Raw genomic sequence first — 48,791 nt, forward strand, 5'->3', positions numbered from 1 at the left:
GTTTCTCCTATGATTGGAGCTGGAAGAGTTATAAAAAAACTAAATCCAGATGCTAAAGTTGTTTTTATAGGCCCTTGTATAGCTAAAAAAGCAGAAGCAAAAGAACCTGACTTAGCTGGAGATATCGATTTTGTTCTAACATTCCAAGAATTAGACAATATATTTAAAGCTTTTGAGATTAATCCTAACGAACTTCAAGGTATCCCATCTAAAGATTATGCTTCAAGAGGTGGTAGACTATACGCTCGTACAGGTGGTGTTTCTATTGCAGTTGGCGAAGCTGTTGCTGAACTATATCCTGAAAAAGCTAAGCTATTTAGTTCTGTCAGAGCCGAAGGAGTAAGAGAGTGTAAGGAAATATTAAACAAAGCTTTAAATGGTGAAATTAAAGCAAACTTCGTTGAAGGCATGGGTTGCATTGGTGGATGTGTTGGAGGTCCTAAAGCTATTATTCCTAAAGAGCAAGGGAAAATAGCCGTAGATACTTTTGCTTACCATTCCCCAATAAAAGTAGCAACTCATAGTACTACTATGGATAATGTTTTAGAAAAACTTAATATAACATCTTTAAGAGACTTTGAAGATGATACTAAGACTGCAATATTCCATAGAGATTTCAAATAAAAATTAGTAGCTCTACAACTTTAAATATGGTATTATATATGCATAATAATAATTATTATATAATAATTATTATATAATAATTTAATTACTTTAGCGTATGATAAGGAGAAAAAATGAAATATTCAATAGTTTTTAGCAGTGTAACTGGTAATACAAAAAAATTAGCAGAAACAATTAAAAGTAAAGTTGGTGAGTGTTATATAGGGAAACCTTCTGATGAAGCACTTGAAGCAGATGTTATATTTGTAGGATTTTGGACAGCAGGAAACTCTTGTGGAGCAGATATTAAAGCATTTATAGAGAAACTTTCTGGCAAGAAGGTATTTATATTTGGAACTGCTGGGTATGATAATACAAAAGAATACTTTAGCGGAATTTTAGATAGCGTAAAAAAATTAATACCTCAATCTAATACTATTATTGGAACATATATGTGCCAAGGTAAGGTATCAGATGCTATTCAAAATAAGATAAAGGAATCTATGCCTGAAAAGTTTGAAGCAATTAAAGATAATCTTGTAGAATCATTAAACCACCCAAATGATAATGATATAAAATCATTAATATCTGAAATTGATAAAATAAACTTCTAATTGTATTAAATTTTAATTCAAGAGGCTGTAATTTTGCATTTTACATTTTGCATTAAATATCTTTCTGATACAGCCTCTTTTATATACTGTAAATTAAAATATAGCCTTTAATTAAACGACTGATATTATTTCACTTTTCAATATTCTGCCTCTCAAAATATAACAAAGCTATCTAATATAGAATAAATTTGTTAATTGCTTACTATTCTATCCACTTTTTTAAATTTGGATTTTTATCTAATATTGAGTAATACTGTGCAAGAATTCCAAACTTACCTTCTGGGTCTAGCTTCATATATCTTTCAAACTTTTCTTTTCTATCTTCTGATCTAGACCATCCATAATGCTTTAATCGTAAACTACTCAGCTCATAGGCTAAATTATTACAATTATATGGCATCCTTCCGCAATGTTGTGGCGTTTCTCTAAATAAATAGTTATAGTTTTCTTGATATCTTATCATAAATAATCTATAGGTATTATGAGCATTCCATAAATCATCTTCTCTATAGTGCTCTTCATCCCAAAAATCATACAGTCTAAACATGTAACCATCTACTTCAGTATTTTTCATTAAATCACGTACATTATATTTAAATCTATTTTCAAAAATCTCATCCGCATCTAAAAATATTATCCAATCTGGATTAATCTTTATAGTTTCTTCCCACTGTTGTTTTCTTAATGTAACTTCGTTACTAAATTTTGAATCAATATTTTCTATTAATTTATATGGTATATTTCCTAATACTTCTTTTATTATCCCAACAGTATTATCAGTGCTTCCATCATCAATTATAACTGCATTATCAATATATTGTTTAGCATCTTCTAGCACTTTCTTTAAAAATCTATTTTCTTCATTTTTAACTATCATTGATAAAGTTAATTTATTACCTTCTTCTTTAGCTTTCCTTACTAAAGGTTTAATTACAGGATCTCTTTTACCTTCAGATATCCACTTAATAATTTTATAATTTCCGTCTTTATCCATCTTCAAAGTAAATTCACTTTGTTTTTCTTCATAATAACTATAGCTATTCCTATATCCTAATTCATTATAAACCACCTTAATAACTATCTCATTAACATTATTAGTAAATGGTGTTTGATGACTAATTATCCTTATTTTATTTGTTATTTTTTCTTCTAATACTATCTTTCTATTAATTATTAGCTCCCTTCTTAATCTAGCTTGCTCTTCTTCTTCAAAAAACTCCAAATAATTAAAAGGTATATCTTTTTTATAGCTATAATCCCCAATTCCTTCTAAGGCTATTTCCAAAGTTTCATATGCTTTAGCACTGTAAACTTGAAACTCTCTAATAATATTAGATGATTTATATTCACTTATCTTTCCTAAATCTTCATCTCTATATATATGGTGAGCAGGATAATAGGTATCTACATATAACTGAATGCCAAGTACAGCTGCCCTTATGCAAAAGTGTCTATCTTCCCCCCAAAAAGAAATATTATAAACTGGATTAAAGTTTACTCCTTTTGAAAGTGCTTCTTTTGATATCAAAGTGCATGCTCCAAGCCCTCCAACCTTATAAGTTCCAGGTTTCCTTAACATATTTATAAAATCTGATGTTCTTTTCATAACTTCATTTCCACTTAAGTTTTCTCCGTATTCAAATTCATATAAAGTATACATATCTTTTAACCAAACTTGTGGTTGCTCATAGTTATTTGGTTGCCATCTTGTCCAAAATATATTTGAAACTATTTCTTTCTTTAATGATACTAGCCTTTTTAAGGTTTTAGGGTGCATTACTAAATCAGAATCTACAAGAAAAAGATAATCATACTCTTCTTTTAAAGCTTTTTCTATTATAGTGTTTTTAAAATTAGACACCTTTCTTATTAAATCGTTTGACCATCTATGAGTATAATCATCACATATATATAACGATGTATTTTCTTCACTTTTTAAAATAGTAACTTTCTCTATATCTTCTTTAAACTTATTTAAGATTAATGAAGATTCTTCTATATTATTATCATCAATGAAGCAATATTCAATAAATAAATCATCTGAATTTAATTCTTTTAATGATAGAAGGAACTCTTTTAAAATAGCAGGTTTTTGATGAATAGGACTCCCAATTAAAATTCTAATCATTGACTTCCTCCAATTACTTATTTTATATATAATAATCTATTCCTACTTATCATATTATGCTTATTTTTAATAAAATACCCTTTAATAAGTAGTTTTAAGTAGAATTTAATAATAATATCTATTTTTCTATTATTAGCATATTTTATTTATTATCATATTCTATAATAAAACCATTTTTATTTGGAGGTAACTTTCTTTGGATACTTTAAGCGTTTGTATTATAGCTAGAAATGAAGAAGAAAACCTATCTAGATGTCTTAAAAGTGTAAAAAGTATTGCTGATGAAATAATCCTAATTGATACTGGATCCACTGATAATACGATTAATATAGCCCAAGAATTCAATGCACAAGTAATAAAGTTTCCATGGAATGATAACTTTAGTTCTGCAAGGAATAAAGCATTAGAAATCGCATCTAAAGACTGGATCTTGTGCATTGATTGTGATGAGGCATTAGATAATACTCAAGTATCTAAATTAAAAAATGTATTAAATGATTCTTTATATTTAGGATTTAGATTAAAGCTTATAAATATAATCGATAATAAACCTTATAAAGGCGAGTATTTACTTAGGATTATTAAAAATAACTCTGGATTTTATTTTTCTGGAAGAATAAATGAAAAACTTAACAACTCTTTATATAATGATTCATATTTAAATCAAATTTTAAATTTAGAATTTATATTATATAATTTTGGATATGACTATAATGAAAAACAATTAACAGATAGGTGTAATAGAAATCTTTCTATATATTTATCTTATGCTGACAAAGAAAAAAATTATTTATATTACTATAACATTGCTAATGAATATTTCCTTTTAAATAAATATACCATAGCAATAAACAACTATATTAAAGCAATTGAACTAAATGATAACTATTATATAAGCAGCTATCTCTCTTTTTTAATTGTAAAAACTTATTATATAGCTCAAAAATATAACAAAGCAATTCTTATGGGTGAAAGATATTTACTTAAAAATGACGCTTTTAGAGAAATATATTTATTACTTAGTATATGTTATGAAAAAATAAATAATCTAGAAGAATCACGAGAAAATCTAAAATTATATCTAAAACTTTATGAGAAAGTCCCTCAATATTATTTTAGATTAGATTATATAAATTTAAAAAACTTCATACCCGAAATGCTTGGATTTAATTTAGAAAGCTTAGAAAGACTTAATTAAAAAAAGAAGGATAAGTATTTCTACTTGTCCTTCTTGCTAATTTACAAATATAAGTAATCCAAATTATTAGTGGAACCATTTAAAGTTTAAAAAATACAATTTATTAAATAATGGCAACTTTCTTATGTTCTTACCCCATTTTTTTCTTTAAAATTTGTTCTAATACATTTAATCTTGTTTTTCCTAAAATTTGTTTTGGTTTCTTAGCTATTTCATCATCTTTATAGAATTTAGCCTTATTAGCTTCTATTACCATAAATATTTTTTCTTCTAAAGCTTCATCCTCTATGTTACCTTCAAAATAATCGTCTATGTAGTCTCTTAGTGCATAACTAAGTTCTTCCTGATTTTTATAATATAATCTAATTCCACCCTTATTCAAGAATATTATCCTCCCTAAAAATCTACTTTTTAAAATCTACTTTTTATATATATTTTATACTAAATAAACATGTAAAACAATATGTATTAAAATTCTTAATTTTTATTTAATTATTATGTGTAAGTATTATACATATTTGGGCAATAATATTATATATTTCTGTATAACTGCTACAAAGAATCAATTGATAAAAATTATCAATTATTTTTCAAAAACCTATTGACATTTTATTAAATAATAATTATTATTAATTCATAGTAATTATTGAAGTTTGAGGAGGAAAAAATTTATGTCATTAATAGGAAAAAAAATCGAAGATTTTAAAGTTCAAGCTTACCACAATGGTAACTTCAAGGAAGTATCAAAGGAAGATGTTTTAGGTAAATGGTCAATCTTCTTCTTCTATCCAGCAGACTTTACATTTGTTTGTCCAACTGAATTAGGAGATTTAGCAGATCATTATGAAAAATTCAGAGAAATTGGAGCTGAAATATACTCAGTATCTGAAGACACTCATTTTGTTCACAAAGCATGGGCTGATGCAACAGAAACAATAGCAAAAGTTCAATATCCAATGTTAGGTGACCCTACTGGAAAATTAGCAAGAATGTTTGAAGTTCTTATTGAAGAAGAAGGATTAGCTTTAAGAGGAACATTTATAGTTAACCCAGAAGGCGAAATTCAAGCATATGAAGTTCACCAAAATGGAATTGGAAGAAATGCTGAAGAATTATTAAGAAAAGTTCAAGCTGCTCAATTCGTAGCTGAACATGGCGATCAAGTTTGCCCTGCAAACTGGACTCCAGGTGAAGAGACTTTAGTACCAAGCTTAGATTTAGTTGGTAAACTTTAATATAAAACATAAGGAGAGCTAATCTCTCCTAAATATATATCAATAATATTAAAAAATTAGCGAGGCAACTCGCTATTTTTTTAATAAACTAATCAATAATAATTATTACTTAATAATATCATTGAAATCTTAAGGAGGAATTTATGAATAAAATATATGATTTAATTATAATCGGTGGCGGTCCTGCTGGTTTATCTGCTGGTCTATATGCTGGTAGAGCAAGACTTAATACTTTAATAATCGAAAAAGAACATACTGGTGGTCAAATTAATAGTACTGCTGAAATTGTAAACTATCCTGGTATTGTAAAAACAACTGGTCCTAATTTAACATCAGATATGAGAATCCAAGCCGAAAACTTTGGTGTTAAATTTCAATCAGCTGATGTAATTGATGTTGATTTTACTGGAGATGTAAAAATTATCAAAACAAATAATGGTGAAATTCAAGGTAGATCTATAATTATAGCTACAGGTGCTACACCAAGAAAATTAGGCTTCCCTGGAGAAATTGAATATGGTGGTAGAGGTGTTGCTTATTGTGCTACTTGCGATGGAGAATTCTTTAAAGGTTTAGAAGTACTTGTAATCGGTGCAGGTTATGCAGCTGCTGAAGAAGCTATTTATTTAACTAGATTTGCTAAAAAAGTAATTATAATTGCAAGAGAACCTGAGTTTACTTGCGCTAAATCTATCGGTGATAAAGTAAAAGCTAATAAAAATATAGAAATAAGATTCAATACTGAAGTTGTAGAAGCTGTTGGTGATGATGTTCTAAGATCTGTAAAGCTTATTAATAATGTTACTAATGAAAGATCAGAATACTTCCCTCCTAAAGAAGATGGAACATTTGGTATCTTTGTATTTGTTGGTTATGAGCCACAAACTAAAGTATTTAAAGATAAGATAGAAATGGATAAATACGGATATATCTTAACAAATGAAAATATGCAAACTAATATAAAAGGTGTTTATGCTGCAGGCGACTTAAGGCCTAAACTATTAAGACAGGTTGTAACAGCTGTAGCTGATGGTGCTATTGCAGCAACAGATGCTGAAAGATATGTTGCTTCTGAAAAAGAAAGACTTGGTATAGTTGATGAAAATATTATTGAAGAAAAAGTTGAAATAAAAAAAGAAGTACCTACTACCAATAATAAAACTTTATCTGGAAGAAGTAATTTATTAAACGATAATCTAAGAAACCAATTAAAGGGTATATTATCTAAGATAGAAAATAACATTTCACTAGTATCAATAGTTGATGAAAGTAATAAAAAATCAATTGAATTAAGAGATTTAATTTTAGATATATCTGATTTAAATGATAAAATTTCTGCTATCATCTATAAAAAAGGTGAAAACCTTGAAATGGAATCTAAAATTCATGCAGATAAATATCCTGTAGTTGCTTTATTAGATAAAGATAGTAACTACAGTGGAGTTAAATTCCATGGTGTACCTGGAGGACACGAATTAAATTCATTTATACTAGCTATTTACAATCTAGCTGGTCCAGGTCAAGCACTAACTGACGATTTATTAAATGAAATTAAATCACTGTCACCAGATAAGAAAACTAATATTAAAGTTGCAGTATCTCTTTCCTGCCACGTTTGCCCTGAAGTTGTAACTGCAGCTCAAAGAATAGCTATAGAAAATCCTAATATAGAAACAGAAATGTTAGATTTATCAAACTTCAAAGATATTAAAGATAAACATAAAATAATGAGCGTTCCAGCACTAATAATAAATGACTCTAAAGTTTATTTTGGTGGTAAAAAGCTTGAAGATATAGTTGAATTGCTTAAATAATAAATATTATTTTAAAGGTATTACAGAAGATAATAATTATCTATGTAGTACCTATTTTTTATTATCATTTCTATATATATTAATTATTTAGAATCATTTCTGTATCCATTAATCATTTATAACCATTTCTATATCCCTTAACTATTATAATCTATATCTACACTTTCACTGTTTATTTTTTACTAAGTAATTAAAATAAAAAAAACCCTATTAAACATATTATTTTCAGTTTAATAGGGCTAAAACTTATATCATATTTTACTTTTATTTAATTATTTAGCATCAAGTGCTACATTATTACGTTCTTTTCTTTTTTCAGTTTCATCAACTACTAGAGCTGCAACAGCAGAACCTGTAACATTAGTTGCTGTTCTCATCATATCTATTATAGCATCTACAGCCATTACCATTGCCATACCTTCTATAGGTAATCCTAAAGTTGATAAAACAACTGTTGTTGACATAGTTGCTGCTCCAGGAACTCCTGCTATACCTATTGAAGATATAACTGTTGTTAATACTATTAAGAAATAATGATACATTGTCATATCAACATTAAATACATTAGCTACAAAAATTGCAACTATTGCTGGATATAATCCACCACATGCATTCATTCCTATAGTTGATCCAAGTGGAGCTACAAAGCTTGCTATATTTTCAGAAACCTTAGCATTTTCTACTAAGCTCTTAATTGTTACAGGTAATGTTCCATAACTACTTTGACTTGTGAAAGCAACAACTTGAGCTGGGAAAATATCCTTAAAGAACTTTAATGGATTTTTTCTTGCAACAAAAGTTATTAAAGGAGTATGAACTAATAACATTTGTAATATACAAGCAATATAAACTGCTAAAACGACACCAATTAATGATTTTATAGTATCCATCCCATTGCTTGCTGCAGCTGTTGCTATTAATGCAAAAACTCCATATGGTATGAATTTTAATACTATTCTTGTTATACTTAATACTAATTCATAAGTTGATAAAATGAAATCTTTAAATGGTTTAACCTTCTCAGGATTCTTATTATCTTCAATAACTAAAGCTATTGCTATGAAAAGTGAAAAAATAACTATTGGAATTATTTGATTATTAACTACTGATGCTACTGGGTTTGATGGTAAAAAGTCTAATAATACCTTTGAAAATGATGGTATTTCTCTTGCTTTAAATCCTTCAGCTCCTACAAAGCTTAACCCTTGTCCTAATTTAAAGATCTTTCCCATAACTATTCCTATTATTGATGCTATACCTGTTGTTCCAAGTAATATACCTAATGTTTTAAGGCCAATTGATTTTAGAGTATCTAAATTTTTAAGCCTAATTATACTTGTTATTATTGATACCATAACTAAAGGAACTACTATCATTTTAATTAATGATATATATCCCTTACCTACTACTTCAAGGAACATAATATCTCCCTTGAAAATTGCACCTAGGATTAACCCTATTGCTAATGCAGTTAATGTTGAATAAGAAAACTTTCCTGTTTTTGATTTTACCAAATAAATTATATAAATTGCTGCTATTGATAATATAATAGCTAATATTAAATTAAAGTTCATTTTTTATCCTCCTAATATTTATTTTAGATAATTTAATTCTTAGTTAAACATTTATTTGCTGGCCTGCAAATTCCTTAAGATAATTCTTTAAATATTGTATTTTAAGATTTCTATCTAATAAGTTAACTTTAAATTAATTATATAAGTATTTATATATTATAATTAATTTATACTGTAGTTAATAAGCATATTATTTGAATATATTATATAAATAAAAAAAACCTACTACCACTGTTTATACAGAGGCAGAAGGTAAACTTCCACGGTTCCACTCTGATTAGATATAATTAAATATCCATCTTTTCTAGGTACTATATATAATACCTTATCTCTGTAATGGGAGAACCCATAAGTCCCTACTTATAACGTTCGGATCTTAAACTCCAAGGTGCACTTCATTAATAAAACTATAGGTTATCTCAGCTACTAACCCTCTCTGTTATAATTGTTATTAATTACTTTTCCTCTTCATAGCCTTTAATTCATATCGGATTACTATGATTTAATTATAGCATTATTTACTCTATTGTCAATATACAAATTACATATTTAATTCGTATATTTATAAGGTATTTTTAGCTAAAATAAAAGAGTAAGGATTTTCCTCACTCTTAGTAATTTAATTTTCATTTTCTATATACAAATCCACATTGTCTTTAGTTACCTTTGTATGAGGCACTTTTATATATTTATTATTTTCAAGCTCATCAATTCCTTCTACATTATTACCTTTAGCTAATGCTATTGCAAGATCAAATATTGCTTTTGCTTGAGCTTTAGAATCACTTATAACAGTACCAAGCATTTCACCTTCCTTAACTGATTCCATTGCTTCTTTTATACCATCTATCCCAACAACTAGAGGCTTTTTAGTAAATATATCGTTAGAATTAATTGCATGTATAGCCCCAAGCGCCATTACATCATTATTACTAAATACAACTTCAATTTTATCTCCGAACTCTTTGATCCATTGACTCATTTTACTTATAGCCTGATCACTTTGCCAATTTGCACTATCATCTGCTAATTTTTCTAGTTGAACACCTTTTTCAGTAATAGATTTTATACAGTATTCTGTCCTTATTGAAGAATCTTGATGCCCTGGTTCACCTTCAAGCATTACATACTGAATCTTATTGTCTTTATTCTTATCTACTATATCTTTTTTTGAAAGCCATTCATCAAGTAGTATCTCCGCTTGTAACCTTGCAGATTGTTCTGCTTGTGCTCCAACATAATATAGTTTATCCCATCTATTCATATCTTCTTCTACTGGCTCTCTATTAAAAAATATTAATGGAATATTTGCTGATTTTGCTTTATCAATTATAGTTGATGCTGCTGTTCTATCCACTAAATTCACACATATAACATCATACTCTTGATTTATAAACTTATCCACTTGATTCCCCTGATTTATTGTGCTTCCTTTTGCATCAACAAAATCAATCATTACTTTAGATTTATCAACACTTTCATTTTCTTTGACTATCTCCTCTAAATTTTTACTGATTGTAGATATGAAAGTATCATCTTGCTTATAAAGTGTTACCCCTATTTTAATTTCTTTTTTAAATTTAATATTGCTTTCTTTATTACAGCCTACAATAAGAGTAGATATTAGCATTAAGCTAAAAATATTAATTATTCTTTTACCCTTCTTCACCCTAACCTCCTATAAAGCATTAAATTTATCATCTTACAAAGGGAAATAACATCCTTTGATTTTCTTTAGAATACATATTCCTATTATTAATTATAGTTGATGTTATTACACTATCATCAATTGCCTTTTCTTCAATTTGTGAAACAGATGCCTTAACGCTTAAATATCCAACATTGAATTCATTTTGCATAGCTATTGAATTTATTATATTTTCTTCAATTAATGATATTATTAAACTTGTACTGCCTGTCCCATATAATTCAACGCTAGATTTTAAATCACTATTACTTACATACTTCTTAGCTTTTCCTACACTCTCTAAAATACTTGGCTCAAATGTAACTATTACATCCGTTTCATTATTCTCTATAATTTCTCTAACTTTATTATAAAGCTGTACCTCATCTTTTGGTAACTCTAAAAGTTCATAAGTATTTTTACTTTTATTTATTTCATCTACAAAACCTAAATATCTTTCATTTATACTACTACAGCTTAAATCACTTTTTATAATAGAAACTCTACTTCTTGTATTTCCATTTCTCACTACTTCTTCTGCAAGGCTTTGCCCTAACTTATAATTATCACAAGACACATATGGTATATTTTGCTTAGTTTCTATATTAGATTCAAATAAAACTACTGGTATCTTTTTTCTAATGTTTTCTATAGTATTTGCCATAGCCTTATAATCTGTCGGAGATATAAGTATAGCATCTGTCCCATTGCTTAACTCTCTTTCTATTAATTCAGTTTGCTCATCAATACTATTTTCCTCTAAAAGTGTTAAAAACCTTATATTTACGTTCATCTCAGAAGCAGCTTGCTCCATCCCCTCTTTTATTATCCTCCACCCTTCACTATTTTTCCCTCTAATTATTACTGAAAAATTATAAACTTTAATATCCTTTTTTTTACCTTCATTTAATAATACTAAAAAAGAAGAAATAAGCATTGTAAATAAAATTATGAAAATTAATTTCTTTCTTATCTTCACTTTTTCTCCTCCTTAATACTATAAAAATCTATAGATGGCATATGAATCCTTATTGTTGTACCTTCATCTGGCTCACTATATATCTCCAATCCATATTTATCTCCAAAGTATAATTTTATTCTTTCATGTACATTTCTAAGTCCTATTCCTGACCCCTTCTTTTGAACACCATTTTCATTAGTTAGCAATTTATCTGCAATCTCTTGAGGCATCCCAAGTCCATTATCAATAATATCTATATATAAATCATTATTTTTCAAATATGCTTTTACAAGAATATCTCCGTCACCACTCATATACTCCATACCATGGTAAATAGCATTTTCAATCAGTGGTTGAATTATTAGTTTAATACTTGTAAGATTTAAAACCTCTTCCTCTGCTTTAATATCATAAGTAAACTTATTTTTATAACGTATATTTTGTATTGTTAAGTAATTTCTAGCATGTTCTAATTCATCCTTAACAGTTATTACATTTTTACCTTTACTTAAACTTATTCTAAAAAATCTTGCTAGTGCTGTAACCATTACTATAGCACCATCATAATTTTCATTTTCTATCATCCATATAATAGAATCTAAAGTATTATATAAAAAATGTGGATTTATTTGAGCTTGCAATGCATTTAATTCACTTTTCCGTTTTGCCTCTTGCTCACTCATTATATTTTCCATTAGCATATTCATTTGTTTTACCATGGACCTAATTGCTTTTCCTAAATGTTGAATTTCATAAGAACCACTTTCTGATATATTTAGATTAACTACTCCATGTTCAAATTCATTAACTGACTTTTCTAATTCCTTTATAGGATTTGCTATTCTTGATGATACAAACATATTTATTGAGATTAATGTAAATATTCCAAAAAACATTATAAATACAGCAAATATTCTAATTTCAGAGTAGTCAGCTGTAATATCTGTCATTGGTGATATAGCAACTATTTTCCATCCAGTATATCCAACTGTTTTCACTGTCACTAACCTTTTATTTCCTTCAAACTTTTCAATATGATTTCCATCTTCATATTTAGATGCTTCATAATTATTTTCTTTTACTAAATTAGAATATATCAATTGTTGCCTTGGATGATATATTATTTCTCCATCTCTGTCTATAAGATAAACATACCCATTTCTACCCATATCAACATTTTTACATATTTGCTCTATACCACTAAAATTCATATCAACTAGAAGAACTCCGCCATTAATCCTACCACTTTCAGTAATCTCAACTGCCCTACTCAAAGATACTACCCAAGTGTATTTATAATTAGGATCGTAAAATAAATTTTGCACATGAGGAGTAGAAAAGTGTAAGTTTTCCCTTTTACTTATAGCACTTTGAAACCATTCACTTTCTCTAGGATCAATATTGTTTTTTAATTGTTGTAATGGATATGAAGCTATTACCTCACCATAATCTGAAAAAAGGCTAATACTTATTAAGTAATCTTTATTAGCTTCATAAATTAAATCCATTTCTTTATCTATACTTTCATTTGATAAATCTGTTTTCTTTATAGCTCTATAATATATTGTATCTGATATCTTCATCATTTTTCTTAAGTAAGTATCTAAATTTAAATTAACTTGCTCTAATATGGATTTATTATTCTTTAAAACCATTTCTTCTGTTGAATTAGTAAATCTTAAGTAAAGAGCTCCACCTACTACTATCATTCCAATAACAGCTACTATTGTAAAAGATATAGATATTATATATTGGATACTAGCTTTTTTATAATAACCTATTATTTTACTCTTAATAGAATTTAGCATATTAAATCACTCAGTTCTTTCTATATCTTGATGGTGCTATTCCAAATTTCTTTTTAAATACATAACTAAAATAATTTGCTTCTTGATACCCAACTTTTGTAGCAATCACATATGTTTTATCATCAGTAGTATTTAATAGTTTTACAGCTTCCTCCAATCGTACTGAAGTTAGGTAATTTACAAAACTCATATCTGTTTCTTTCTTAAATATAGTAGAAAAATAAGTTGGACTCACATGTAATTTTGAGCACAATTTTTCAACTGATATTTCAAAGTCATTATAATTTTCCTTTATATAGCTTTTAGCTTTTTCCACTAAAAGCATTGAAGAATTAACACGTTCTTTTTTTATAAGCTTGTTTAACTTAATAGCCTTACTTATAAACCATTCTTTTATTTCTTGTATTGAATCTAAATGGTCTAACCCCATATAACAATTGAAATTTTCACCAAAAACATTATTAATTTCTATATTGTATGTTTGAGTTAATTTAAGCATGGATGTTAGTATCTCCATTATATAAATTCTATACTTTTCTAATGGTATACAAGATTCTTCAACTACTTTAAATATATTATTTACAACTTCTTGTATTTCACTTTCTGTTAATAATTTTATAGTATTTAAAAATTTGACTTCATCCTGCTCATCAAATTGTAATTGAATTGAATTGTCTGGCTCAACATCATCAATATATATAGTTTTTCCATTACCCACTATTGGCCTATAATTTAATGCACTTTGAGCTGTGCTATATGAAAATCTTATTTTTGATATATCATCACATATCCTACCTACACCTACAGATATAGTACTTCCAAATATACATTCATAAACTTTACAAACTTCATTTAATACCTTTATAAAGCCCATTATGTTATCCTTTTCATAGAAGCTGTTCAAAACCACAACCTTATCTAAATATGGAAAGCTAATAAACTTGCAATAATTCTCCATTGTTTCATCAACTATGCTTTTTATTGATATAGATAATAAACCAATATCATTTTGTAATTCTAAATCTTCCTCAGTAGAGCTTATATTTCCATCAACACCTATTATTGCAACTGACAAGTATTTTTCTATAAAATCTAGTCCTAATTTCTTCTCATCTTCTATCCACTTTTCTCTAGTTATTCTGCCTTCTAAAGCTCCAATAAGAAACTGTTCTCTTATTACTGGAATACTTTCTATATAATGATTCTTTAATGTTTCCACATTTCTTTTTGCATCATATTCTGTATCTAATTTTTCTTTTAATCTCTTTAGAACTTCTATAAGTTCAACTGAATTAATAGGCTTTAAAACATACTCAACTACATTTATTTTTATAGCCTTATGTGCATATTCAAGATCATCAGAGCCTGAAAATATTATTATTTTTGTAGAAGGCATTATATCCATAACTTTTCTACCTAACTCTAATCCATCCATAAATGGCATTTTTATATCTGTCATTATTACATCTGGATGCAACTTTTCTGCCATTTCCAAGGCTTCTTGTCCATTTTCAGCATCACCTACAACAATAAATCCTTGTTCTTCCCAATTGATTTTTTTTATAACTCCAAGTCTTATCTCCTCTTCATCATCTACAATCATTAGTTTATATAACCCCATAAATAGTCCTCCTATATAAAAACTATAAGTTTCTAAAAGAATAAATTTGATTAAAAGCATATCTTTATCAATACATTTTTTATATGTATAATTTTTTAACCTTATTATATTTATTTAATCATTACTCTATCTAACATCAAATAAGTAAGATTAATATAACACTCTATACAAATAATTAAATATTTATATGGTTTGATATTTTTATTCCATTATAAAGAAATAAAAAACAAATTTATAAAACAAATAATTTTTAATCCATATCAAATTTTCTAAATCTTAAAATTAATTATAACATATTTTTGTAATTTTTTTCATGTAAATATTATCAAACAGCAAAAATAGGATGAGATATTATAATTCTCATCCTATTTCTATGAATAATATTATATTTTATACTAATATTCCTATTATCAATGACAATGCTAATAATACAAACAATACTGCAATAACTCTATCCATTGTTTTAACTGATACATCTAAATTACCGTATAATGTATCCCTTACAGTTTTTTTAGGAACTTCCTCTACTTTTTCTTTTACAGTTTCATTTTCCATTTAACATCATTTCCCTTTTCGAATTATTTTTTAGCTATATATTTTCTTACGTCTAGTGAAACAGCTACTATTATTATTAAACCTCTTATTATATATTGCCAGTAAGCATTTACTCCAATGAAGTTTAATCCATAGTTTATAACTTGTAGTAATACTGTACCTATAAGAACTCCTGGAATTGTACCAATACCACCTGTAAATGACACTCCCCCAACAACACAAGCTGAAATTGCATCTAATTCATAGTTGAATCCAGTACTTGTTGTTGTAGATCCTGCTCTAGCTGCTTCTAAGAATCCAGCTAGTCCATAAAGTACACCTGATATTATAAATATAATCATTATATTCTTAACTAAGTTAACACCTGAAACTGCTGCTGCTTCTGGATTTCCCCCAATAGCAAACATATTCTTACCAAGCTTTGTTTTATTCCATACAAACCACATAATAGCTGCAACTATTGCAAGATAGAATACTAAATATGGAATTTCTACACTACCTAACTTTAAGTAACCATTAACGAATCTTGTATATCTTTCATCTAAGTTAGCAACTGGTTGAGCTCCTAGTGGAGGTCTATCAATATATAAGCATGATGCTCCATAAGCTATAAGCTGAGTACCTAAAGTAATAATAAATGCATGGACCTTCAGTTTTGCAACTCCAAATCCATTTATAGCACCGAATATACCACCTATAACTATTGCTAAAAGCATTGGCAATATTAGTGGTAAAGCTGGTAAGTTTGGATACATTCTAGCAGCATATGTTGTTGATTGTAGTAAAGATGCTGATATTATAGCTGTAAAGCCTAATATACGCCCTGCTGAAAGGTCTGTACCTTGAAGTACTATAAGCCCCGCTACCCCTAATGCAAGGATACCACGTGTTGATGCTTGACTTAAAATATTAGTAAAATTCTTCAATGAAAGGAACCCTGGTTCCTTTATAACAAAGAACACTATCATTATAAACAATACTATATATAGTGCATAATTTAGTAGGAAATTTTGTAAAGACTCTTTATTAAATTTAACTTTGTTCATAAGTTACACCTCTATCCTAAATATATTTAGCAGCCATAGCCATAATATCTTCTTGTGACAATTTATCTGCGTCACCTATCCCTGCCACTCTTCCATTTGACATTACAAGTATTCTATCGCATATTCCTAATAACTCTGGCATTTCTGAGGATACAACTATAACCCCTTTGCCTTTATTAGCTAAATCTATAATAAGTTGATAAATTTCATATTTAGCTCCAACATCTATTCCTCTTGTTGGCTCATCCAATAGTAGTATTTCTGGATTTGTTAAAAGCCATCTGCCTATGATTACCTTTTGCTGGTTACCTCCAGAAAGAGTTCTAATAGCTGTCTTTTGATTTGGAGTTTTTACCTTCATACTATCTATTGTCCATTTAGTATCTTCAGTGATTTTTTTATTATCTAATACACCAAATTTACTGTATCCATCTATATTGGCAATCATTGTATTGAATTTTATATCAAGTTGACCAAATATTCCTGTGGATCTACGCTCTTCTGTTAATAATGCGAACCCATTTTTTATCGCTCTTCTTGAATCTGTATTTTCAACCTTTTTGCCGTGTAATATTACCTCGCCTTCATTATGACGAGCTATTCCAAATATAGTTTCTAATAATTCTGTTCTCTTTGATCCAACAAGTCCTGCAACCCCTAAAATTTCTCCTTTTTTAAGTTCAAAGGATACATCTTTTATAGAAGGTTGATATGTACCAGTTAGATTTTTAACTTCTAATATTACTTCTCCTTGCTTATTTGTCTTTGGTGGGAATCTGTTAGTTAAATCACGACCAACCATTAACTTAATTATTTTATCTGTTGTAAGATCTTTTGCAGGAATTGTATCTATCCATTTACCATCACGCATTATTGTAACGTCATCAGAAATTTCAAGAATCTCCTCCATCTTATGAGAAATATATATAATACCGCAGCCTTTAGACTTTAATTTATTAATGATTTTAAATAAATGCTTAACCTCTTCTGTAGTTAATGATGATGTTGGTTCATCTAAAACAAGAATTTTTGCATTATATGAAACTGCTTTTGCAATTTCAACCATTTGTCTTTGAGAAACAGATAATTTTGCCATTTTAACTTTTGGATTAACATCTATTTCAAGTTCATCTAATATTTTTTTAGTTTCTTCATACATTATCTTTTCGCTTACAATTCCAGCATTTCCTGGATATCTTCCAAGCCATATATTATCCATAACATTTCTTTGTAAAACTTGATTTAATTCTTGGTGAACCATAGCAACTCCGTTATCCATTGCTTGCTTTGGGTTCGAAAATTTGCTTTTTTCACCATTTATCAAAATTTCTCCACCATCTTCAATATAAACACCAAATAAACATTTCATTAAAGTAGATTTACCTGCTCCGTTTTCACCCATCAAAGCATGTACAGTTCCTGGTCTTACTTTTAATTGGACATTATCTAGCGCTTTAACTCCTGGAAATTCTTTGCATATATCTGTCATTTCAAGAACATATTTTGTATCTGCCATAACTTACTTCACCACTTTTCTATTATTTATTAAACTGCATAGTGAAAAGTACACTATGCAGTTTAGAGGAAATTTATTTCTTTATATATTATTTAACGTATGGTTGATATGGAATACGTACAGCAATTCCTGTATCATCAAACTTATATGAAGTTCCTTCTACAGCGTTCTTTCCAGCTGCTAAATTCATTCCTGTTTCATATAAAGCTTTAGCCATTCCTTCTGCATCTTGAAGAACTGATCCTAACATAAATCCTTTACCTATTAAATCTTGTGCTGCTGCTGTTGCATCAACACCTATAACTGGAATAGTCTTTGCAGCATCACCATTGTTATATCCTTGAGCTTGTAATGCAGCTATAGCACCTTGAGCCATACCATCATTATTGGCAATAACAGCTTCAATCTTATCACCAAATTTTGAGAACCATGCTTCAGTAGCATTTTGTGCTAACGCTTGGTCCCAGTTACAAACTTGTAGTGCTAATTCTTCTGTTTTAATTCCTTTATCATTTAAAGTTGAAACTGAATATTGAGTTCTTGCAACTGCTTCTGGATTATCAGGTTCACCTTTTAGCATTACATATTGTAATACTCCATCTCCATTTTTATCTATAGCAGCTTTATCTTTTTCCCATTCCTTTGAAAGGATATCTCCTTGCATAATTCCAGCTTCTTTTGCATTTGTTCCAACAAATATAGCACTTTCATATGCTTTTATTGCATCTGCTGCTGGTTCTCTATTAAATAGTACTACAGGTTTTTCAGCAGCTTTTATCTTATCGATTACTGTAGGTGCTGCTCCTGTATCAACTAAGTTAACTAATAAAAGATCTACATCTTTTTGAAGTAATGTATCTATACTGTCATTTTGAGTAGCTTGGTCACCTTTTCCATCATAAAAAGTAAACTCAACTTTATCTGGATTTTCAGATTGTAATTTTTCTAAACTTTGACGAACTGTAGAAATATAAGTATCATCGAATTTGTATAAGCATACTCCAACCTTAACCTTATCTCCCTTTGAAGTATCTCCACCCTTAGAATCTCCACTCTTTCCGCTACATCCAACTAATGAAGCTGTAACCATAACAGTAGCCATTGCCATTGTAAGTAATTTTTTAACCTTTTTCATATTTAACCCTCCACCTTTTATAAAATCGTTAAAACATATTTGGTTTCGTTTACATTTAATATTATAAATTTATCTTCTAATAACTTCCATACGAAAAACTTAACATTTCTATCGAAATTCTTAGATAATAATTTTTTATATATTTTAATAATTTGAAAGAACTATCCATTTATGATACAATTGGAAATTGCAATTAAATATATGAGGTGATTAAAGTGGATAAAGAGTATCTATCAAAATTTATTAAAGATTCTTGGAAAGCATTCCGTCCCTTTTCGTTAACATTAGCAATTGGATCTACCACTCTTGGGATTATTGCTGCAGATAAAATGGGATATATTAATTGGTCTAGTACTAATGATATTTTTTTAGTTATCCTAATAACAGTAGCTGGACTTTTAGCTCAATCAGGAGCTAACTTGGTAAATGATTATTTTGAAGGAAGTTTTAGATATTATAGGCCAAGCGGTAGAAAGGCTAATTTTTTAGGCGTAACTAGAACTTATTTTGATATTTATGTTTTTCTTTGGGCAATGTGTTGTTTTGCATTAGCTTCACTAATTGGATTATATCTTATATACATAACTGATTTTAATATGTTTATCATAGGTATAATAGGAATATTTGGTGCTTATTCCTATACTGGAGAACCTTTTGTATTTAAAAGAAAAGGACTCGGAGTTCCAATTTCTTTTATAACCATGGGTCCACTAATGGTATTAGGTGCATCTTATCCTTTTACTAAATCTATAAGCATATACCCAATATTACTTTCATTACCAGCTTCATTTCTTATTCCAGCGCTAATGATAAGTAATGAAATGAGAGATTTTAAAAGAGATGCTAATTTAAGTCTTGGAACATTAAGTGTTAGAATTGGTAGTAAATATAGTACATATATTTATAGATTTTTAGTTTTTGGTTCATATTTTTTAACTTTAATATATGTTATATCAGGATTTTATCCTATTACTTCTTTATTAGTATTTTTAACATTTCCAATAGCACTAAAGGCTCATAGATCAGTTTGTAAATTTGAAAAGCTTGGAATCCCTTATACAAATAATTTACATTGGACATTTACTCTTATTTTAATATTAGCATTATTTTTAGGATAACTCTTATTAATCCAGATTATACAGTAAATCTTTAATAATACATCTTCTTTCTACATATAATAATTTATATATAGAAAGGAGATGTATTTTTATATGAAAAAAGGAACCAAGGTATTAATAGCTGTACTTGTTGTTATTGTAATATTAGTTTTTCCTATAATATCTAGCTACAATAATTTAGTATCTCTAGAGCAGCTTGTTAATACATCAGAATCTAATATAGATACTCAATTACAAAGGAGATCTGATTTAATACCTAATTTAGTTAATACAGTTAAAGGATATGCTTCTCAAGAAAAAGATATATTTACTGATATAGCTAATGCTAGAAGTAAGCTTTCAGGTGCAACAAACATATCAGAACAAGCAAATGCAGATAGTCAATTATCAAATGCTCTTTCTAGATTATTAGTTGTTGTTGAAAGATACCCTGATTTAAAATCTAACCAAAACTTTCAGGACTTAAGTATTCAATTAGAAGGAACTGAAAATAGAATAGCTGTTGCAAGGCAAGATTATAACACAGCTGTAACTAATTATAATACTAAAAGGAGAAGATTCCCTACTAATATAATTGCTTCAATGTTTGGTTTTCAAGAGAAACAACTTTATAAAGCAAGTGATAGTGCTAATGAAGTACCTTCAGTTGATTTCTCTAGATAAATATGAATTTTAGTAATATATTAAAAAAACTTTTAGTATCTTCTCTTTTATTAATACTGAGTTTTTCATTAACAGTTTCAGCAGCTACTAATTATCCTTCTCCAACAAATTATAAATATGTAAATGATTATGTAGGAATACTGAAATCAGATGAAATAGAAACTATTATATCATTGGGTAAAGAACTAGAGGATAAAACTGGAGCTCAATCTATTGTTGTAATAGTAGATACTACAGATAATATTCCAATTGAAAATTATGCTATAAATTTATTTCGTTCTTGGGGAATTGGACAAAAAAATAAAGATAATGGTTTATTACTTCTTGTTGCAATAAACGATAGAAATTGGCGAGTTGAGGTTGGAAGAGGTTTAGAAGGCGTTATTCCAGATGCCCTAAGTAACAGAGTTATGCAATCTTTAGCTAAGGATGATTTTAAAAATGAAAACTATGGTTCTGGTATAATAAAGAGCTATAGTGCTTTTACTGATTTAATTGCTGAGGAATATGGAGTTACTTTAAGTAAATCTTTAAATATATCTATTCCAAAGGAATCTCAAGAAACATCACGTAACTTTTCAGGAAATATTCTAATAGGAATATTAGTTATTTTCTTCTTCTTAGACTTATTCTTTAACCGTGGAAGAGTTTCTTCTTCATTACTTCAAATAATTTTTTGGAGTAATATAGGAAGACGAGGTCCTCGTGGCGGAGGTGGAGGCTTCGGCGGAGATGGATCTGGTGGATTTGGAGGTTTCGGTGGAGGATCTTCTAATGGAGGTGGCTCCTCTGGAAGCTGGTAATCTCAAATTTAAGATAATAGAACCTTATATAAAATTAAAAATCATGTATATAGAATATTCAGTTTCTATATACATGATTTTTTAATCTTATTTCATATATTCTTTTGTCTCTGTTTTTAGTCCTTTTTTTCTTAGCCTGCTTTCTATAAATTCCTTAACTATAGAATAGAAAATAGCAAATAAAGGAACTCCTATTATCATACCTAATATACCTAATAACTTTCCTGCAACTAATATAGAAAATAATATCCAAAAAGCTGATATTCCTATTGAATCTCCTAAAATTTTTGGCCCTATTACATTTCCATCTAATTGTTGTATAAAGAATATTATCAGTAGAAACCATAAAGCTTGTATAGGTGATACAAATAATATTATTATAAATGATGGTACTGCACCTATAAATGGTCCAAAGAAAGGTATAATGTTAGTTATACCAACTATAACTGAAACCAGTATTGTATATGGCATTTTAAATATAGTTAATATTAAAAATGTTAATACTCCTATAATTAAAGAGTCTGTTATCTTTCCAACTAAAAATCTTCCAAATGTATAGTTACTTCTATCAACTAATTTTATAATCTCATCTGCGTGTACTTGTGGAAGTAATCCGTAAGTTATTTTTTTACTTAGTGCACATAACTTTTCTTTATCTATTAATAAATAAACTGAAATAATTATTCCTAAAATTACATTCCATATACTTGATGCAACACTTGCTACAAAGCTTCCTAATGCTGGAATTAAATTCGTAACAAATTTAATTATATAATTAACTAGGTTATTAAAGTTATCCATTAGAACTTGAGAATATTGTTCTTCTATATTCAATTTCAAAATTGTTTCATTTACAAACTTTGTAGTGTTAGTTATATATGTAGGGATATCATTTAGCAATCCAACAACACTATCAATTAACTGAGGTAATAAAAATTTAATGAACATACTAATTATAAAAAAAACAGTTACATAAGAAAATAGTATGGCTATACCTCTCTTTGATTTTAGCTTTACCTTTTTCACATATTTTGTTTCAAAAATCTTATTTTCATAAAAGTCCAATAAAAAATTCACTATATATGCAATAGCAAATCCAATTATAAATGGCTGCATAATAACTAATATAGAATCTAGCTTATCTGTAAATATAGTTACTTGTGATATGGCTAAATAAAATAATATAACTGAAATTGCAACTATAAATGAATATATTGCTATTGTTGTATATTTACTATTCCAATTTACTTTCATTACATACCTCTCTTTACTATAATATTTTTATTTTAACCTTTATAATATTATAATATATTTAGTCTTAAAATGGAGATTTTTAGTGAAATTTAATTAATTATTCATTATTATAATATTAATTTTATGTAAAATTACACTATATATTACTCACAATCTACGCTATATTTTCTTATTTTCTTTATATCAACTTATATACAATTATAATTACTATTCCAAATATTAAAGAATTAAAGTAGTTTCTAAAAATATATATCTAAAATTACTCAAATTAATCCTGGCATTTCTAATAAAAATGAAATTACAGTTAAATCATTCCATATATCTATTCTAGATATTACTCTCAGATTAAATTGAAATATATTTCAATTATAATATATTTCAATTTAAATTATATTTATTCTCTAGATGTTACACAGTATGTTTTATTTTTCTATTAAAAACTTTTGCTAATAGATATATTAATCCTGTATATATTAATACCAATACCTCTAAATTTATGAAATAATTATATCCTTCTCCTACCCCTTCAAGAATAGTCCCTTTTGCTGCTAAATTTGAATTAAATAATACAAAGAAATAATTAGTATTAAATTTATGATTAAATATCCCGACTGCAAAACCCATTACCTGTAATAATAAGTATAATTTTATTACATTATACTCCTTTAGATAATATCTATGTACTAATAAAAAGTATATTGGAATTACTATTATTGAAATATGAGATATCATAAACTGATAATATTTTAAGTACATGCTAGATAAAGAAGTATCCATAGATATTAGACTCGCTACTCCGCCTATAACTCCATAGCAAATAACAAAATCATATATTTTTTTGCTTTTTGTAAATCCCAAAATAATACAAAGTATATTTACAATATAGCAAAGATGTATAGGCAAATTATCTACTTTTACTCCATTGATTAACCATGTTATCAAATAATAAAATATAAATATAATTGAGGATAAACCTGTTAATGTATATCTTATCATTTTTTCAATCTTATCATTTCTTCTTATCTTATTTCTATAGACTACTAATAACACTATTATTAATATCATTATTATTATTGGAATAAATTGCTCCATATTACTCATTTGATAGTTTTTATTAGGTCTTTGCAATATAAAAAAATTTTTCATTATATCTCCTCCTTCTAACTTATCAATATGACATCAATAATAAAATGATTCTAAAAAAATAAACCAGTATAGTATTTACTATACTGGTCTTATCATATTATTATCGAATTAGATTATTTTTATATTAACAAGATCTCCAACAACCATTGTTATTTCTATTATTATTGTTATTTCCTCGGCTCATACTGTTTAAGAATCTCATCATTTCTCTAATTGCATCTTCACGTCCTCTTCTAAATCCAACTCTAACGCCTCTTTGAAAACCTACCCTGCAACCTTCTCTAAATCCTCTATCAAAGCCTTGCCTAAACCCTTGTCTAAAGCCTTGTCTAAGACCTCTTTCAAAACTAGCCCTAGCTAATTCTTCTGCTCTAGAAACACCGTTTCTGAATCCATCTCTAAATCCTTCTGAATATCCTTCACGTCTCCCTTGCTCTCTCCCATTGATTAAACCACATCTAAAGCCTCTTCTAAAGCCTCTTTCTTCTCCCACTCTTAATCCTCTTTCAAAGCATCGACGACAATTTATTATTCCGCTATTATTGCCACAGCCACCACGGAATTCTTCATTATTAAATGCATCGAAACGTTCCTCGCCAAGAAATTCATTATTTTCATTATTTTCATTATCGATATCTTCTTCGAAATTCACTAAATCTGCAAAATTATCATTTTCAAAGAATGAATCATTATCTATTAAATTATTATCTATTGAATCCTCTTCTACAAATTGGTTTGATTCTTCATTCTGAATTCTTCTTAATATTTCTTCAAAATTATCATTATTGAATTCATAATTTGTTTCCATCTTTTTTATCTCCTTGTATAATACTCATAATATATAATATATGAATGGTTCCTTCTTTTGGTTAATACTTTTTATAATGTTTGCTGTTTATCTTATTAAGTATAATTAATAACTTAATAAGCTTATTCATTTAATAACGAATAAACTTCTCTAACAAGTTTTTTTACCCTATCAGGAAGTTTTGATATAGCTTTTTCTCTTTTTTTCTCATCTTCTATCTGTGCTATTCTCATAACTTCTTGTTGAACTCCTGGAATACTATTAAATTCAGTTACTATTCTATTGAACCTTTCGGCAAATCTTGGATCTTGCATTTTTGCTTGGAGTTTCATAATTAAATTATAACTATTCATTCTTTATTGCTCCTAGAATTATTTTACTTCATATTATTCATTGGCATTTTTATTTGTTACCATGATTTTAATTAAAAAAATAAGCCAGAATAGATAGTTCTATTCTGGCTTATTTTTTAATTAAAATTTCAAACTTGAAACTTGCTTAAACATGTTTATTTCCTTTTCGGATTCTACCTCACTTAAGCTTTCATTCCAGTTCTTATCAAATTTTATCTTATATATTTCAATATGTGACTTATCTTTAACTGGTGCCATAGCAACATATTCACTTCCACATATTAATTTTTGTTCTAATATTGCATATTCTATTTTATTTCCATTTTCATCACTAAAAGACATTATTTTTTCACTCATAATATACACTCCTTTACCTTACTAAATTTATTTTGCTTTAATCTAGTAAATTTATTCATATATATTAATAAAAGTATCTTTAAGTTAATTTTAATAAATATTCTTGCATAGATTTTATTAACTTTGCATATTCATCTGATACTTCTATTAAGTTTTTCTTTAAATGCTCATGTATATTATTGTCTTTTATTAAGAAATCTAAAATAGCTTTAAATCCCATTTCTGTACCTTTAATAGCTGTTTGTAGTATTTCCTTATCAGTATCTACGTTCATTTCTTTAATGCTATTAAACACCTCTAAAAGTTTTCCCCAAATACCTTCGTCATAAGTTACTTTTTCATTTAATTCTTCAATTTCTTTTACTATTAAATCCTTATTTTTTTGAACTGTTATCAATACTTTATCTAGAAGTTCTATAACTTTATAATCAGTAGCTCTTTCTTTTAATCTTGCTATCTCATTTTCCCCCATTATAATTCCTTCTAATTCTTTATTTAGTTCTTTAGCTTCTGTATTCATGTTTTCACACTCCTTTATATTAGTGTTTAATTTATAAAGGAGCATTATTCATTTTTAATAAGAATTTATTTAGCTATTTTCATTTAATTTTTCATTTTTCTTTTCTTTATTATTTATAATTAAATGAATTCTATCTATTCTTCTATCATCTAATTTTACTAATCTAAGGGTTATATCATCTGCTACAACTTCACAATTTTTAGTTGTAGTTGGAATTTCTCCAAGCTTTTCAATGAAAAATCCCCCTATAGTGTCGGCAACTTCTGACTCTAATTCTATATCTAAATAATCATTTAAGTCTGATAAAGTCATTAATCCACTAACAACAAAGTTTTTATCATCTATTTTTTCAACATCTAATTTATCATCATACTCGTCTAGGATTTCTCCCATTACTTCTTCTATAATGTCTTCCATTGTTACTATACCTGAAAATCCACCGTACTCATCTATTAAAATAGCTATATAAGCCTTTTTATCTTTTAATTCTTTAAATAAGTCATCTATACTCTTTGTTTCAATAAAGAAACATGGATCTTTTATTAAATCTCTTATTTTTACATTATCTATACCCTTTTCAACGATACTTGCAAATAAATCCTTCATATGCAATATACCTATAATATTATCTATTTCATCTTCATATACAGGTATTCTTGAAAAGTTTTCATCTAAGATAGTTTTAATACAATCTCTAATATCTTCATCCACATCTAATAAAAATGTTTCTGTTCTTGGTGTCATTATCTTTTTAGCTGTAGTATCATCAAATTCGATTATTCCATCTATCATTTCTCTTTCGACTTGATTTATAGCTCCATTTTCTTCACCAATTTCTATAAGACTTCTAATTTCTTCCCTAGATATTTGTTCTTCAATTCCTTCTGTTTTAAATCCAAAAATCTTAAGAATAATATTAGTTGAAAATGATAAAAACCATACAAATGGCTTAGTTATTTTTGATACTAGAATTATCGTTTTTATAGAAAACATAGCAACTTTTTCTGAATTTTGAAGTGCTATTCTCTTAGGTACTAATTCTCCAAGAACTAATGTTAAATATGAAATAGCTAATGTTGTTATAACTAATGCAATACTTTCACTATAAGGAATATTAATATTCTTTAATATGTTTGCAAAACCAACTGAAATTGATGTTGCAGCCGATGCTGATGCAAAGAAACCTGCAAATGTTATTCCAACTTGGATTGTAGATAAGAAGTTATTAGGCTCCTTTAGTATGTTTTTCAATAGTATTGCTTTCTTATTTCCTTCTTCTGCTAATATGTTTATTTTTGTTTTATTTAATGATACTATTGCCATTTCAGCAGATGCAAAAAATGCATTAACTACTACCAATATTAAAATTAAAATAAAACTACTCCCGGGACTTCCTTCCATTTATTCATTCTCCTTAAATTAAAATTATAGTGAATTTATTCTATCATATAAAAGCTTGTACATACAAATGCCTATTTTTAACTCTAAAGATTAAATAGTCTTAATTTTTAAAATTATTATAAAATACTTATATATATTGAGCTATATCTTCTAAAACCTAATGATCTTTATTATATCTATAATAAAAGGTTAGGAAATCAAAAGTTTCCTAACCTTTTATTAGTTTTCTTCACTAATAGCTTCTTTTAAAGTATGCCAAGCAAGAACAGCACACTTTACTCTAGCTGGCATATTTGATATATTTTTTAAAACTATAGCATCTTCTAAAGCTTCAAGTTCATCTTCATCATTTATTTCTCTTTTTATCATTCCAATAAATGTTTCTACAAGTTTTAAGGCTTCTTCTTTATCTTTACCTTTAATAAGATCAATCATCATTGAAGTTGATGCTTGAGATATCGCACAACCTTGACCAGTAAATGCTAAGTCTTCTATAATATCTCCATTCATTTTTAACTCTAATGTTATTTCATCACCACAACTTGGATTATGACCTTTTTCAGATAAATCTGGATTATCTAGCTTTCTTCTGTTATGTCTTGAAGTACTGTGCTCCATTATAAGTTCCGTATATATAGCATTTAAATCCATTAATATTACCTCCATTTTGCAAACATATCATATGTTTGTTTTACTGCTTCTATTAATCTATCAACATCTTCTTTTGTATTATAAAAATATATACTTGCTCTAGATGTTGCATTTATTCCCATATATCTCATTAAAGGTTGTGCACAGTGATTACCAGCTCTTATACAAACTCCAAAAGTATCAAATATTGAAGCTACGTCATGTGGGTGTACTCCATCTATTTCAAAAGATAAAACTCCACCTCTTTTTTCAATATCCTTTGGTCCATATATTTTCACGTATTCAAGCTTACTCATTTCTTCATATGCATAAGTCATTAGTTCTTTTTCAATTTTTTCTATGTTCTCCATGCCTATTTCATTTAAGTAATCTATTGCCTTTGATAAACCTACTGCACCTTCAACATTTTGAGTACCTGCTTCAAATTTATATGGTAATACGTTGAACGTAGTATCTTGTTCATATACATACTCTACCATATCTCCGCCAAACATTAAAGGTGGCATTTTGTCTAGTAGTTCTTTTTTACCATATAATACACCTATGCCCATTGGTGCTAATAGCTTATGGCCTGCAATTACTAAAAAGTCTGCATTTATGTCTCTTACATCTACTTTCATATGTGGAACACTTTGTGCTCCATCAACTATAACTACAGCACCTTTTGAATGCGCATATTCTGCAATTTCCTTTACAGGATTTATTGTTCCTAATGCATTAGATACATGTGTTATACTTACAATCTTTGTTTTTTCAGTAATCTTACTTCTTACTTCTTCTTCTGTAAGCTCACCATTTTCATCAGTGTACATATATTTAAGAATTGCACCTTTAGCTTTTGCTACTTGTTGCCATGGAATTAAATTTGAATGATGTTCCGCAATTGAAATTACTATTTCATCACCTTCACTTATAAAATTCATTCCATATGACATAGCTAAAAGATTAAATGATTCAGTTGCGTTTTTAGTGAAAATTATTTCTTCTCTATATTTTGCGTTTATAAATTTTTTAACCTTTTCTCTTGCTTCATCATAAGCTTCTGTTGCAAGTACACTTAATTCATATGCCCCTCTATGAGGATTTGCATTAGATTGTTCATAATAATCTTTTATAGAATTTATAACAGAACTAGGCTTTTGTGTTGTAGCAGCACTATCTAAATAAACTATTCTCTTTCCATTTCTTTCTTTATTTAATGTAGGAAAATCCTTTAAAAAATTTCTATTATTCATTATCCAAACATTCCTTTATTGAAGCTAATATTGCTTCTCTTATATTTTCATTATCTATTTTATCTATTATTGGATTAAAGGCACCTTCTATAATCACTCTTCTAGCATCATTATAGTTTAAGCCTCTACTCATTAAGTAGAATAGTTTTGCTTCATCTATTTTACCTGAAGCTGCTGCATGTTCTCCAGATACATCATCTTCTTCACAAAGTAATAGTGGAAGAGCTTTTCCCTCAACTTTTGGAGATAGTATCATACAATATTCATCTTCTACTCCAACACTTCTTGAAGCTCCTCTCTTGAAATCAAGAGTTCCTCTGAATATTTTGTTTGCTTCTCCCTTTAAGGCTCCCTTAGTTGTTATTTCTGACTTACTTCTTCTTCCTTTATGAGTCATAACATAATTCATATCTATAACTTTCTTATCTCCACCTAAGTAAATTGAACTAAGTGTTGATTCAGAATTATCTTCAAGTAAATCACCATGATAATTTGTGATACTATTTTTTCCGCCTAAGTCTATTGAAACAAAATCAACTTTACCATTGTATCCAACATCTGAAAGGTTTGAATCTAAATTCATCGTATTTTTGTTTAGCAAGTTTACTTTAACAACTTGAATGTTGCTATTGTTCTTACTAAATATCTTACAGACACCATTATGATATCCTTCACTATCATCTAATGAATTATATTTTATGATAACTTTGGCATTAGAATCTTCTTCAGCAACTATTAGTATATTATCTACTAAAGTATTGTTTTCATTATCCATATTAAATTCTATAATTATTGGTTCTTCAACCTTAGAATTCTTAGCTATATTTACTATATATCCTTTATTAAAATCAAATTCACCTTGATTTACTATTTCATCTGAAACTCCATAGATAAACTTCTTATTTAATGGAAATACATTTCCCTTATTAAGTTTTTCTATTGTAACTCCTTCTAAATCATTACCAGTTATTTTATCATTATTAAAACTTCCTATTTCAGGAGCTTTATAATCTCTTAATGTTATATCATTAACATTTAACCAGCTTTTAGTTCTTACAGGAGTCTTATTTAAATTATTGAAATTTAAATTATTATTCATTATCCAATGCTCCCTTCTAATTCAAGCTTAATTAAATTATTCATTTCTACCGCATATTCTAGTGGTAATTCTTTTGATATAGGTTCAACGAATCCTCTTACTATCATTGACTTAGCTTCTTCTTCACTTATTCCTCTACTCATTAGATAGAATATAGCTTCATCACTAATTTTACCTATTTTAGCTTCATGTCCTATTTCAACATCATCATTCATTAAATCTATAACTGGTATAGTATCAGATTTAGATAAGTTATCTAACATTAGTGATTCACATGACACTACTGATTTAGAATTATAAGCATTTGCATTTACTTTTACAACGCCTCTGTAAGTAGCTGCCCCTCCATTTTTTGAAATAGATTTTGAGTTTATTGTTGAAGAAGTATTTGGTGCTGCATGAATTATTTTTGCTCCAGTATCTAAGTTTTGACCTTTACCAGCAAAAGATACTCCTGTAAATTCTGCTCTTGCACCTTCTCCTTTTAAAATACTCATAGGATAAAGCATTGATATCTTTGATCCAAATGATCCTGATACCCATTCTATTCTTCCGTTCTTTTCAACTATAGCTCTCTTTGTATTTAAGTTAAGCATATTCTTTGACCAGTTTTCTATTGTACTGTATCTAAGAGTAGCTCCTTCTTTTACAAATAACTCAACACATCCTGCATGAAGATTAGTCATGTTATATTTAGGTGCTGAACATCCTTCTATAAAGTGAAGTGTAGCTCCTTCTTCCACTATTATTAATGTGTGTTCAAATTGACCTGCACCTGGTGAGTTTAATCTAAAATAAGATTGTAGTGGAATATCCACATTTACACCTTTTGGTACATATACAAATGATCCACCTGACCATACAGCTCCATGAAGTGCAGCAAATTTATGATCACTTGGAGCAACACATTTCATAAAGTATTCTCTAACTATATCTTCATATTCTTTAACTGCTGTTTCCATATCTGTATAAATTACACCTTGCTTAACAAGATCTTCTCTTATACTATGATAAACAACTTCTGAATCATATTGAGCTCCAACTCCAGCTAATGATTTTTTTTCTGCTTCTGGTATTCCTAAAAGATCAAATGTCTTTTTAATATCTTCAGGAACCTCTTCCCAACTTTCATTTAGCTTTGATTTTGGTCTAACATATGTAACTATGTTATTCATATCTAACTCATCTAATGATGGTCCCCAAGTTGGAAGCTTAATTTCATTATATATATCAAGAGATTTTAATCTAAATTCTCTCATCCATTCTGGTTCTTCTTTTTCTTTAGATATAGTTTCTACGATTTCCTTTGTTAAGCCTTTATCTGCCTTGAAGTCAAATCTGTCTTCATTTTTAACATCGTAGACACCTCTATCCATATCATCTACATAGGTCTTCTTCTTTATTTCCAAAGTATTCACCTCCATATTACATTGCTGCTTCTGCTTTAAAAGCTTCATATCCGTTTTGTTCTATTTCTTTAGCTAATGTTGCATCTCCAGTTTTAACTATTTTTCCGTTAACTAATACATGAACATAGTCAGCCTTTAAGTTTTCAAGTATCTTTGTATTATGTGTTATTATTAACACTCCATTTTCCTCATTTGCAAACATCTTTATACCTTGTGAAACTATTCTTATAGCATCTACATCTAAACCTGAGTCAGTTTCATCTAGTATTGCTAATTTAGGACTTAGCATAAGCATTTGTAATATTTCATTTTTTTTCTTTTCTCCACCTGAGAAACCTACATTTAAATATCTCTTTGCATATTCGTTATCCATTTTTAATTCTTTCATATTATTCTTTAAATCTTTATCAAACTTTAAGAACTTAATTAATTGTCCATCCTTAGCTATTTTAGCGCTTCTTATGAAGTTTTCTACAGTTATACCTGGTACTTCTTCTGGATGTTGGAATGATAAGAATAAGCCTTTTTTAGCTCTTTCATCAGTTTTTAATTCTGTTATATCTTCACCTTCAAATGTAACTTCGCCTTCAACTTGCTTATATTTTGGATGAGCCATTAAAGTATTAGCTAATGTTGATTTTCCAGCACCATTTGGTCCCATTATAACGTGAATTTCACCTTTATTTATCTTTAAATCTAAGCCTTTAAGAATTTCTTTTCCTTCTACAGCTGTTTTTAACCCATTTATATTTAATAAAACATCATTCATATTTACATCTCCTTAATTATGTTTGAATTTATTTTAAGTATATTTAAATTAATCCTTATTATTTCACTCTGAATTAATTATATCATACTAAATTACTCAGATTTAATCAACTAGTATTTTTTTTAATTTGAACTATATTGCCTAATTATTTTCTAATAACTTATATTAGCTTTGCATTTCTAAATATCTTTTTATTTTTATATTAAAAAGATGCTCAGTCTCAGAAATCTATTTAATATAAAATTTATTCAATTTCAAGTAAGCTTTATAGTCTTAAAAAGTTAATCTCTTATTTTTATAAAGGGGCTCGCGTTTCGCGAGCCCCTTTTAAACCATTGATTCTACTTGCTTAAAGACTTTTTTAAGCTTAAATAGAAATTTTTCTTTATTATTTATATATGTGCCAAAAGAGAAGCTCAAATTAGAGCTTCTCTTGTTATAGGCCAATATTAAAATTTATTTTGATACATCCCCTACTTTTTATAATTCTTTAGCCAATACATACCTTCTTAATCCGCCATACTTAATTTTATCTTTTCTAATCTTATATCCTAAGTTTTCAAATGTATTAACACTATACTTATTATATGGTGACGCTGTTGATGTTAATAATTTAACATTATCTTCTTTAGCTATATCTTCAATTTTTTCACAAAGTATTCTTTGAAGACCATTTCCTCTATAATCACTTCTAACTACAGTTGATTCAACTTGACCAACTTTAAGCAACTTTTCTCCTTCTAGATCCAAATCATATCCGTAATTCCCTTTTTCATATCCTTTTTTTATATAAACTGCCATAGCAATTAACTCTTCTTTTTCATTTAAATAGCCTATTATTTTAGCACCTTTTTTAAAATATGCTATGAATTCATTCTTTTCTGTAGGAGCATATAATTGCTTATCTTCTAATCCATCTATTATTATATCTTGTAGCTCCATTATTTGATCTATATAGCTTAAATCTAATTCTCTATATTTTGCATCAACCCTATTCCCACTCTTATCTTTTAACTTCAGTATCTCCTGCATTTTAATATCCCTCCTTATTGTAACTTATATAATATCATATTTTTTAATAATACTATTGTTAATACTAAAAACAGGCGTATATTTTTATATAGCCTGTTTTATATAGCCTGTTTAATATAAATAATTATATTAACTGCATACTTTCAATAATTATATTAACTAATTAAATATTTTTTATAATATTATTTCAACTTTCTAAAAAATTAAATATTTTTTCTAAATAAGGAACTAGTACATCATCATTTTCTAAGTAAAGTTCATGTTTAGCATTTTCAAATCTAACTAATTCACATTTATCACATTTTTCTGAGAATCGTCTTTCTCCTCTTTCCCCAACTAAAGTATCATTTCCAGCTTGAAAAATCAAAACTGGTATCTTTATTCTTTCTATATGTTTCTTCTTAAATATATACTTAATTGCCTTTAAAGATTCATATAACCATCTGAAAGATCCCCCACCTCTTTGTATCTTTTCATTGCATACTATCTCTTTATAATATGCTCTATACCTACTTTCATTCGATGTTGATGCTAATATAAAATCGTATGTACTTTCATAAGGCATATTACCAAATATAAATTCATCGCCCTTACCAAGGCATATACTTATTTTGGCTATAGCTCTAGCTAAACAACATGGAACCTTTCCTATTGCTATTTGAAACATGGGACATGATAAAATAGCCTTACAAAAATACTCTGGATATTTTTCTATAAACATAGCACCTATTGCACCTCCCATGGAATGAGAGAATAAGTATAACCTTTTATTATTTTTAATTACTATATTGTCAAGAAACTTTTTAAAATCCTCAATATAGTAATTGAAATTCTCAACATTTACTTGTGTTTTATCCTTTACTCCTAGTTTTCCTGACCTACCGTGTCCCCTGTGCTCCATTATATAGACTGAGTATCCTTCTCTTATAAAGTAATATATTATTTCCCTGTATTTTTCTATACATTCAGTAAAGCCGTGTGCAATGACTATTTTACCTATTTCTTTTTTAGGTTTATATTTTTCATAATATATTTTCACATTATTTTCTCCAGTGAAATATCCTGATTGTTTTATATATGAAAGCTCTTTTTTCACCTTTTCTACTACATCTTCGTCCATACCAAAATTATTAAAATATTCTCTTTTATTGCTCATAATTTCGTCTCTCATTTTAGCACCTCTTATACACAATAGTCCTTAATATTTTATCTCATTTTGGAAAATTTATTAGAAAAGGTAGGGATAGTCCCTACCTTTTTAGCTTAATATAAAATTTTGCATTGCAAGCAACGCTTTAACATCTATATCTTCATTTGAATTTATAAGTTTCCTTGCTTCTTCTTTTGAAACCATTATAACTTCTATATCTTCATCATCTTCTAAGTTTTCTGATGATATTTCACCATCACATGTACATTGAACAAGTGCTATAGATTCATCAGTCATACCTGCAGATACATAAACCTTCTCCTTGGTATTTTTATAATCTATGTTTATAAGATTTAGCCCTGTTTCTTCTTTTAATTCTCTCTTTACCGCTTCTTCAAAGCTTTCATTATTATCTATAAGTCCAGCTGGTAATTCAATAATATATCCATTTATAGGAACTCTGTATTGTCTTATCATAACTAATTTATCTTCTTTTACATGTTTTGCGACTATTACAACAGCATCTATTTTATCTTCTGCTCCATGAAAATACTTATCATTTATAGTTTCCAAATCCTTCCTTGATGCTATAGTCCAGCTCCTTAAAACGCCCTTTTTATTTATGTAATCCGCGTTATATAACTTTAAATATTTTGTATCTGCTAATGTTGTTATCTTCCTTACCTGTACCTTACTCATACTCTCAACTCCATTACTATTTTAGTTCACAGTTATTATTATATATATTTAATTTTTATTTTACAAATGATTTAACCTTTATTACTGGTATTAATTCACTTATTGATTTAAAATTATATTATAATATTTTTTTGCAGTAATAATAAACAATTCTGAAATAAACTTGATTTTAATATTTTATTATATCTTAAGCAATTGGAGGATGTATAAGTTTGAAAGAAATAAACAATAAATTTAAGCAAAATATTTTACTTGGAACATATTTAATTATTCTATATTTTGTATTATTAAACATAAAGTATGTAATTAGTACATTTGGAAACATTTTAGGAATACTAAATCCATTTATCGTAGCATTTGCAATGGCATTTGTATTGAATTTGCCTATGAAATTTTTTGAAAAAAATGTATTTTATTTTTTAGATAAACAAAAATCAAGTTTTGTAAGAAATTTAAAAAGACCATTATCTATTTTAACAACATTTATTACTATTATTGGGCTTATAATAGCCTTAGCTTTATTTGTTATTCCTCAGTTAATATCAAGTGTTTCAACCTTGCTAGACACTGTCCCTGAATATATAAGGTCTTTTGAAACTTTGATAAATCAATTTATTTCATCAACTGAGATACTACAAAATTTATATGATACTTTAATGAGCACATGGAAGGAATTACTTCAATTCTTTGGAGGATTATTAACTACATCTCTTAGTAGTATATTAAACACTACAATGAACATAACTAGTGGCGTTGTTAATTTTGTTCTTTCTATAGTACTTACAATTTATATGCTAGCTAGTAAGGAAACTTTAATCTATCATTTAAAAAAGACATTGTATGCTTTTTCAAAAGAAAATATAGCATATAAAGTAATAGAAATAGGTAGACTTGCTAATGTTACTTTTGCAAAATTTATAACTGGTCAATGCATAGAAGCAGTTATATTGGGAGTTCTTTGCTTTGTAGGGATGAATATATTCTCAATGCCTTATTCATTGCTTATTAGTGTTCTTATTGGAGTAACTGCATTGATTCCGGTATTCGGAGCTTTTATTGGTACTATTCCAGCTGTATTCTTAATACTTATAATAAACCCTATACAAGCTCTATGGTTTATTGTATTTATTTTATGCTTACAACAATTTGAAGGTAATATTATTTACCCTAAAGTTGTTGGAAACTCAGTTGGGCTATCTGCAATATGGGTTATGCTTGCTATGTTAGTTGGCGGTAGTACCCTTGGATTAATAGGTATGCTAATTGGAATACCAACATTTAGCGTAGCTTATCAACTTATTAAAGAATATACTAATAAAAGATTAACAAATAAGAATATAAAAATTTAATAAAGGGATGTCTGTGACATCCCTTTATTAAATTTCATCTATTTTCTTTAAAATTTCATCACATATTTTATGAGTCTTTAAAGCATCTTCTATTGTTGGATTTGGCTGAATTCCTAGTCTTACAGAATTAATAAACTCATTTATTATACTTTCAAATCCTCTTCTGTACAAAATAGTATCCCAATCTTTAAAGTATTTATTTTCTTCTGCATTATTTATTAGCACTCTCGAATCCATTAAATTTCTAACTATTACTTTTTTCCCTGATGAAGTATATTCTAGTTCTTCTTCATTAGCTCCACTATCTCTATTCATCATAGCTATACATGTTGTATTTTTGCTAGTCATTGTAACAACAAGATTATAAATTACTCCATCTTTCTTTAATCCATTTACATTTATGTTTTCTATCTCATCACCTGTTAAAAATCTTAAAGTGTCTATAACATGAATAAAATCATCTAAAACAAACACGATTGGATCCTTTGGACTACTCAATCGATTTTTCTCTAATTTAATAACAGAAGGAATTCCATATCTTTTTAACTCTGAATACATTGGTGCAAATCTTCTATTAAATCCTACCATTAAAATTTTATTAAGCTTTTTAGCCAAATTAGAAACTCTAATACTTTCTTCATAGCTATAACTTATAGGCTTATCCACATAGACATGAATATTATTATTTAAAAGCTTCTCTATTATTTCTATATGACTTTCAGTAGCTGTATGAACAAAAGCTGCATCGATATTCATATTAATTAACTCATCAACAGTAGATACAGATTCCTTTATTCTATATTTTTTTGATAAGCTATTTAATCTTTCCTTACTACGAGTGCAAAACACAATATCTATTCCATCTAAAGCTGTAATAACAGGTAAATAAGCTTTTTCGCATATATTACCTAAACCAATTATCCCTATTCTCATCAAACACACCTCTTTAAACTATATTTTAATTACATTTTATCATAAAATAAAAGCGAGAAGATACCATTATCCCCTCACTTAAATAAGATTATCTAATCTATCTTTATTTTCTTTTATTACTTCTATAAATTTTTCTGCAATAACTGGATCAAATTGAATTCCACTAAACTTTCTTAATTCTACTATAGCTTCATCATATGTTTTCCTTTTATTATAAGGTCTATTTGAAGTCATTGCATCAAAACTATCAACAACAGTAAGTACCCTTGATAAGTAAGGAATTTCATCTTCCTTCAACGCATCTGGATAACCAGTTCCATTATATTTTTCATGGTGGTGCAATATAATTGGTACCATCTTTTCTAATGATTTTACGGGTCTTATTATTTCAACTCCACTTTCTGGATGTTGCTTTAATAGCTCCCATTCCTCTGCTGTTAATGGCATCTTCTTCATTAATATATCTTGTGCTATATTTATCTTCCCTATATCATGCATATAAGCAGAATATATTAATGTATCAGTATCAACCTTATTCAACTTTAATTTCTTTGCTAACAATCTACTATATAGCACTACTCTCTCTGAATGCCCATATGTATATCTATCCTTAGCATTGATTACACTTATTAATGTTTTAATTGATGTGACTAATTCTATATCTTTTTCTTCTATATCATTCTTAAGTTCATCTAATATTGATGTATATGTCTCAACTCTATTTTTATTAAAGAATTTTGCTCTATACAATGCATCATCAGCACTCTTTATAAGCTCTACATCATTTTTAGCTTTATCTGGATAAACAGAAACACCCATAGAAGCTGTTAAAACTCCCCTTGGCTGATTTTCTTCACCATAAAACTTAGTTTCCTCTATAGTTAATCTTAATTTGTCTGCTAATAACGTAGCCTCTTCTTCTGTAGTATTTGGTAATATCACAGCAAATTCTTCTCCCCCGTATCTCGCTGCAATATCATCTTCCCTTATATTATTTTTTAATAAACTACCAATAGTTCTTAAAACTTCGTCTCCCTTTTGATGTCCATATAAATCGTTATAATGCTTAAAATAATCTATATCAACAAATATCATAGAAGTAGGTTCTTTATACTTCTCTGATAATGTTATTTTCTCTTTCAATGCATCATGGAAATATCTATGATTAAATACTCCTGTTAGTCCATCCTTATTTACTAATTCTTCTAACCTATTAATATGTTCCCCTTCAATTTTAACATAAAATCCCAGTGGCCAAGCTGTAAGAAGAAAAATCCCTGATAATATCAAGTCATTTTGAAAATGCTTATTCACATCAACATTTGGCATGCAAATAATATCCATTATAAGTATTGCTAATGAAGATATTGACGCTATAGTTAACCCACTTCTTAATCCAGACTGTATTGTAACACTTGTAATTATAAATAAAAATATAACTTTATATTCACTTTCATTTGCGCCAGAAAATATTATAGCTATTAAAAATATTAACATAAATAATATATTTTCGATCCATATTGTAAATTTTAAATTTTTACTTTTCACTTTTGAACTTCCAGAAAAGGACCAAACTACATATATGAAAAGTAATAAAACAGTTCCTACTCCAACCGCCATAAATATAAATTGTTTATTAACTAATCCATCTAAAACTTTATTATCTTGGAAAAAATATTGGAAGAATATAATAGCTGTGAACATTAATGACGATAGTTTTACTACCGACACCATATCATTTATTTGTTTTCTTTTATTATGCTTGATACTATTCACATTATTCACCTCATATACACTTTAATAATAAAGATCGGAATGAAACCGATCTTTATTATTATCTATCTTACTCATCTCTTAAGCATTTTGGTTCTTCTGGTTGATATGCAGCCCAATAGCAAGCTGATGTAGCAACTGTAGAAGCAATAACTGTAGCAAATGCTGCAATAGCCATTAATATTTTATTATTTATCTTTCTCATTTTTACTCCCCTCCTTCCAAAAACTTAAAACTTTTATTAAAAAAGTATCAATCAAATTAATTATATAATGCCCAGTATTTGTAAGTGTAAATACTTGCCAAACTACTCCAACATAAATACATATTGAATATATTAGTAATATTTCACTACTATTTGCTTTATATAATAATAAATTTATAATTATTATAAGCATATAAATAACTAAGGTTATAATTGATGCTTTTTTTAATCTTTTTATCTTTTCTAACTTTTTTATCGGCTTATTAGGAGTATCTACAGGTGCTAACTTATATGTTATCAATAACGAAACTGTAAAAATAATAATACCTAAAGCAATAACATAATTAATATTAGGTACAATTTTTGACAATAAACTAGATGGTATTACAGCAATTAATACTCCTATTATTGCACAATTTAACGATGTTCTAGCATGGGCTCCCCCTGAAGATCTTCTAAAAATACTTATAGTAAATGATATAATCAAAGATTCTATCATTACATTAAATATGTATCCAAATATGACTACTAATAAAACAGATATAAACATATGAATTAATGCATGTAAACCATATTCTATTATCTCAGTTTTTTCATCTTCTAATCTTAATTCATCTTTCAAATTATAGGCTATATTTTTTGATAATTTTTCAATATTATACATCTATAAATTCATCTCTCTTTTTGAAAATTTTATAAAATGTTAATACTATCAATCCTGCTATAATTAACGATGGCAATCCTAGTATTGTTTTATATATAGGATCTTTAAATAACATTTCAAAATTAGGTATAAGCTTTATTATTACCATATTAATTCCTTCTGATAAGAATTGTATTACATATATAAATATAATACTTCTTATTACTCTTGCTACATCAATCTTATTATATAACATAGTAAAAAATACTAAAAATAACATTGATAATATAGTATGTACCCCATAACTTATTGGAAGCATTCTTATTATATATATTAAAGTAGACAGTATTAAACTAGATACTATGTACTTTTTCTTATTTATTCTTACTTTTGAAAATACATAAATAGCAAATATAAAAAGAAATCCCTCCGGTAATACCCTTAAGAAAAACTCTATTGGTTGTAATTTTAACATGACTTCTCTCCTTCTTATGAGTTCTTTAATAAAATAATTATATTATTTTCTCTTTTGATGTATTTAGTTGTTTTACTACATTATAAATTACAAGAAATACATAAACTCTTATAAATATATCACCTATACTAAGCACACTATATCCAATATCAAATATATCAGTTAGTAACTTCAATTTAGTAGTATAATCTCCTAATATATGTATATCATTTACTTTATCAAAGGCTTCTATCTTGGCATATCCAGTAAAAAAAGATAGTGTTGGAAAAACTGGCATAAATCCATTATTAGCAGATATGGCTATATCATTTAATAATCCTCCAATAATAACAAATATAGAACCTATTATAGCTGATATGTATTGCCTATATTTAAATATCATTGGTAAATATGAACATAAATATAATGTTTTTAATATTCCTACATAATTTATTACCCAGTAATTTTCCATAAGTATATTAGCTTGTACAAACAAATATACTAATTCCATAAATAGTACTGGATATATTGTCCAACTTTTAAATAAAGGCTTTATTTTTAATTTTTTTATTTTACAAAATATTAAAGAAATTAATATTGTTTCAATCATAAAATGCCCTTTCGATTATTATTATTTAGTAGTCTATTAAAAAAATATATCTTTAGTATGATTACATAATAATTATACTATCACCTGTTATTCTTTTCCATAGTTTTTTTCTAATTAAAACGTTTTTTTGATATTTTTCCCAATATTTTGTTTTTTCTGATTAATTTTATTAGAATAAAAGGGAAACTTACCGTTTCCCTTTATATTGTATAATTAATTCTTAATACATTTTATAATATAGTTAACTATATTATATCTATCATTTAATTAGTTCTTTTTATAATTAATGTGTAAAATATGATGAGCAATATAACTATTTGGTTTTTGTAAATAATCCTTATATAACTTTTGTATCATAGGGTTCTCATGAGCTTTTCTAATAATTTTATTTTTATCTTCGTTATATATTGCATTCATTCTCTTTTTCAATATATCTCTATTTGACTTTATAAAAGGTTGTCCTCCTCCATCAATACATCCTCCAGAACACGCCATTACCTCTATAAAATGATATTTTGAATTTCCAGCTTTAATTTCATCCATTATTTTTTTTGCATTTCCTAATGAGCTAATAACTGCTATATTAATTTCTTTTCCATTTAGGTCTATCTTAGCTTCTTTAATTCCTTCTAACCCTCTAACATTTTCAAAGTCAATTTGTTTTAATTCCTGACCAGTTATCCATTCATAAGCAGTTCTAAGTGCAGCTTCCATTACCCCTCCACTAGTTCCAAAAATAGTACCGGCTCCACTTGACATTCCTAAAGGATTATCAAATTCTGAATCCTTTAAATTAACTATATCTATTCCAGCCTCTTTTATAATTTTAGCAAGTTCTCTTGTAGTTATTACTAAATCTACATCTTTTATACCATCAATGCCTTTCATTTCTGCTCTGTTTGCCTCATGTTTTTTAGCTATACATGGCATTATAGATACTACAGTTAAATTTTCTCTTTTTACAGACAACTCTTGAGGAAGATAATTTTTAGCTATAGCTCCAAACATTTGTTGAGGCGATTTACAGCTAGATACCAGATTAATATTTTCATAATAATTAGTTTCAGCATAATTTACCCAAGCTGGACAGCAACTAGTTATAAGTGGTAAGTTTTCTCCCAAAGTAATTCTTTCAATAAATTCATTAGCTTCCTCCATTATAGTTAAATCAGCTGCAAAATTAGTATCAAAAACAGAATCAAAAGATAATAATTTCAGTGCAGTTACAATTTTTCCTGTTGATAATTTACCAGGCTCTAACCCAAATTCTTCTGCAAGTGCATATCTAACTGCTGGTGCAATTTGAGCTATAACATATTTATTATTATCATCTAAAACTTCCCATATTTTTTTATAATCACTTTTTTCTCTTAATGCTCCTGTAGGACAAACTGCTACACATTGTCCACAATAAGTACAGTTTGTATCCTTTATCGAATCATTTGAAAATGTTGATACATTGGTTTCAAATCCTCTATTAGCTATTGTTATTGCATGTACCTTTTGTATATCATTACAAGCAGTTACACATCTTCTGCATAAGATACACTTTTCTCTATCTCTAATAAATCCATCAGAAATATCTAGGTCAAATTTTACCTTTTCGCCTTTATACTTATTTTCATCTATTCCTAAATCAGAAGCTAATTTTTGCAACTCACAATTCATATTCTTATCACAATTTAAACAATCTTTAGGATGATTTGATAATAATAACTCTACTATAGTTTTTCTTGCTCTAATTGATTTTAATGAATTAGTTTTTATTGACATTCCTTCTCTTACTTCAGTTGCACATGATGGTACCAATCCATCTCTACCTTCTACTTCAACAACACATACTCTACAAGTCCCCTTGCAGTTTCTTGTATTTCCATCAACCATATACATATGACATAGTGTTGGTAAATTTATATTAAGTTTTTTTGCAGCATCTAAAATACTAGTTCCTCTTTCTACCTCTATATTAATTCCATTTATCTTAATATTAACCATTTAAAATTCACCTCCTAAGCTAGTTTTTATTATAGCTTTAGTTGGACATGCTTCGAAACATAAACCACATCTTATACACTTATCAATATCAATAGTATGCTTTTCTCTAATTTTTCCTTTAATAGCTAATACAGGACATGCTCTTAAGCATTTAGTACATCCAATACAACTATCTGTAACTTCATATTTTACTAGCCCTTTACACACACCTGCACTACATTTTTTATTTATTACATGTTCCTTATATTCATTATTGAAGAACTTTAAAGTACTTAATACTGGATTTGGTGCTGCTTCTCCAAGCCCGCAAAGAGATGCATCTTTAACAACTTCACATAGTTCACTCATTTTCTCTAAGTCTTCTTCTACTGCAGTCCCATCAGTAATTTTCTTTAATAATTCTAGTATCCTTTTATTCCCTATTCTACAAGGAGTACATTTACCACAAGACTCATCAACACTGAACTCTAAATAGAACTTAGCTATATCAACCATACAATTATCTTCGTCCATTACTATCATTCCGCCAGAACCCATCATTGATCCAATTGAAGTTAGGGTATCGTATTCTATAGGTAAGTCCAAGTAATCTGCTGGGATACATCCCCCTGAAGGGCCTCCTGTTTGTATAGCTTTTAACGATTTATTATCAACAATTCCACCGCCTATTTCATAAATTATATCTTTTAATGGTGTTCCCATTGGGATTTCTACTAAACCTACATTATTAATATTTCCTGCTAAAGCGAAAACTTTAGTTCCTGTAGATTTTTCTGCTCCTATTGAGCTATACCATTTAGCCCCATTGTTAATAATTTGACTAACATTCGCGAAAGTTTCCACATTATTAACACATGTTGGTCTTTGCCATAATCCTTTTTCTGAAGTTCTTGGTGGCTTCATTGTTGGTTCCCCTCTTAATCCTTCAATCGAATGAATTAATGCCGTAGCTTCACCACAAACAAATGCCCCTGCTCCATATTTTATTTCAATCTCAAAATTAAATCCCGTATTTAATATATTGTTTCCTAGAAGCCCTATTTCTCTTGCTTGCTTTAAAGCTATTTTTAATCTGTGAACAGCTAATGGATATTCTGCTCTTATATAAATATATCCCTTATTAGCTCCAATTGCATACCCACAAATAGCCATTGCTTCTAATACAGAATTGGGATCTCCCTCTAATATTGCTCTATCCATAAATGCTCCTGGATCACCTTCATCAGCATTACAAATTACATATTTTATATCACCCTCTGCTCTTCTAGCAGCTTCCCACTTCCTTCCTGTTGGAAATCCTCCACCGCCTCTTCCTCTAAGTCCAGATTCGCTTATTTCTTTTATAACATCTTCTTGAGTCATAGTTGATAGTACCTTTCCAAGTGCTGTATAAGCTCCTACCCCCAAAGCATCTTCCATGTTTTCAGGATCTATAACTCCACAATTTTTTAGTGCTATTTTTACTTGTTTTTTATAAAAAGGTATCTCCTCTTTTATTTTTATTTTTTCCTTAGTTTCTTCATTTTCATAAAGTAATCTTTCAACAATCGTTCCTTTAAGAATATGACTTTCTACTATTTCTTTTACATCTTCTTCACTTACCTTTATATAAAATACCTTATCAGGCATAATTTCTATTACAGGACCTTTTGCACAGAACCCAAAGCACCCTGTCATTATTACCTTTACGTCTTCTTGTAAATTTAATCTTGTTATTTCTTCATTAAATGCTTTAAAAATATTATCAGCATTTGAAGCTTTACACCCAGGTCCTCCACAAATTAATATATGTCTTTCTTTTATTTCAGTCTTATTAAATTTTTCTGGATTTTTTCTAACCTCTATTTTCTTTTTACATTCTTCATATTTATTTAATAAATCATTATAAGTATTTATTTTCTCCATATTAGCCTTGCTCCCTTAAATTATTTATTAATTCATTTACCTGAGGTTTAGTAAAATATCCATAAACTTTATCATTTACAAGTACGACTGGTGCTATGGCGCATGAACCTACACACCTTAATGTATCTAAAGTAAATAACCCATCTTCAGTTGTTTCTCCTTCTTTTATTCCTAGAATTTTTTTAAAATCCTCTAGTATATCGCAAGCTCCTCTAACAAAACAAGCTGTTCCAGTACATATACTTATTACATGTTTTCCTTTTGGCTCTGTAGAAAAATATGAGTAAAAAGTTATTACCCCATATACCTTAGATACTGGTATCTTTAATCTATCTGCTATATATTCCTGTACCTCTCTTCCTAAATACCCATATAATCCTTGTGCATGATGTAATACTGCAATTAAGGAACTTTCATCATCGTTTCCTTCGCTGATAAACAATTCCAAATCCTTAAATTTACCACATTTGTCTCTCAAATTATCTCCCCCACTTTGTAATATTTGAAATTTTCTAAATTTTCTAATAATTAAATGTTATCATATTTATATTTATTTTAAAATATATAAAAGATTACTCATTACAATATATTTTACTAACTCCTATAGATTAAAATTTTATACTTTCTTGCCCCCCTTATATATTAAGAAAATCAAAAAGTTGTATTCTAACTTTTACATATTAGAATACAACTCCTATATATCACACTATATTTTTATTCATAAATAAATTACTATATGTCTTATACTTAAAATACATTTATAAATCTATATGCAAACTTTATTTTTCTCCATATATATTTAATGAAAAACCTTTTTCTAAAGCGTCTTTAGCATACTCCTTTGCTCCAAATAATGATAAGTCTCTATAATTTCCACATTGAATTTCATTAGCTGCTGGTATTTCTGTTGCATTTAAAACTTCTCTTAATGATAATTCTAATGCTTCTTTTATTTCAGAGGCTTCTCTATCTACCCATATACTTAAATAAAAACCTGTTCTGCACCCATTGGTGATAAATCTATTATTCCTTCTAATCTATTTCTTAATTCATGTGCTAGAAGATGTTCTAATCCATGCATAGCAGCTGTTCCAAATGACTCTTTATTTGGCTGTAAAAACCTAATATCAAACTTTGTTACATTATCTCCCTTTTTCCCTGAAAGCAAACAGCACTTTCTTATATAAGGTGCCTTAACTATTCTGTGATTTAACTCAAAACTCTCTACTTTTTCCATTTTACATCTTCCATATAACCATATTATTTATATTTATTATTACCCTTATTAATATATTAACTAATTTATTACTCTTTCACAATTATTTATAGTATCTAATATAGAAAATATACTTGTACTTATTCTTTTTGCAACATATGAATTATTCATAGTATATAAGTGAATTCCCTCTACTCCACTTGATATCAAATCCACTATCTGCTCTGTAGCATATGCAATTCCAGCATCTCTTAATGCTTCAGGATTAAATTCATATTTACTCATTATCTTAATAATTTTTTTTGGTAAATTAGCTCCACATAGTGAAACTATTCTTTTTATTTGCTTAGTATTTATAACTGGCATTATACCTGCTTGTACTGGAATATTTATATTATACTTTTCTTTTTGATCTAAAAAATTATAAAAGTACTCATTATCAAAAAATAACTGAGAAATTAAATGCGTGGCACCAGCTTCTTGTTTTTTCTTTAGATTATCAAATCATTTTCTAAACTTTTACTATCTAAATGCCCTACAGGTTAATATACATAAGTATAAATAAATAGCAAATCACAAAGTGTATTAGCTAATATATAATCTAATATATTAATTCTAAATAACTATATATAGATTGTAGTTCATGCTGACCTTTTTAAAAAGTTTATTTTGATACTTTTATATTTTACTTTATAATTACAAAAAAGAGTAATTATAATGCCAACTGCTCTTAAAAATATATTTTTAAAGGCTACTATATTTTTTGAAATAAATTATATGTATATCATCTTAATTTTTAAGATATACTATTACTATAAAGACCTTTTAAATCATTTTATTATTTTTAACATTCTCTTCGGCAACATACTTAATTGTATGTTGCTTTTCATTATATTTAGACATGAAAAAAAGCACCCAGCATAAACCGAGTGCTCCATGGATAGATATTGAAAAAGGTATCTAATACTTATTAACAATTAATATATATATATGCATATTTAACTTATGGTTGAAAGTATGTATGAATGATATATTAAATCAATATAAATCATTATTTCTTTATAATTAGTTAATAAGTATTATAGCTTAATTATAACCAAATTTCCTACTTCTTGAAATAATCTTTAGCGTACTTATATTATTGTTTCACGACTTCAATATACGAAAATAGCACCTAGTTTATACTAAGTGCTACTCCCAAACTAACAAATGAAATAATCCTTACTTTGATGTATCTTCCTTTTAATTATATCTACTTTTATTCAATTTTTAAACACCTTTTTACGTATCTTCCTTATCTTCTCACGAATTAATTAATAGCCTTCACATTAATTAACTTTCTGAATAATTTATATGTATAATATACTCTACTTTAGATAATACTATTATTTCTCGAATTTTTTACTATTTTTTATCAATCTCTTCTTAATCGGTAGCATTCATAATTTGTATGTTGCCGATTTTTATTTTATTATATATATTTCCTCTTAATCATTTCTTTTGCTATATCTTTAATTTTATTTTCAAGAAATCTTGCAATTAATAAGATTGACATATATTAAATATCATGTTAATCTTTTGTTACGCATTTATTTAAAAGTAAATTCTTACAATCATTTAAGGGGCTGTTGCAAAATGATTTTTAATCATTTTGTAGCAACCTCTTTTTTTGCATTTTAAAATTGATATTTTAGGGGTTATAATAAAAACATACTATGAAATATCTGGTTAAATATTTATTTTGTT

44 protein-coding genes, 2 pseudogenes and 1 other annotated feature (1 of these 47 cut by a window edge) are annotated in these 48,791 nt (G+C 27.7%); of the genes and pseudogenes, 9 read left to right on the forward strand and 37 right to left on the reverse strand.

Features of this window, described 5'->3' with window-relative positions:
• Both NSA50_RS11485 and NSA50_RS11490 read left to right on the forward strand, forming a co-directional pair.
• On the forward strand, nt 1-624 hold the end of the coding sequence (locus NSA50_RS11485) for a [Fe-Fe] hydrogenase large subunit C-terminal domain-containing protein (RefSeq protein ID WP_257445255.1). It extends 729 nt beyond the left edge of the window; only the last 624 of its 1,353 coding nucleotides appear in the window; its start codon lies beyond the left edge, outside the window; the stop codon is at nt 622-624.
• A gap of 113 nt (nt 625-737) precedes the next feature.
• On the forward strand, nt 738-1,217 hold the full coding sequence (locus NSA50_RS11490) for a flavodoxin family protein (RefSeq protein WP_195262540.1): 480 nt from the start codon (nt 738-740) through the stop codon (nt 1,215-1,217).
• Between the two features lie 202 nt (nt 1,218-1,419).
• Here NSA50_RS11490 and NSA50_RS11495 read toward each other — a convergent pair whose 3' ends face one another.
• Nucleotides 1,420-3,345, reverse strand: a complete 1,926-nt coding sequence (locus NSA50_RS11495; protein WP_257445256.1) for a glycosyltransferase family 2 protein — start codon at nt 3,343-3,345, stop codon at nt 1,420-1,422.
• Between the two features lie 196 nt (nt 3,346-3,541).
• On the opposite strand from NSA50_RS11495, the gene NSA50_RS11500 reads away from it, so the two are divergent.
• On the forward strand, nt 3,542-4,543 hold the full coding sequence (locus NSA50_RS11500; RefSeq protein WP_195262542.1) for a tetratricopeptide repeat-containing glycosyltransferase family 2 protein: 1,002 nt from the start codon (nt 3,542-3,544) through the stop codon (nt 4,541-4,543).
• A gap of 130 nt (nt 4,544-4,673) precedes the next feature.
• Here the strand turns inward: NSA50_RS11500 and NSA50_RS11505 are convergent, their stop codons facing one another.
• Complete coding sequence (locus NSA50_RS11505) at nt 4,674-4,925, reverse strand: TIGR04540 family protein (protein WP_195262543.1); 252 nt, start codon at nt 4,923-4,925, stop codon at nt 4,674-4,676.
• A 289-nt stretch (nt 4,926-5,214) separates the two neighbouring features.
• On the opposite strand from NSA50_RS11505, the gene ahpC reads away from it, so the two are divergent.
• On the forward strand, nt 5,215-5,778 hold the full coding sequence (gene ahpC, locus NSA50_RS11510) for an alkyl hydroperoxide reductase subunit C (RefSeq protein ID WP_195262544.1): 564 nt from the start codon (nt 5,215-5,217) through the stop codon (nt 5,776-5,778).
• Nucleotides 5,779-5,921: 143 nt separating this feature from the next.
• On the forward strand, nt 5,922-7,592 hold the full coding sequence (locus NSA50_RS11515) for an FAD-dependent oxidoreductase (RefSeq protein ID WP_257445257.1): 1,671 nt from the start codon (nt 5,922-5,924) through the stop codon (nt 7,590-7,592).
• Between the two features lie 272 nt (nt 7,593-7,864).
• On the opposite strand, the gene NSA50_RS11520 is transcribed toward NSA50_RS11515, so the two are convergent.
• From NSA50_RS11520 to NSA50_RS11560, 9 genes are all read right to left on the reverse strand, one after another.
• Nucleotides 7,865-9,166 (reverse strand): dicarboxylate/amino acid:cation symporter, encoded by a 1,302-nt coding sequence (locus NSA50_RS11520; protein ID WP_195262546.1) that lies wholly within the window; start codon nt 9,164-9,166, stop codon nt 7,865-7,867.
• 238 nt (nt 9,167-9,404) lie between these two features.
• Nucleotides 9,405-9,647 (reverse strand) — a binding site (T-box leader).
• A gap of 138 nt (nt 9,648-9,785) precedes the next feature.
• A complete protein-coding gene (locus NSA50_RS11525) occupies nt 9,786-10,835 on the reverse strand; it encodes a substrate-binding domain-containing protein (protein ID WP_195428777.1) in 1,050 nt (349 codons plus the stop codon).
• Nucleotides 10,836-10,863: 28 nt separating this feature from the next.
• On the reverse strand, nt 10,864-11,832 hold the full coding sequence (locus NSA50_RS11530; protein WP_257445258.1) for a geranylgeranylglyceryl/heptaprenylglyceryl phosphate synthase: 969 nt from the start codon (nt 11,830-11,832) through the stop codon (nt 10,864-10,866).
• Nucleotides 11,829-13,622 (reverse strand): sensor histidine kinase, encoded by a 1,794-nt coding sequence (locus NSA50_RS11535; protein WP_195262549.1) that lies wholly within the window; start codon nt 13,620-13,622, stop codon nt 11,829-11,831. The genes NSA50_RS11530 and NSA50_RS11535 overlap by 4 nt, the downstream gene beginning before the upstream one ends.
• A 10-nt stretch (nt 13,623-13,632) precedes the next feature.
• Nucleotides 13,633-15,243 (reverse strand): response regulator, encoded by a 1,611-nt coding sequence (locus tag NSA50_RS11540; RefSeq protein ID WP_257445259.1) that lies wholly within the window; start codon nt 15,241-15,243, stop codon nt 13,633-13,635.
• A 390-nt stretch (nt 15,244-15,633) separates the two neighbouring features.
• A complete protein-coding gene (locus tag NSA50_RS11545) occupies nt 15,634-15,798 on the reverse strand; it encodes a hypothetical protein (protein WP_195262551.1) in 165 nt (54 codons plus the stop codon).
• 23 nt (nt 15,799-15,821) lie between these two features.
• The gene (gene mglC, locus NSA50_RS11550; RefSeq protein ID WP_257445260.1) at nt 15,822-16,844 is read right to left on the reverse strand and encodes a galactose/methyl galactoside ABC transporter permease MglC; all 1,023 of its coding nucleotides are present in this window, start codon (nt 16,842-16,844) and stop codon (nt 15,822-15,824) included.
• A gap of 16 nt (nt 16,845-16,860) precedes the next feature.
• Nucleotides 16,861-18,360 (reverse strand): galactose/methyl galactoside ABC transporter ATP-binding protein MglA, encoded by a 1,500-nt coding sequence (gene mglA / locus NSA50_RS11555; protein ID WP_257445261.1) that lies wholly within the window; start codon nt 18,358-18,360, stop codon nt 16,861-16,863.
• An 88-nt stretch (nt 18,361-18,448) separates the two neighbouring features.
• Nucleotides 18,449-19,495 (reverse strand): galactose ABC transporter substrate-binding protein, encoded by a 1,047-nt coding sequence (locus tag NSA50_RS11560; protein WP_257445262.1) that lies wholly within the window; start codon nt 19,493-19,495, stop codon nt 18,449-18,451.
• Between the two features lie 215 nt (nt 19,496-19,710).
• Between NSA50_RS11560 and NSA50_RS11565 the strand changes: the two genes are divergently transcribed.
• The 3 genes from NSA50_RS11565 to NSA50_RS11575 all read left to right on the forward strand — a co-directional run bounded on the left by NSA50_RS11565 (nt 19,711) and on the right by NSA50_RS11575 (nt 22,079).
• The gene (locus NSA50_RS11565) at nt 19,711-20,613 is read left to right on the forward strand and encodes a prenyltransferase (RefSeq protein ID WP_257445263.1); all 903 of its coding nucleotides are present in this window, start codon (nt 19,711-19,713) and stop codon (nt 20,611-20,613) included.
• Nucleotides 20,614-20,706: 93 nt separating this feature from the next.
• The gene (locus tag NSA50_RS11570) at nt 20,707-21,276 is read left to right on the forward strand and encodes a LemA family protein (protein WP_257445264.1); all 570 of its coding nucleotides are present in this window, start codon (nt 20,707-20,709) and stop codon (nt 21,274-21,276) included.
• A 2-nt stretch (nt 21,277-21,278) separates the two neighbouring features.
• Nucleotides 21,279-22,079 (forward strand): TPM domain-containing protein, encoded by an 801-nt coding sequence (locus NSA50_RS11575; protein WP_257445265.1) that lies wholly within the window; start codon nt 21,279-21,281, stop codon nt 22,077-22,079.
• Nucleotides 22,080-22,166: 87 nt separating this feature from the next.
• Here the strand turns inward: NSA50_RS11575 and NSA50_RS11580 are convergent, their stop codons facing one another.
• The 15 genes from NSA50_RS11580 to NSA50_RS11650 all read right to left on the reverse strand — a co-directional run bounded on the left by NSA50_RS11580 (nt 22,167) and on the right by NSA50_RS11650 (nt 35,962).
• A complete protein-coding gene (locus NSA50_RS11580; protein ID WP_257445266.1) occupies nt 22,167-23,333 on the reverse strand; it encodes an AI-2E family transporter in 1,167 nt (388 codons plus the stop codon).
• Between the two features lie 408 nt (nt 23,334-23,741).
• The gene (locus NSA50_RS11585) at nt 23,742-24,479 is read right to left on the reverse strand and encodes a YwaF family protein (protein ID WP_257445267.1); all 738 of its coding nucleotides are present in this window, start codon (nt 24,477-24,479) and stop codon (nt 23,742-23,744) included.
• A 124-nt stretch (nt 24,480-24,603) separates the two neighbouring features.
• Nucleotides 24,604-25,287 carry a Yae1 family protein gene (locus NSA50_RS11590; protein WP_257445268.1) on the reverse strand — a complete coding sequence of 228 codons (684 nt, stop codon included), beginning with the start codon at nt 25,285-25,287 and terminating at the stop codon, nt 24,604-24,606.
• A 122-nt stretch (nt 25,288-25,409) separates the two neighbouring features.
• Entirely contained in the window at nt 25,410-25,640 is a 231-nt protein-coding gene (locus NSA50_RS11595) for a hypothetical protein (RefSeq protein ID WP_195262560.1), read from the reverse strand.
• Between the two features lie 120 nt (nt 25,641-25,760).
• On the reverse strand, nt 25,761-25,997 hold the full coding sequence (locus NSA50_RS11600) for a DUF1292 domain-containing protein (protein WP_207733733.1): 237 nt from the start codon (nt 25,995-25,997) through the stop codon (nt 25,761-25,763).
• A 79-nt stretch (nt 25,998-26,076) separates the two neighbouring features.
• Nucleotides 26,077-26,517, reverse strand: coding sequence for a hypothetical protein (locus tag NSA50_RS11605; protein ID WP_195262561.1), 441 nt, complete (start codon nt 26,515-26,517; stop codon nt 26,077-26,079).
• A gap of 69 nt (nt 26,518-26,586) precedes the next feature.
• Entirely contained in the window at nt 26,587-27,918 is a 1,332-nt protein-coding gene (locus NSA50_RS11610) for a hemolysin family protein (protein WP_195262562.1), read from the reverse strand.
• Between the two features lie 219 nt (nt 27,919-28,137).
• Nucleotides 28,138-28,569 (reverse strand): Fe-S cluster assembly sulfur transfer protein SufU, encoded by a 432-nt coding sequence (gene sufU, locus NSA50_RS11615; protein WP_142691171.1) that lies wholly within the window; start codon nt 28,567-28,569, stop codon nt 28,138-28,140.
• A 5-nt stretch (nt 28,570-28,574) separates the two neighbouring features.
• Nucleotides 28,575-29,804, reverse strand: coding sequence for a cysteine desulfurase (locus NSA50_RS11620; protein ID WP_195262563.1), 1,230 nt, complete (start codon nt 29,802-29,804; stop codon nt 28,575-28,577).
• Nucleotides 29,797-30,903 carry a Fe-S cluster assembly protein SufD gene (gene sufD / locus NSA50_RS11625; RefSeq protein WP_257445269.1) on the reverse strand — a complete coding sequence of 369 codons (1,107 nt, stop codon included), beginning with the start codon at nt 30,901-30,903 and terminating at the stop codon, nt 29,797-29,799. Before sufD ends, NSA50_RS11620 begins: the two co-directional genes overlap by 8 nt.
• Complete coding sequence (gene sufB, locus NSA50_RS11630; protein ID WP_279325019.1) at nt 30,903-32,312, reverse strand: Fe-S cluster assembly protein SufB; 1,410 nt, start codon at nt 32,310-32,312, stop codon at nt 30,903-30,905. Before sufB ends, sufD begins: the two co-directional genes overlap by 1 nt.
• A gap of 16 nt (nt 32,313-32,328) precedes the next feature.
• Nucleotides 32,329-33,081, reverse strand: coding sequence for a Fe-S cluster assembly ATPase SufC (sufC, locus tag NSA50_RS11635; RefSeq protein WP_195262565.1), 753 nt, complete (start codon nt 33,079-33,081; stop codon nt 32,329-32,331).
• A gap of 480 nt (nt 33,082-33,561) precedes the next feature.
• Nucleotides 33,562-34,113 (reverse strand): GNAT family N-acetyltransferase, encoded by a 552-nt coding sequence (locus NSA50_RS11640; protein WP_195262566.1) that lies wholly within the window; start codon nt 34,111-34,113, stop codon nt 33,562-33,564.
• Between the two features lie 187 nt (nt 34,114-34,300).
• The gene (locus tag NSA50_RS11645) at nt 34,301-35,284 is read right to left on the reverse strand and encodes an alpha/beta fold hydrolase (RefSeq protein ID WP_257445271.1); all 984 of its coding nucleotides are present in this window, start codon (nt 35,282-35,284) and stop codon (nt 34,301-34,303) included.
• A gap of 87 nt (nt 35,285-35,371) precedes the next feature.
• On the reverse strand, nt 35,372-35,962 hold the full coding sequence (locus NSA50_RS11650; protein WP_195262568.1) for an NUDIX hydrolase: 591 nt from the start codon (nt 35,960-35,962) through the stop codon (nt 35,372-35,374).
• A 212-nt stretch (nt 35,963-36,174) separates the two neighbouring features.
• Here NSA50_RS11650 and NSA50_RS11655 point away from each other — a divergent pair, with 212 nt between their 5' ends.
• Complete coding sequence (locus NSA50_RS11655) at nt 36,175-37,311, forward strand: AI-2E family transporter (RefSeq protein WP_257445274.1); 1,137 nt, start codon at nt 36,175-36,177, stop codon at nt 37,309-37,311.
• A gap of 27 nt (nt 37,312-37,338) precedes the next feature.
• Here NSA50_RS11655 and NSA50_RS11660 read toward each other — a convergent pair whose 3' ends face one another.
• From NSA50_RS11660 to NSA50_RS11710, 11 genes and pseudogenes are all read right to left on the reverse strand, one after another.
• A complete protein-coding gene (locus NSA50_RS11660) occupies nt 37,339-38,244 on the reverse strand; it encodes a Gfo/Idh/MocA family protein (RefSeq protein ID WP_257445276.1) in 906 nt (301 codons plus the stop codon).
• Nucleotides 38,245-38,322: 78 nt separating this feature from the next.
• A complete protein-coding gene (locus NSA50_RS11665; RefSeq protein ID WP_257445278.1) occupies nt 38,323-40,020 on the reverse strand; it encodes a diguanylate cyclase in 1,698 nt (565 codons plus the stop codon).
• Between the two features lie 67 nt (nt 40,021-40,087).
• Nucleotides 40,088-40,222 carry a cyclic lactone autoinducer peptide gene (locus tag NSA50_RS11670; RefSeq protein ID WP_257445280.1) on the reverse strand — a complete coding sequence of 45 codons (135 nt, stop codon included), beginning with the start codon at nt 40,220-40,222 and terminating at the stop codon, nt 40,088-40,090.
• Nucleotides 40,206-40,886, reverse strand: a complete 681-nt coding sequence (locus NSA50_RS11675) for an accessory gene regulator ArgB-like protein (RefSeq protein ID WP_257445281.1) — start codon at nt 40,884-40,886, stop codon at nt 40,206-40,208. The genes NSA50_RS11670 and NSA50_RS11675 overlap by 17 nt, the downstream gene beginning before the upstream one ends.
• Nucleotides 40,879-41,340, reverse strand: a complete 462-nt coding sequence (locus NSA50_RS11680; RefSeq protein WP_257445282.1) for a hypothetical protein — start codon at nt 41,338-41,340, stop codon at nt 40,879-40,881. The genes NSA50_RS11675 and NSA50_RS11680 overlap by 8 nt, the downstream gene beginning before the upstream one ends.
• A gap of 37 nt (nt 41,341-41,377) precedes the next feature.
• The gene (locus tag NSA50_RS11685) at nt 41,378-41,929 is read right to left on the reverse strand and encodes a DUF5317 domain-containing protein (protein WP_257445283.1); all 552 of its coding nucleotides are present in this window, start codon (nt 41,927-41,929) and stop codon (nt 41,378-41,380) included.
• 267 nt (nt 41,930-42,196) lie between these two features.
• On the reverse strand, nt 42,197-43,924 hold the full coding sequence (locus NSA50_RS11690; RefSeq protein ID WP_257445284.1) for an NADH-dependent [FeFe] hydrogenase, group A6: 1,728 nt from the start codon (nt 43,922-43,924) through the stop codon (nt 42,197-42,199).
• Entirely contained in the window at nt 43,925-45,829 is a 1,905-nt protein-coding gene (locus tag NSA50_RS11695; RefSeq protein WP_257445285.1) for an NADH-ubiquinone oxidoreductase-F iron-sulfur binding region domain-containing protein, read from the reverse strand.
• A 1-nt stretch (nt 45,830) separates the two neighbouring features.
• Nucleotides 45,831-46,307 carry an NADH-quinone oxidoreductase subunit NuoE family protein gene (locus NSA50_RS11700; RefSeq protein ID WP_257445287.1) on the reverse strand — a complete coding sequence of 159 codons (477 nt, stop codon included), beginning with the start codon at nt 46,305-46,307 and terminating at the stop codon, nt 45,831-45,833.
• Nucleotides 46,308-46,608: 301 nt separating this feature from the next.
• A pseudogene (locus NSA50_RS11705) lies at nt 46,609-47,066 on the reverse strand (S-ribosylhomocysteine lyase).
• A 60-nt stretch (nt 47,067-47,126) separates the two neighbouring features.
• A pseudogene (locus NSA50_RS11710) lies at nt 47,127-47,587 on the reverse strand (methylenetetrahydrofolate reductase); the annotation flags it as partial.
• Nucleotides 47,588-48,791 lie beyond the last annotated feature (1,204 nt).

The sequence above is a fragment of the Clostridium mucosae genome (assembly GCF_024622765.1).
In the GTDB taxonomy this organism is placed as follows: Bacteria; Bacillota; Clostridia; order Clostridiales; family Clostridiaceae; genus Clostridium.

Coding starts and splice junctions, on each gene's coding strand:
- NSA50_RS11490 (WP_195262540.1), top strand. CDS start 738: ATGAAATATTCAATAGTTTTTAGCAGTGTAACTGGTAATACAAAAAAA.
- NSA50_RS11495 (WP_257445256.1), bottom strand. CDS start 3,345: ATGATTAGAATTTTAATTGGGAGTCCTATTCATCAAAAACCTGCTATT.
- ahpC (WP_195262544.1), top strand. CDS start 5,215: ATGTCATTAATAGGAAAAAAAATCGAAGATTTTAAAGTTCAAGCTTAC.
- NSA50_RS11515 (WP_257445257.1), top strand. CDS start 5,922: ATGAATAAAATATATGATTTAATTATAATCGGTGGCGGTCCTGCTGGT.
- NSA50_RS11520 (WP_195262546.1), bottom strand. CDS start 9,166: ATGAACTTTAATTTAATATTAGCTATTATATTATCAATAGCAGCAATT.
- NSA50_RS11535 (WP_195262549.1), bottom strand. CDS start 13,622: ATGCTAAATTCTATTAAGAGTAAAATAATAGGTTATTATAAAAAAGCT.
- NSA50_RS11540 (WP_257445259.1), bottom strand. CDS start 15,243: ATGGGGTTATATAAACTAATGATTGTAGATGATGAAGAGGAGATAAGA.
- NSA50_RS11545 (WP_195262551.1), bottom strand. CDS start 15,798: ATGGAAAATGAAACTGTAAAAGAAAAAGTAGAGGAAGTTCCTAAAAAA.
- mglC (WP_257445260.1), bottom strand. CDS start 16,844: ATGAACAAAGTTAAATTTAATAAAGAGTCTTTACAAAATTTCCTACTA.
- mglA (WP_257445261.1), bottom strand. CDS start 18,360: ATGGCAGATACAAAATATGTTCTTGAAATGACAGATATATGCAAAGAA.
- NSA50_RS11560 (WP_257445262.1), bottom strand. CDS start 19,495: ATGAAAAAGGTTAAAAAATTACTTACAATGGCAATGGCTACTGTTATG.
- NSA50_RS11570 (WP_257445264.1), top strand. CDS start 20,707: ATGAAAAAAGGAACCAAGGTATTAATAGCTGTACTTGTTGTTATTGTA.
- NSA50_RS11575 (WP_257445265.1), top strand. CDS start 21,279: ATGAATTTTAGTAATATATTAAAAAAACTTTTAGTATCTTCTCTTTTA.
- NSA50_RS11580 (WP_257445266.1), bottom strand. CDS start 23,333: ATGAAAGTAAATTGGAATAGTAAATATACAACAATAGCAATATATTCA.
- NSA50_RS11585 (WP_257445267.1), bottom strand. CDS start 24,479: ATGAAAAATTTTTTTATATTGCAAAGACCTAATAAAAACTATCAAATG.
- NSA50_RS11590 (WP_257445268.1), bottom strand. CDS start 25,287: ATGGAAACAAATTATGAATTCAATAATGATAATTTTGAAGAAATATTA.
- NSA50_RS11595 (WP_195262560.1), bottom strand. CDS start 25,640: ATGAATAGTTATAATTTAATTATGAAACTCCAAGCAAAAATGCAAGAT.
- NSA50_RS11600 (WP_207733733.1), bottom strand. CDS start 25,997: ATGAGTGAAAAAATAATGTCTTTTAGTGATGAAAATGGAAATAAAATA.
- NSA50_RS11605 (WP_195262561.1), bottom strand. CDS start 26,517: ATGAATACAGAAGCTAAAGAACTAAATAAAGAATTAGAAGGAATTATA.
- NSA50_RS11610 (WP_195262562.1), bottom strand. CDS start 27,918: ATGGAAGGAAGTCCCGGGAGTAGTTTTATTTTAATTTTAATATTGGTA.
- sufU (WP_142691171.1), bottom strand. CDS start 28,569: ATGGATTTAAATGCTATATATACGGAACTTATAATGGAGCACAGTACT.
- NSA50_RS11620 (WP_195262563.1), bottom strand. CDS start 29,804: ATGAATAATAGAAATTTTTTAAAGGATTTTCCTACATTAAATAAAGAA.
- sufD (WP_257445269.1), bottom strand. CDS start 30,903: ATGAATAATAATTTAAATTTCAATAATTTAAATAAGACTCCTGTAAGA.
- sufC (WP_195262565.1), bottom strand. CDS start 33,081: ATGAATGATGTTTTATTAAATATAAATGGGTTAAAAACAGCTGTAGAA.
- NSA50_RS11640 (WP_195262566.1), bottom strand. CDS start 34,113: ATGCAGGAGATACTGAAGTTAAAAGATAAGAGTGGGAATAGGGTTGAT.
- NSA50_RS11645 (WP_257445271.1), bottom strand. CDS start 35,284: ATGAGAGACGAAATTATGAGCAATAAAAGAGAATATTTTAATAATTTT.
- NSA50_RS11650 (WP_195262568.1), bottom strand. CDS start 35,962: ATGAGTAAGGTACAGGTAAGGAAGATAACAACATTAGCAGATACAAAA.
- NSA50_RS11660 (WP_257445276.1), bottom strand. CDS start 38,244: ATGAGAATAGGGATAATTGGTTTAGGTAATATATGCGAAAAAGCTTAT.
- NSA50_RS11670 (WP_257445280.1), bottom strand. CDS start 40,222: ATGAGAAAGATAAATAATAAAATATTAATGGCTATTGCAGCATTTGCT.
- NSA50_RS11675 (WP_257445281.1), bottom strand. CDS start 40,886: ATGTATAATATTGAAAAATTATCAAAAAATATAGCCTATAATTTGAAA.
- NSA50_RS11680 (WP_257445282.1), bottom strand. CDS start 41,340: ATGTTAAAATTACAACCAATAGAGTTTTTCTTAAGGGTATTACCGGAG.
- NSA50_RS11685 (WP_257445283.1), bottom strand. CDS start 41,929: ATGATTGAAACAATATTAATTTCTTTAATATTTTGTAAAATAAAAAAA.
- NSA50_RS11690 (WP_257445284.1), bottom strand. CDS start 43,924: ATGGTTAATATTAAGATAAATGGAATTAATATAGAGGTAGAAAGAGGA.
- NSA50_RS11695 (WP_257445285.1), bottom strand. CDS start 45,829: ATGGAGAAAATAAATACTTATAATGATTTATTAAATAAATATGAAGAA.